Annotated in this window: 38 protein-coding genes; 21 read left to right on the plus strand and 17 right to left on the minus strand. The window is 70.2% G+C overall.

Features of this window, described 5'->3' with window-relative positions:
• The first annotated feature begins 336 nt into the window (after window positions 1–336).
• A complete protein-coding gene (locus tag ACFWV8_RS31680; RefSeq protein ID WP_384211918.1) occupies window positions 337–1,077 on the plus strand; it encodes a class I SAM-dependent methyltransferase in 741 nt (246 codons plus the stop codon).
• A gap of 129 nt (window positions 1,078–1,206) precedes the next feature.
• Here the strand turns inward: ACFWV8_RS31680 and ACFWV8_RS31685 are convergent, their stop codons facing one another.
• Entirely contained in the window at window positions 1,207–3,036 is a 1,830-nt protein-coding gene (locus ACFWV8_RS31685; RefSeq protein WP_384211921.1) for a bifunctional metallophosphatase/5'-nucleotidase, read from the minus strand.
• 202 nt (window positions 3,037–3,238) lie between these two features.
• On the opposite strand from ACFWV8_RS31685, the gene mshD reads away from it, so the two are divergent.
• The 4 genes from mshD to ACFWV8_RS31705 all read left to right on the plus strand — a co-directional run bounded on the left by mshD (window position 3,239) and on the right by ACFWV8_RS31705 (window position 6,599).
• Window positions 3,239–4,159 carry a mycothiol synthase gene (mshD, locus tag ACFWV8_RS31690; protein ID WP_384211924.1) on the plus strand — a complete coding sequence of 307 codons (921 nt, stop codon included), beginning with the start codon at window positions 3,239–3,241 and terminating at the stop codon, window positions 4,157–4,159.
• A 96-nt stretch (window positions 4,160–4,255) separates the two neighbouring features.
• The gene (locus tag ACFWV8_RS31695; protein ID WP_384211927.1) at window positions 4,256–4,690 is read left to right on the plus strand and encodes a GntR family transcriptional regulator; all 435 of its coding nucleotides are present in this window, start codon (window positions 4,256–4,258) and stop codon (window positions 4,688–4,690) included.
• Window positions 4,687–5,598: an ABC transporter ATP-binding protein gene (locus ACFWV8_RS31700; protein WP_384211929.1), complete on the plus strand. Its 912-nt coding sequence runs from the start codon at window positions 4,687–4,689 to the stop codon at window positions 5,596–5,598. The genes ACFWV8_RS31695 and ACFWV8_RS31700 overlap by 4 nt, the downstream gene beginning before the upstream one ends.
• The gene (locus ACFWV8_RS31705) at window positions 5,595–6,599 is read left to right on the plus strand and encodes a hypothetical protein (RefSeq protein ID WP_384211931.1); all 1,005 of its coding nucleotides are present in this window, start codon (window positions 5,595–5,597) and stop codon (window positions 6,597–6,599) included. Before ACFWV8_RS31700 ends, ACFWV8_RS31705 begins: the two co-directional genes overlap by 4 nt.
• Window positions 6,600–6,696: 97 nt before the next feature.
• Here the strand turns inward: ACFWV8_RS31705 and ACFWV8_RS31710 are convergent, their stop codons facing one another.
• The gene (locus tag ACFWV8_RS31710; protein WP_384211934.1) at window positions 6,697–7,734 is read right to left on the minus strand and encodes a hypothetical protein; all 1,038 of its coding nucleotides are present in this window, start codon (window positions 7,732–7,734) and stop codon (window positions 6,697–6,699) included.
• A 241-nt stretch (window positions 7,735–7,975) separates the two neighbouring features.
• Entirely contained in the window at window positions 7,976–9,007 is a 1,032-nt protein-coding gene (locus ACFWV8_RS31715) for an LLM class flavin-dependent oxidoreductase (RefSeq protein ID WP_384211937.1), read from the minus strand.
• 119 nt (window positions 9,008–9,126) lie between these two features.
• Between ACFWV8_RS31715 and ACFWV8_RS31720 the strand changes: the two genes are divergently transcribed.
• The 4 genes from ACFWV8_RS31720 (at window position 9,127) to ACFWV8_RS31735 (ending at window position 13,913) form a co-directional block, all read left to right on the plus strand.
• Window positions 9,127–9,741 carry a TetR/AcrR family transcriptional regulator gene (locus tag ACFWV8_RS31720; protein ID WP_384211940.1) on the plus strand — a complete coding sequence of 205 codons (615 nt, stop codon included), beginning with the start codon at window positions 9,127–9,129 and terminating at the stop codon, window positions 9,739–9,741.
• Window positions 9,742–10,103: 362 nt separating this feature from the next.
• On the plus strand, window positions 10,104–12,329 hold the full coding sequence (locus ACFWV8_RS31725) for an RNA degradosome polyphosphate kinase (RefSeq protein WP_384211943.1): 2,226 nt from the start codon (window positions 10,104–10,106) through the stop codon (window positions 12,327–12,329).
• Entirely contained in the window at window positions 12,295–13,458 is a 1,164-nt protein-coding gene (locus ACFWV8_RS31730; RefSeq protein ID WP_384211946.1) for a CHAD domain-containing protein, read from the plus strand. The genes ACFWV8_RS31725 and ACFWV8_RS31730 overlap by 35 nt, the downstream gene beginning before the upstream one ends.
• Window positions 13,455–13,913, plus strand: coding sequence for an NUDIX hydrolase (locus ACFWV8_RS31735; protein WP_384211949.1), 459 nt, complete (start codon window positions 13,455–13,457; stop codon window positions 13,911–13,913). The genes ACFWV8_RS31730 and ACFWV8_RS31735 overlap by 4 nt, the downstream gene beginning before the upstream one ends.
• On the opposite strand, the gene ACFWV8_RS31740 is transcribed toward ACFWV8_RS31735, so the two are convergent.
• The 3 genes from ACFWV8_RS31740 to ACFWV8_RS31750 all read right to left on the minus strand — a co-directional run bounded on the left by ACFWV8_RS31740 (window position 13,885) and on the right by ACFWV8_RS31750 (window position 16,009).
• Window positions 13,885–14,454, minus strand: a complete 570-nt coding sequence (locus ACFWV8_RS31740) for a hypothetical protein (RefSeq protein ID WP_384211952.1) — start codon at window positions 14,452–14,454, stop codon at window positions 13,885–13,887. The genes ACFWV8_RS31735 and ACFWV8_RS31740 overlap by 29 nt on opposite strands.
• 34 nt (window positions 14,455–14,488) lie before the next feature.
• Window positions 14,489–14,935, minus strand: coding sequence for a hypothetical protein (locus tag ACFWV8_RS31745; protein WP_384211955.1), 447 nt, complete (start codon window positions 14,933–14,935; stop codon window positions 14,489–14,491).
• 171 nt (window positions 14,936–15,106) lie between these two features.
• The gene (locus ACFWV8_RS31750; RefSeq protein WP_384211957.1) at window positions 15,107–16,009 is read right to left on the minus strand and encodes a phosphotransferase family protein; all 903 of its coding nucleotides are present in this window, start codon (window positions 16,007–16,009) and stop codon (window positions 15,107–15,109) included.
• 237 nt (window positions 16,010–16,246) lie between these two features.
• Between ACFWV8_RS31750 and pstS the strand changes: the two genes are divergently transcribed.
• The 4 genes from pstS to pstB all read left to right on the plus strand — a co-directional run bounded on the left by pstS (window position 16,247) and on the right by pstB (window position 20,386).
• The gene (gene pstS, locus ACFWV8_RS31755; protein ID WP_384211960.1) at window positions 16,247–17,380 is read left to right on the plus strand and encodes a phosphate ABC transporter substrate-binding protein PstS; all 1,134 of its coding nucleotides are present in this window, start codon (window positions 16,247–16,249) and stop codon (window positions 17,378–17,380) included.
• A 107-nt stretch (window positions 17,381–17,487) separates the two neighbouring features.
• Window positions 17,488–18,483 carry a phosphate ABC transporter permease subunit PstC gene (gene pstC / locus ACFWV8_RS31760; protein WP_329385765.1) on the plus strand — a complete coding sequence of 332 codons (996 nt, stop codon included), beginning with the start codon at window positions 17,488–17,490 and terminating at the stop codon, window positions 18,481–18,483.
• Complete coding sequence (gene pstA, locus ACFWV8_RS31765; RefSeq protein WP_384211963.1) at window positions 18,480–19,556, plus strand: phosphate ABC transporter permease PstA; 1,077 nt, start codon at window positions 18,480–18,482, stop codon at window positions 19,554–19,556. Before pstC ends, pstA begins: the two co-directional genes overlap by 4 nt.
• A gap of 53 nt (window positions 19,557–19,609) precedes the next feature.
• Window positions 19,610–20,386, plus strand: coding sequence for a phosphate ABC transporter ATP-binding protein PstB (pstB, locus tag ACFWV8_RS31770; RefSeq protein WP_384211966.1), 777 nt, complete (start codon window positions 19,610–19,612; stop codon window positions 20,384–20,386).
• Between the two features lie 197 nt (window positions 20,387–20,583).
• On the opposite strand, the gene ACFWV8_RS31775 is transcribed toward pstB, so the two are convergent.
• On the minus strand, window positions 20,584–21,582 hold the full coding sequence (locus ACFWV8_RS31775; RefSeq protein ID WP_384211969.1) for an anion permease: 999 nt from the start codon (window positions 21,580–21,582) through the stop codon (window positions 20,584–20,586).
• 5 nt (window positions 21,583–21,587) lie between these two features.
• Window positions 21,588–22,208 carry a DUF47 domain-containing protein gene (locus ACFWV8_RS31780; RefSeq protein WP_052582416.1) on the minus strand — a complete coding sequence of 207 codons (621 nt, stop codon included), beginning with the start codon at window positions 22,206–22,208 and terminating at the stop codon, window positions 21,588–21,590.
• A 209-nt stretch (window positions 22,209–22,417) separates the two neighbouring features.
• Here ACFWV8_RS31780 and ACFWV8_RS31785 point away from each other — a divergent pair, with 209 nt between their 5' ends.
• Complete coding sequence (locus ACFWV8_RS31785) at window positions 22,418–22,816, plus strand: metal-sensitive transcriptional regulator (RefSeq protein WP_384211972.1); 399 nt, start codon at window positions 22,418–22,420, stop codon at window positions 22,814–22,816.
• 119 nt (window positions 22,817–22,935) lie between these two features.
• Here ACFWV8_RS31785 and ACFWV8_RS31790 read toward each other — a convergent pair whose 3' ends face one another.
• Window positions 22,936–23,112: a hypothetical protein gene (locus tag ACFWV8_RS31790; RefSeq protein WP_384211975.1), complete on the minus strand. Its 177-nt coding sequence runs from the start codon at window positions 23,110–23,112 to the stop codon at window positions 22,936–22,938.
• 105 nt (window positions 23,113–23,217) lie between these two features.
• Complete coding sequence (locus tag ACFWV8_RS31795; RefSeq protein ID WP_384211978.1) at window positions 23,218–24,051, minus strand: hypothetical protein; 834 nt, start codon at window positions 24,049–24,051, stop codon at window positions 23,218–23,220.
• A gap of 368 nt (window positions 24,052–24,419) precedes the next feature.
• Here ACFWV8_RS31795 and ACFWV8_RS31800 point away from each other — a divergent pair, with 368 nt between their 5' ends.
• Window positions 24,420–26,033: an FAD-binding oxidoreductase gene (locus ACFWV8_RS31800; protein WP_384211982.1), complete on the plus strand. Its 1,614-nt coding sequence runs from the start codon at window positions 24,420–24,422 to the stop codon at window positions 26,031–26,033.
• Between the two features lie 18 nt (window positions 26,034–26,051).
• Here ACFWV8_RS31800 and ACFWV8_RS31805 read toward each other — a convergent pair whose 3' ends face one another.
• From ACFWV8_RS31805 to ACFWV8_RS31830, 6 genes are all read right to left on the minus strand, one after another.
• Window positions 26,052–26,777, minus strand: a complete 726-nt coding sequence (locus tag ACFWV8_RS31805) for a phosphatase PAP2 family protein (RefSeq protein WP_384211985.1) — start codon at window positions 26,775–26,777, stop codon at window positions 26,052–26,054.
• A gap of 326 nt (window positions 26,778–27,103) precedes the next feature.
• Window positions 27,104–28,114, minus strand: a complete 1,011-nt coding sequence (locus tag ACFWV8_RS31810; protein ID WP_384212029.1) for an NlpC/P60 family protein — start codon at window positions 28,112–28,114, stop codon at window positions 27,104–27,106.
• A 76-nt stretch (window positions 28,115–28,190) separates the two neighbouring features.
• Complete coding sequence (locus ACFWV8_RS31815) at window positions 28,191–29,840, minus strand: serine/threonine-protein kinase (RefSeq protein ID WP_384211987.1); 1,650 nt, start codon at window positions 29,838–29,840, stop codon at window positions 28,191–28,193.
• A 54-nt stretch (window positions 29,841–29,894) separates the two neighbouring features.
• Window positions 29,895–30,224, minus strand: coding sequence for a hypothetical protein (locus ACFWV8_RS31820; RefSeq protein WP_384211991.1), 330 nt, complete (start codon window positions 30,222–30,224; stop codon window positions 29,895–29,897).
• Window positions 30,225–30,451: 227 nt separating this feature from the next.
• Window positions 30,452–32,263 carry an alpha/beta hydrolase gene (locus ACFWV8_RS31825; protein ID WP_384211995.1) on the minus strand — a complete coding sequence of 604 codons (1,812 nt, stop codon included), beginning with the start codon at window positions 32,261–32,263 and terminating at the stop codon, window positions 30,452–30,454.
• A 35-nt stretch (window positions 32,264–32,298) separates the two neighbouring features.
• On the minus strand, window positions 32,299–32,703 hold the full coding sequence (locus ACFWV8_RS31830) for a hypothetical protein (RefSeq protein ID WP_384212003.1): 405 nt from the start codon (window positions 32,701–32,703) through the stop codon (window positions 32,299–32,301).
• A gap of 500 nt (window positions 32,704–33,203) precedes the next feature.
• On the opposite strand from ACFWV8_RS31830, the gene ACFWV8_RS31835 reads away from it, so the two are divergent.
• The 6 genes from ACFWV8_RS31835 (at window position 33,204) to ACFWV8_RS31860 (ending at window position 40,575) form a co-directional block, all read left to right on the plus strand.
• Window positions 33,204–33,512, plus strand: coding sequence for a hypothetical protein (locus tag ACFWV8_RS31835; RefSeq protein WP_329385727.1), 309 nt, complete (start codon window positions 33,204–33,206; stop codon window positions 33,510–33,512).
• A 253-nt stretch (window positions 33,513–33,765) separates the two neighbouring features.
• On the plus strand, window positions 33,766–34,638 hold the full coding sequence (locus ACFWV8_RS31840) for a hypothetical protein (RefSeq protein ID WP_384212009.1): 873 nt from the start codon (window positions 33,766–33,768) through the stop codon (window positions 34,636–34,638).
• Entirely contained in the window at window positions 34,628–35,989 is a 1,362-nt protein-coding gene (locus tag ACFWV8_RS31845) for a hypothetical protein (RefSeq protein ID WP_384212014.1), read from the plus strand. The genes ACFWV8_RS31840 and ACFWV8_RS31845 overlap by 11 nt, the downstream gene beginning before the upstream one ends.
• Window positions 35,986–37,557, plus strand: coding sequence for an SCO6880 family protein (locus ACFWV8_RS31850; protein WP_384212020.1), 1,572 nt, complete (start codon window positions 35,986–35,988; stop codon window positions 37,555–37,557). The genes ACFWV8_RS31845 and ACFWV8_RS31850 overlap by 4 nt, the downstream gene beginning before the upstream one ends.
• 61 nt (window positions 37,558–37,618) lie before the next feature.
• Window positions 37,619–39,067: an ATP-binding protein gene (locus tag ACFWV8_RS31855; RefSeq protein ID WP_189110611.1), complete on the plus strand. Its 1,449-nt coding sequence runs from the start codon at window positions 37,619–37,621 to the stop codon at window positions 39,065–39,067.
• A gap of 5 nt (window positions 39,068–39,072) precedes the next feature.
• Window positions 39,073–40,575: a type VI secretion protein gene (locus ACFWV8_RS31860; RefSeq protein ID WP_384212024.1), complete on the plus strand. Its 1,503-nt coding sequence runs from the start codon at window positions 39,073–39,075 to the stop codon at window positions 40,573–40,575.
• Window positions 40,576–40,594: 19 nt separating this feature from the next.
• Here the strand turns inward: ACFWV8_RS31860 and ACFWV8_RS31865 are convergent, their stop codons facing one another.
• Entirely contained in the window at window positions 40,595–41,158 is a 564-nt protein-coding gene (locus ACFWV8_RS31865) for a GNAT family N-acetyltransferase (protein ID WP_384212027.1), read from the minus strand.
• Between the last annotated feature and the right edge of the window lie 170 nt (window positions 41,159–41,328).

Here is a 41,328-nt window from a genome sequence, read left to right on the forward strand (position 1 = left end):
GCACACCTACAACTACCATCGCGGCCACACCGCACTCGGAGGCAAGCCACCCATCACCCGCGTCAACAACCCTGCGAGTCAATACACCTAGGGCGTGTTTTAGAAGTCCCGTCGCCTGGCACGCGCGCTCGCCGCGTTGTCGGAGTCATCCAAGTACGTCCAGTACGAGGCTGATCCTCCGCCTTGCGATCGCACGCACCAGACGCCGTGGGCCCGCCCTACCGGGCGGACGACGCTACTTCTAAAACACGCCCTAGGGCTCGTCCGGCGGATCATGGGACGGCCAGTGCCCCAATCGTGTTGACCGCCCCTGGCAGGCAGTGCTGGAGTCGGAGCGTGGACAGCATCCCCGCCAACCGGCGGCTCTGGAACCGGATCAGCAGCGCCTACCAGCACGGGCACGACCCGCAGATCGGCGCCGCGCCCCGGCTGTGGGGCATGTATTCCATCCCCGACGCGCACCTGCACGCCCTGGGCGACGTCACCGGCAAGCGCGTCCTCGAACTCGGCTGCGGCGCCGGCCAGTGGTCCAGGGCGCTCGCAGCCGAGGGCGCCACCGTGGTCGGGCTCGACCTGTCCGAGGCCCAACTCGCCGCAGCGGCCCGCGAGATGGGAGCGGCCCGCTACCCGCTGGTGCAAGGCGCCGCCGAACAACTCCCCTTCGCCGCCGACAGCTTCGACCTGGTGTTCTGCGACTTCGGTGGGCTCAGCTGGGCGCCCCCGCACCTGGCCGTCCCGCAGGCCGCACGCGTCTTGGGCCGAGGCGGGCGCCTGGTGTTCAACGTCGCCGGCCCATGGTTCGAAGCTTGCTACGACGAAGCCGCCGGCCGCGTGACCACGACGCTGCGACAGGACTACTTCGGGCTGGACACCATCGCCGAAGACGACGGCGCGACCAGCTATCAGCTCACCTACGGCGACTGGGTCAGGGTCCTGCGCGGCGCGGGTCTCGTCATCGACGACCTCATCGAGCCGCGGCCCGAACTCGGAACACCCAACGGCTACAACGAAACCGACCCACCCGACTGGGCACACCGCTGGCCGGCGGAACTGCTCTGGGTAACCCACAAACCGTAAGCACCGCCACGCCGAGACGTGAAGGCATCCCCTCGCCGGACAGGCCCTAGGCCTACGCGACAGGCCCTACGCGTACGCGAAAGGGCGGCGGGACGTGTGTACGTCCCGCCGCCCCTCCCCGCTCAGTGACTACTTGATGATCGTGATCCGGTCCGTCGCCGGCGGCGCCAGCGGCGCCTCGGCCGTGGAGTGCGCCGCCAGGTAGGCGTTGAACAGGTCCAGGTCGGACGGGCCGACCAGCTTGTTCGTGCCCTGGCCCAGGGCCGCGAAGCCGTCGCCGCCGCCCGCGAGGAACTCGTTCATCGCGACGCGGTACGTCTTCGCCGGGTCGAGCGCCTCGCCGTTCAGCTTCACGGAGTCGGTGACGATCCGGGCGGCGCCCGTCTTGGTCATGTCCAGGGTGTAGGTGAAGCCCTTGGAGACCTGGAGGATCTTGTTGGACGCCTCGTTGGAGCCGCTGACCTGCTGCTGGAGCGCGGTGACGAGCTGCGCGCCGGTGAGGTCGACCACGTTCATCATGTTGGTGAACGGCTGGACGGTGAACGCCTCGCCGTACGTCACCACACCGTCGCCCTCGCCGCCGGACGCGGCGTACACGAGGTCGGCGCGGATACCGCCCGGGTTCATGAACGCCAGCTGCGCGCCGCCCTTGTCGGCCGCTGCCAGTCCTTCGAGCTGCGCGTCGGCGATGACGTTGCCGAGCGGCTGCTCCGGCGTACCGGCGCCGCGGCCGTTGATGTCGGCGGAGATGAAGCCCTGCGGGGCGCCCGCGATCGGGGCCGCGGTCTTGTTCCAGCGGGCGATCAGGTCGGTCATGTCCTTGGCCTTGGCCTGGTCACGGGTGACCACGTGGTTGGCCGACTTCACCTTCGTACGGACGATGTCCTTGGTCCGCAGGTCGTAGGTGAGCGTGGTGTCCGTGTAGACCTTGCCGAACGACGACGCCGACGTGACCATGCGGTCGTTGCCCGCCGGGTCGGGGACGGTGCACGCGTACGCCTGGTGCGTGTGGCCCGTGACCAGCGCGTCGACCTTCGGCGTGATGCCCTTCGCGATGTCCACGATCGGACCCGAGATGCCGTCGCCGGGGCCGGGGCTGTCGCAGTCGTAGTTGTACGAGGTGGAGGCCGGGGCCCCGCCCTCGTGGATGAGCGCGACGATGGACTTGACGCCCTGGCGGTCGAGCTCCTTGGCGTACTTGTTGACGGTCTCGATCTCGTCGTGGAACTTCAGGCCCTTGACGCCCTCGGCGGTGACGATGTTCGGGGTGCCCTCCAGGGTCACTCCGATGAAGCCGATCTTGACGCCGTTCTTCTTCCAGACGGTGTAGGGCTTGAGGACCGGCTTGCCGGACTTCTCGTACGTGGCGTTGGCCGCCAGGTAGGGGAAGTCGGCGCCCTTGAACTTCTTGCCCTTCTCGTAGCAGCCCTCCGTCGGGTGGCAGCCGCCCTTCTGAAGGCGGGTCAGCTCGGCGGCGCCCTCGTCGAACTCGTGGTTGCCCACGGCCGTGACGTCGAGGTCCATCTTGTTGAGCGCCTCGATGGTGGGCTCGTCGTGGAACAGCCCGGACAGCAGCGGGCTCGCGCCGACCATGTCGCCGGCCGCGGCGGTGACAGAGTACGGGTTGCCCTTGCGGGCGGTACGCAGCGAGCTCGCCAGGTACTCGGCGCCACCGGCGGGAACGGCCTTGACCGTGCCGTCGGCCTGGATCTCGTTGACATTCCCGGAGGACCCGGCGGGCGGCTCCAGGTTCCCGTGCAGATCGTTGAAGGAGAGCAACTGCACGTCCACGGTCCGGGGCTTGGGGTGCCCGTGCCCATGGCCCGGCCCGTGCCCGTTGCCCCACCCCTGCGCCCCGGCGGCGGGCGCTGCGGCGGCGAGTGCGCCGACCGTGACAAGTCCGGCCACGGCGGCCAGCACCCGCCGGGCCGCGCGGTTTTTCTGCGGTGTAGCTGACATCGGTCCCCTTGTTGCTTCCGCTTGTAAGTTCCGTGAGAGGGAGAAGAGCTGCGACGGGCAGCCTAAAGTCCACGCGCGTAGAGCAACAGGGGTGTTCTGGTTACGACCTGGTTGCCAATGGCCGTCAAGGGGCGGTCGTCGGGGCCGCCCGGGGCCGGGCGTGAATCCGGGGGAACGCGTGGGCGCGCCGTACCCTCGACGCATGGATGAAACGGCAGCCCTCGACCCGGGCCGGCAGATCGACACCCTTGACGAGATCACCCCTCAGCAGGCACGGGACGTGCTTGAGCTGCTCGACGCGGCGGCCCGTGCCGACGGGGTGCAGGCCGTGTCCGAGCAGGGGCGGTTGCAGTTGCGCGGAGGGCCGAGGGTCGGGGTGCGGCATTTTCTGCTGACCGTCGGCGGAGAGCTCCTGGGGTACGCCCAGTTGGAGGAGACCGACCCCGTCGAGGCGCCGGCCGCCGAGTTGGTCGTGCATCCGGCTCACCGGGGGCGCGGGCACGGGCGGGCGCTCGGGGCCGCGTTGCTGGCCGCGTCCGGGAAGCGGCTGCGCGTGTGGGCGCACGGGGGCAAGTCGGCAGCCCGGCATCTGGCGCAGGTGCTCGGGCTGTCCATGTTCCGTGAACTGCGCCAGTTGCGGCGGCCGTTGGAGCCCCTGAACATCCCGGAGCCGGTGCTGCCGGACGGTGTCACCGTCCGTACGTTCGTCCCCGGCCGGGACGACGCCGCCTGGCTCGCCGTCAACGCCGCCGCCTTCGCCCACCACCCCGAGCAGGGCGGACTCACCCAGCGCGACCTCGACGACCGCATGGCCGAGCCGTGGTTCGACCCGGAGGGCTTCTTCCTGGCGGAGCGGGACGGGCGGCTCGTCGGCTTCCACTGGACCAAGGTGCACGCCGCCGAACAGCTCGGCGAGGTGTACGTCGTCGGCATCAGCCCCGACGCGCAGGGCGGCGGTCTCGGCAAGGCGCTCACCGCGATCGGACTGCGGCACCTGGCCGCGCGGGGCCTGCCGACCGCGATGCTCTACGTCGACGCCGACAACACCGCCGCCGTGACGGTCTACGAGCGGCTCGGCTTCGCGACGCACGAGGTCGACCTCATGTACCGGACGGAGTCGTAGGCGCGGCTACCAAGCACCCGAAGGGGCGGTGGAGTTGACACCGCCCCTTCTCCGTTCCATGCTTTCACTACTTCCCTAGCGAAAGGGTGCTTGCGGGTGATCGAATTCCGCATCGACCGGCGCAGCGGTGTCGCCACGTACCTCCAGATCGTCCAGCAGACCAAACAGGCCCTCCGGCTCGGCCTGCTGGAGCCCGGCGACAAACTGCCCACGGCACGCGAGGTCGTGGAGGCCACCGCCATCAATCCCAACACCGTCCTCAAGGCCTACCGCGAGCTCGAACGCGAGGGACTGGCCGAGGGCCGCCGCGGCCTCGGCACCTTCGTACGCGGCACCCTCGGCGGCGACTCGGCCGACCACCGCGCCCTGCGCGCCGAGTTGCGCGCCGAACTCGCCGCGTGGACCGAACGGGCCCGCGCGGGCGGGCTGGAGAAGGACGACGTCACCGCCCTCTGCACCGCCGTCATCGACGAGCACTTCGACGGAAGTGCCACTACCACCGACCACCAGAAGCAAGGGGACCACTCATGACCGCCGCGGCGATCGAGGCGACCGGCCTCGGCAAGCGCTACCACAGGAGGGGCCGTTGGGCACTGCGGGACTGTTCCTTCCGGTTGCCCGCCGGCCGCATCTGCGCCCTCGTCGGTCCCAACGGCGCCGGCAAGTCCACTCTCCTCGCCCAGGCCGCGGGGCTGCTCCCCACCACCGAGGGCAGCGTGCGCGTCCTCGGCGAGCGGTCGGCCGACGCCCGCGACCGCGTCGCGTACGTCGCCCAGGACAAGCCCCTGTACGGGCAGTTGACGATCCACGACACCCTGCGCATGGGCCGCGAGCTGAACCCCGGCCGCTGGGACCAGGAGACCGCCGAGCGGATCGTCGCCGAGGGCCGGCTGGACCCCGCCGTACGCGTCCGTACCCTCTCCGGCGGCCAGCGCACCCGCGTCGCGCTCGCCCTCGCCCTCGGCAAACGCCCCGAACTGATGCTGCTGGACGAGCCGATGGCCGACCTCGACCCGCTCGCCCGCCACCGGCTCATGGGCACGCTCATGGCCGAGGCGGCGGAACACGACACCACCGTCGTGATCTCCTCGCACATCCTCACCGAGCTGGAGGGCACCTGCGACTACCTGCTGCTCCTCGACGGCGGGCACATCCGCCTCGGCGGCGAGACCGAGGACCTCCTGACCGCGCACCGGCTGGTCACCGGTCCCGTACGGGACCTCGCCCCGCACACGGTCGTGGAGTCCCGCACCACCGGCCGCCAGCTCACCGCGCTGATCCGCCCCGAAGGACCGGTCGACACCGACTGGGGGACGCCCCTGCACCCCTCCCTGGAGGACCTGTTGCTCGCCCATCTGCGCTCGCCCGACGCGCCTGTCCTGCTCACCCCGAGCGCCGAGGCGCGGAGCACCGAGCGGTCCGTGGCGGTGACCGCATGAGCGCGCTCCTCGAAGAACGGCCCCCGGCGACCGCGTCCGCCCGCCCCGGACTGCGCGGCCCCCTGTTGGTCTCCGTACGGCAGCACCGCACCGCCCTGCTGATCGGCGCCGGCGCGCTCGTCGCCGCCGTGCTGGTCCTCGTCGCGTACCGGATCTGGATCGGGAGCGTCGCGGACGACTTCGCGGCCACGGGCTGCGCGCTCTCCGGCCCCGACCGCCCGGAGTGCTTCCCGAAGTTCCGCGACTTCGACGACGACATGTTCGCTTTCGACCGGGCGTTGACGTACGGCAGCTACGTCCTTCAGTTCCTGCCCGGCGTGCTCGGCGCGTTCGTCGCGGGTCCCGTGATCGCGCGGGAGCTGGAGTCGGGGACGTACAAGCTGGCCTGGACGCAGTCGATGAGCCCGGCCCGGTGGCTCGCCTCGAAGCTGCTGCCGCTCGCGGTGCCGGGGCTGCTCCTCGTCGCACTGCTGACGGTCGTGCGCGCGTGGGCCGCCTCGTCGGTCCCCGGCAGCACTCCGTACCCCGAGAAGCCGTGGTACGAGCTGACCACCTACCTCTCGCTGGGCACCGCCCCGGTCGCGTACTCCCTGCTCGGGATCGCGGCCGGCGCGCTCGTGGGGCTGCTGGTGGGGCGCACCGTCCCCGCGATGTCCGTCGCCCTGCTGGTGCTCGGCGGGGTGTTCCTGGCCATGAACCGGGTACGGGACCGGCTCTGGCCGACCAAGGCCGCCACCAGCCCTCTGGACGGGTATCCGAAGACCGGCCGGACCGCGTGGACGCGGGACAACGGGCTGCTCGACGCCGACGGCGACCGGCTCCCCGACATGAACTGCGAGGTGGCGTGCCAAGCCAAGCGAGGCGCGACCGCCCGGTACCTCGACTACCACCCCGAGTCGCACTTCTGGCCGATCCAGCTCGTCGAGACGGGCATCGTGCTCGCGCTCGCGACGGCGTGCGTCTTCGCCGCGTTCGCGGTGCTGCGCCGACGCCACGGCTGACCGCCGGGACCGGCCAAGAAGAGGGTCCCGCCCGCCACCGGGGGGCGGGCGGGACCGGGGACGGCAGAGCGCCATTCCTTCATCTGTCTCCTGTCGCCTATGGCCGGCGGCGGTGCAGCTCCGCGAGCATCAGGGTCGGATCGTTTCCGGCCAGATTGGCGCCGTTGGTCACATAAACCCGTTTTCCTCGAACGGCGACGGCCGTGGTGCCCTGCATGCCGTCCTCGGCGTCCAGCAGGGTCTCTTGGGCGCCGTCCGCGCCGACCCGCACGAGTTTGCTGCTCTGGTTGATCGCGGCGAGGATCTCGGTACCCCGACCGGTGAAGTCGAAGTCGTCGATTCCCTCCAGCCCCGTGGCCCGGATCTCGGCGCGGCCGGAACTGCCGTCCTCGGTCACCGGGATTCGGACGATGGTGCCGCGGTCGGAGTTGCTCGCCCATACGGCGCCGTCGTGGATCTTCATGCCGTTGGCGCCGAAGAAGCCATTGGGCGCCAGGGCCGGGTCCGCCGACCACACGGAGGCTTCGCCGCCGCGCAGTGGGGCCTGCCAGATGCGTCCGCCGGTGGAGTCGGTGACCAGGAAGCGGTCCCGCTTGCCGTCGATGACCACCCCGTTCGGGAAGGTGTCGGCAGGCAGCGGCACGACGAGCCGGGGCTCACCGGAAGGACGGAGCTGCCAGATTCCGGTCAGTCCGCCCTGCCCGGAGGAGTAGAGGAAGTACCCGGCGCCGCTGTCCGACCGGGCAACCCCGGTGACCACGGGGCTCCCGACGACGGGGGTGGTGGTGCCGCCGCCCGGCGGTAGCGGCATGGTGGCGAGTACCTGGACGGCCCCGTCCGACGCCACCCGCACCACCTGGCGGGCGGGGATCATGCCGATGATCACGCTGCCGCCGGGCTCCAGGGCGATGCTCTCGGCGACCTGGCCGGCAGCCCGGTCGAAGTGGGCGAGGACGCGCACGTCGCCCAGGCGGGTGCCGGCAGCGTGGTCGCGGTACGTCGGGGTGGTGGCCGGGACCACGGTCGGTGCCGGGGTCGCGAGGGCCGCCGGGGGCGCGGCAGCTGCGGCGAGCAGGGTGGCGAGGCCGAGCGTGGCGGCGCGCCGGCGCAGCCTGGTGGGTCGGTGAGGGGACATGGTCTTCCTTTCGGGTGTGCGATGGAGAGGGTCCCGGGCAGGACGGGTCGCCCAACGGCCCGCGGGGGGGCGTCGGGGGGGGTGCCGATTGGCGCCGGGCCAGCCCCGGGGGTGCCGGTCCGTCCGCGCTTCGCCGCGCGGGCCGGTCCCGGACGAGGTGGAACGTTCCTGGCCGAGCACAGCCGGCAGCTCGAACTGCGAGACCGTGGCGCTGCCCGACGTGGGTGTCCGCGGTGTGCTCCTACTGCGCCGCGACGGGCGTGGGGATCTGTTCGGCGGCCACGGCGGCCAGTTCGAGGGACCGCATGCGGTCCGCCAACCGGTACATCTGGCTGGTGAGCATCAGCTCGTCCGCGCCGGTGCGCGCCAGCAACTCGGTGATGACGTCCCGCACGGTCCGCGGACTGCCGATCGCCTGCCCGCGCCTGCGCTGCCGGGAGAAGGCCAGGTCCTCCGCGGTCCAGTCGTGCGCGTCCGCCTCCTCCGGGGACGGCAGCAGGATCGGCCGGCCCGCCAGCATGCTGCGGAACATCAGGTCGGCGGAGCCGGCGAGCCGGGAGGCCTCCGCGTCCGTCACCGCGACGACGGTCAGCAGGGTGACCATCGCGTACGGCTTCGGGAAGGCCGCGGACGGCTCGAAGTGGCGCTTGTAGTGCTCGATCGCCGCCGCCGCGTCCCCGCGCCCGAAGTGGTGGGCGAAGGCGAACGGCACACCGAGGGCGGCTGCGAGCGAGGCGCCTGCGGGTGACGATCCGAGGATCCACACCGAGGGCGGCCGGATGGCCCGCGGGGACACGTACACCTGCTCGTAAGGGTGTGGCTGGGGGAACGAGCCGGTGACGAAACCCGCCAGTTGCACCACACGGTCGGCGAAGTCGTCCGCCTGGTAGTCCGCGAGCCCCCGCGCGAGCACGGCCCGGGTCCGCAGGTCCGGCACGGCGCGGCCGACACCGAGGTCGATCCGGCCCGGGTACAGGGCGGCGAGGGTGCCGAACTGCTCGGCGACGACGAGCGGGACGTGGTTGGGCAGCATGACCCCACCGGAGCCGACCCGGATACGCGAGGTAGCCGCGGCGACGGCGCCGACCGTGATCGCGGGCGCGGAGCTGCCGATGCCGGGCACGCCGTGGTGCTCGGCCATCCAGTAACGGGCGTAGCCGAGGCGCTCGGCGTGCCGCGCGAGCGCGATCGTGTCGGCGAACGCCGACTCAGCGGTGTGGCCGATGACCGTGGTGTCCAGCACGGAGAGCTGGACGGGTGGGATGGCGGACACGATTCTCCTTCCACCTTGCCGGCGCGGACTGTATCGCCTAGTACAGAAGATCTGCGGCAGACTGTATCAGCAAGTACAGAATCTCTGTACTGCGAGATACAGAAAATGGAGGAGGCGTCATGGGGCACATGCCGACCACCGCGCGGGGCCGCGCGACTAGAGCGCGCATCCTTGATTCGGCGGCAGACCTCATCCAGCGGCGCGGCGTCGCGGCGGTGACGCTGGACGATGTCGAACGCGCCGCGGGGGTCGGCCGCAGCCAGCTCTACCACTACTTCGACGACCGGGACGACCTCATCCGCTCCGTGGTCCACTCCACCGTGGACACGGTGTTGGCCGCCCAGGAACCACTGCTCCTGAAGGTCGACTCACTGGCCGGCATCGACCGCTGGTTCGACGCGATCGTGGCCAACGGGACACGGCAGGACGCGGTGGGCGGCTGCGCGATCGGCTCGTTGGCCAGCCAGATCGGCGGCCGGGACGACCTCACCCGACAGGCGTTCGTGGACGCCTTCGCACGCTGGGAGGCGCCTCTCATCGCGGGCCTGCGTCGGATGCAGGAGTCCGGCGAACTGCGCCCGGACACGGACGTGACGGAGCTGGCCGACCTCACCATGGCCGCGATCCAGGGCGGCCTCCTGCTGGCCCAGATCCGCCGCACACCGGACCAGCTCCGTCTCGCCCTGCGCGGCGCGCGGGCAGCGCTGGAGGACGAGCTCACCCCCCTGCCCTGAACGCGGTCCTTCTGCCCCTCGGCACGGGCGGCCCACTACGCCGTCCCGGGTCCGAATGGCCGGCGCCCACCCCGCCCGGGACCTTCTCGACGACGTGGCACATTCCGCTCGTATTCCGGCCCCGGCCCCCTGCGTTCACTTTCGTACGTACACCCGGCCCCACCTCGTACGACCGGACAACGACCCCGTGGAGCCCTGCCCCGCTTCCCTGCACGTCATGTCGCCGTTACCGGCCATTCAGACGCGCTTGCGACCCTCTCGGAATGCAGCCCGCTGTGCCCCCCGCTCCGAACGGCAGGTTCCGCCTCGCCCCCGCCGGTTCCGGCGCGCCCGTCGCGCCGTCCGCGCGGAACAATGGAGGTATGAGCCAGCAGCCTGCCGAGATCCCGGTCCACCCGCAACCGTCCGTCGGGTCCATCGCCGCACACCGGACCCACGCGGTCGGTGCGCCCACGTCCGATCTGGAGCCCGACCTCGACGGCGATCTCGACTCGTACGGTCAGGACGGCGACACCGAGGGAGGAGAGCTGCCCCAGGGCCGCTTCCTCGACCGCGAGCGAAGCTGGCTCGCCTTCAACGAACGCGTGCTGGAGCTGGCCGAGGACCCGGCCACACCGCTACTCGAACGGGCGAACTTCCTCGCCATCTTCGCGTCCAACCTGGACGAGTTCTTCATGGTCCGCGTCGCCGGCCTGAAACGGCGCATAGCGACCGGCGTCGCCACCCGTTCGGCCTCAGGGCTCCAGCCCCGCGAGGTGCTCGACCTGATCTGGACCCGGTCCCGGGAGCTCATGGCCCGGCACGCCGCCTGCTTCCAGCAGGACGTCTCCCCGGCGCTGGCCGACGAGGGCATCCATCTGATCCGCTGGGGCGACCTCACGGAGAAGGAGCAGGCGCGCCTGTTCACCCTCTTCCGGCAGCAGATCTTCCCCGTCCTGACGCCGCTGGCCGTGGACCCCGCGCACCCCTTCCCGTACATCTCGGGCCTCTCCCTCAACCTCGCCGTCGTCGTCCGCAACCCCGTCAGCGGCCACCGGCACTTCGCGCGCGTCAAGGTGCCGCCTCTGCTGACGCGCTTCCTGGAGGCTTCCCCGCAGCGGTACGTGCCGCTGGAGGACGTCATCGCGGCGCACCTGGAGGAGCTGTTCCCCGGGATGGAGGTGCTGGCGCACCACATGTTCCGGGTCACCCGCAACGAGGACCTGGAGGTGGAGGAGGACGACACGGAGAACCTCCTCAAGGCGCTGGAGAAGGAGCTCATGCGGCGCCGCTTCGGCCCGCCGGTGCGCCTGGAGGTCGAGGAGTCGATCGACCCGTACGTGCTCGACCTGCTGGTCCGCGAGCTGAAGGTCCGCGACGCCGAGGTGTATCCGCTGCCGGGGCCGCTGGATCTGACCGGGCTCTTCGGGATAGCCGGGCTCGACCGGCCGGAGCTGAAGTTCCCCAAGTTCATCGCGGGCACGCACCGCGACCTCGCGGAGGTGGAGTCGGCGTCGGCGCCGGACATCTTCGCGGCGCTGCGGGAGCGCGACGTACTGCTGCACCATCCGTACGACTCGTTCTCCACCTCCGTCCAGGCGTTCCTGGAGCAGGCGGCGGGCGACCCGGACGTGCTGGCGATCAAGCAGACGCTCTACCGGACGTCCGGCGACTCCCCGATAGTGGACGCGCTGATCGACGCCGCCGAGTCGGGCAAGCAGGTCCTGGTCCTCGTCGAGATCAAGGCCCGCTTCGACGAGCAGGCGAACATCAAGTGGGCGCGCAAGCTCGAAGAGGCCGGCTGCCATGTGGTGTACGGGCTGGTCGGGCTGAAGACGCACTGCAAGCTCTCGCTCGTGGTGCGGCAGGAGGGCGAGACCCTGCGCCGCTACAGCCATGTCGGCACCGGCAACTACCACCCGAAGACGGCACGGCTCTACGAGGACCTCGGCCTGCTCACGGCCGACCCGCACGTCGGGGCCGACCTCTCGGACCTCTTCAACCGGCTGTCCGGATACTCGCGGCGCGAGACATACCGCCGGCTGCTCGTCGCGCCCAAGTCGCTGCGCGACGGGCTGATCACACGGATCAACAAGGAAGCGGCGCACCACCGTTCGGGCCGGCCCGCCTATGTACGTTTCAAGGTCAACTCGATGGTCGACGAAGCGATCATCGACGCGTGCTACCGCGCGGCGCAGGCGGGCGTGCCGGTCGACATCTGGGTGCGGGGCATCTGTGCCGTGCGCCCCGGCGTGCACGGCCTGTCGGAGAACGTACGGGTGCGCTCCGTCCTCGGGCGCTTCCTCGAACACTCGCGGATATTCTCCTTCGGCAACGGCGGCGAGCCCGAAGTGTGGTTCGGCAGCGCCGACATGATGCACCGCAACCTCGACCGCCGTATCGAGGCTCTGGTACGGGTCACCGACCCCGCGCACCGTGCGTCCCTCACCCGGCTCCTGGAGACCGGCATGGCGGACGACACCGCCTCCTGGCATCTGGGGGCGGACGGGAACTGGACCCGGCACTCCGTCGACGCGGACGGCCAGCCGCTCAGGCACGTACAGGAAATGCTCATTGACGCCCGGAGGCGCCGGCGTGCAGCACCATGAAGCAGACACCGCCGGCTCGGTCGGTACCGCCCGGCCTGCCGGGCCCTCCCCCGCGAACGACGCCTTCGAGGCGACCGCGGGTCAGGTGCTCGCCGGGTATCTGAACACCCGGTGCGGGGACTTCCTGCGCAGCCTGCGGCTGTACGGGGAAAGCGGGTCGGACACGGCCGCTGCCGAGGAGGCGGCGTCGGCGCTGCGCTGCTCGGCGCGGCGGATCGGGGGCAGCCTGCACACGTTCCGAGTGCTGCTGGACCCGGCGTGGGCGGACCAGCTCCGGACGGAACTGGGCTGGCTGTCCGGCACCCTCGCGCAGGAGTACGCGTGCACGGCACGGCTGCACCGGCTGGTGTCGGCGCTGGCACGGCTCTCCGGGGCGGGTGCCGCAGGTGCGGCTGCGGTGCCGAGGGCCCGTACCAACGGCGAGGGCGCAGAAGGCGGCAAGGCCGGTCCGGGTCCGGAGAGCGGCGCCGAGCCGGGCTCGGGCGCGTCGGCGGCTCCGGGTGCGCTGACCGTGGGGGCCTCGCGCGCCGGGGCGTTGCTGGAGCGGCAGTTGACCCTCGCGCGTACGCGGGCGCACTCCGCGGCCCTTCAGGCGCTGGGCTCGTCGCGCTTCCACGCGGTGGCCGACGCCGTCGCCGTACTGGCCTCCGAGGTGCCGCTGGCGCCGGTCGCCGGGGCACCCGCCGCGGAGATCCTCGCGGCGCCGCAGAGCGCGGCCGAACGAAGACTCCTCGACGCGGTGTCCGTGCTGCCGCTGGCTCGCGCCGCGCACCCGTACAACGCGGAGGCCCTGATCCACGGCCTCTCCACGCCCTCGGACGGCGATACCCAGGACGCGCCGTGGCACCAGGTGCGGCTGCTGCTCAGACTGCACCGGTACGCCCAGGAGATCCGCCACGTGGGCGGCGCCCCGGACCCGGTGCTCGCCGACGCGGGCCGCGCCCTGGACCGGCACCGCGACGCGGCCGAGGCCGCAGCCGCGGCGGCGAACGCGGCCCGTACGCCGCGGATCGCCCCCGCGACGGCGTACGCGCTCGGCGTACTGCACGCGGACCAGCGCCACGAGGTGGAGGCGGCGCGCTACGAATTCCTCCAGATCTGGCAGCGGAGGGCGGCGACAGCCCCATGAGCGGGAGCGGTCCCAGGACCGGCACGGTCCTGGCGGCGGGCTGCGTGCTGTGGCGGAGGTCGCCGTACGGCGCGGACGGCACGGAGATCTGCCTGGTCCACCGGCCGAAGTACGACGACTGGTCGCACCCGAAGGGCAAACTGAAGCACGCGGAGGACGCGCTCGCGGGGGCGCTGCGCGAGGTCCTGGAGGAGACGGGCCACCACTGCGCCCCGGGCGCCCGGCTCGGCACCGTCAGCTATCTGGCCAACGGCCGCCCCAAGCAGGTCATCTACTGGGCGGCCGAGGCGACGGACGGTGCCTTCGCGGCGAACGACGAGGTGGACCGCATCCTCTGGCTCCCACCACCCACGGCCCGCGACCGCCTGACCCAGCCGCGCGACCGTCTGCTGGTGGACGCGCTGCTGGAGTCGCTGCCGGCGGAGGTCAGTCCTTCGCGCCGACGACATCCTTGACCGAGGTCGGACCCAGTTGCTTGGCACTGGCGTACTCCGGCATCGTCATCGGCCGGTCGAAGAGGAAGAACGACTGGTTCGTCCCGACCGTGAACTCCATGAACACACCCGTCGTGGCATCGAAGCCGTAGTACGTGTCGCACATCGAGCCCGCCGAGTACGTGCCGTCCATACCCGGCAGCGGCACGACCGCCTTGCCGTTGGTGTCGGAGTCCACCTTCTCCGTCGGCGTGAGCATCTGGCAGCGTGCGACCGGCATGCCCTTCATGACGAAGTAGCCGTACTCGCCCTTGGCGTTCTGGATGTAGACGTAGCTGAGCTTGCCCTTCTTGCCCCAGGTCTTCACCCACTGGTTGATGGCCTCCCGCGTCGGCGAGTACTCCATCCTCCCGGCGGGCTGGTTCGCCACGAGCTGGTCGTAGCTCTTCTGCTTGGCCTTGGTCTCCTTGCTCTGGCTGGAGTCGTCCTCGCAGGCGGCCAGACCCAGCATCAGGGTGAGCGCCGCCGCGGAGGCCATGGCGATTCGAGTGATCGTCTTCATGCTGTGCTGCCCCATTTCCCCGGAAGGCCGGTGCTCAGTTGGCGCACGTCGTCTTGTCGGCCCCGGCGTTCAGGCGGTACGGCAGGTCCTTGTCGCGGAAGGGGGCGCGGTGCTCCTGGGCGGCCTTCGAGTTGTACTCGTTGATCGACTCGGTCCGCGTCGCCTTCAGGGCCGTGATGGACTGGTCGATCTGGCCTCTGCGGGCGACCGAAGCGGCGTCCCGCTCCTCCTGGAGCGCCTCGATCGAACCCTCGGCGTTCTGCGCGGCCTCGCACAGGTCGAAGAACTCCTGGTAGCTCGACTGCCGGAAGGCGCCCGACCCGACGGTGTCCTCCCGCTCCTCGGCCGCGCCCCGGAACGGTGCGGTGATCCACCCCGCGCCCCCGAAGACGAACGTGCCGAAAACGGTCAGGATCGCCACCCCGAGTACGCAGCTGACGATCCACACCCGGAGCCGTGCTTCCTCGTGCCTGACTCCCATCCCACTCCCTCTCTCCCTGCCCGCACACCCCTCGCGAATACGAGCCGGCCACCGGCACTTCCGAGTGTGGGCGCCGCCCAACCGGCGTTCCATAGCAGGGAGTTGGAAAATGGATGTAATCACCCCCACCACGAGCCGCACGGGGCGGGTGATACGGGCGAGGCCGGCCGGCTAGCCGAGAGCCGCCCAGGGCGCGGGCGGCGAGGAGGCGAAGAAGCGCAGGATGCCGAGCAGCCGTGCGGCAGGGGGCGCCGTCCAATGGCGCTCACCCTGGACCGGCGCGGGGTTCCTCAGGCGGGCGAGCGCCCAGGTGAGGTGGTAGCGCAGGACGCGGGCCTCGAAGGCGTACTCACCCTCGCCCGCCGCACCGCCCTCGCCCGCCACACCCTCGCGGTAGCCGTCGAGCATCGCCGGGACGCCCGAGAGCGGTGTCTTGGCGAACTCGACCGCCGGGTCCGCCCACATCGCGTCGCCCCAGTCGACGATCCCCGTGAGCGTGAGCGGCCCGGGAGGTCCCGGGGCCACCAGCAGGTTCTGCGGGGCGATGTCGCCGTGTACGAGGACATGTGACACCCCGTCGGGGATCCGCTCGGCAAGACGGCCGAACCAGCCACTCAGCCAGCGCGCGGCCTCCGCGTCGAGCATGCCGTCCGCCAGCAGGCCCTCGACCAGCCGGTGCGGGGCCCCGGCATCGGGGTCGTACTCCACCGGAACACGGGCCGGCTCCCCCGCGCCCGCGGGCGTCACCCGGTGCAGCCGGGCCAGGTCCCGCCCCACGTCCCGGAAGACGCCCCTCACCTCACGCGACGCGTCACTCTCCACCCCGCCGGCGCCACCGCCGAGGCTCGCCAGGTCGACACCCGGAGCCCGCTCCAGCACCATGTACGGCACGTCCACGACCGTACGACTGTCGTCGAAGGCGACGAGCGCCGGCGTACGCACACCGGCCGCCCGCGCGACGGGAATCACCGCCGCCTCCTTAAGCAGGTCCGCGGCGAATTCCTCCGTACGCGGGACCCGCAGCACGAGATCCGGCCCCAGGCGATATGTCCGGTTCGCGACCCCCGACAGCATCGGGCGCACATTCTCCGCCGCCACGCCGTGTCGGGCCGCGATCAGGGCCGGAGCCGCACCAGGCTGTCCGTCACGGTTCACCTCCCGTTCACTCCCATCCGTCAGCCACTTCACCTGATCTGCCTAATTTCGGCCTTACACGGTGACCGGCACACCGCCGGACCCACCAACTCGACGCACGCCGCCGTAGAAGTGCGAACAACCGCACACAGGCGGCTTCTGGAAGGAACACCCGAAGTGAAGCTTCAGCGCAAGAACCGGCTGCGCGCCACCGCGCTCGGTGCCCTCGCCGTCTCCGGCGCCCTGGTTCTCTCGGCGTGCGGCTCGGACGACAACACGAAGGAATCCGACGGCGGCGACACGACCGCGGCGGCGTCCAGCATCAAGTGTGACGACGCCAAGGGCCAGATCCTTGCCGCCGGATCGAGTGCCCAGAAGAACGCGATGGACCTCTGGGTCAAGAACTTCCAGCAGGCCTGCGCCGGCGTCGAGATCAACTACCAGCCGATCGGTTCCGGCGGCGGTATCACCAAGTTCACTCAGGGCCAGGTCGCCTTCGCGGGCTCCGACTCCGCCCTGAAGCCCGAGGAAGTCACCGCCTCCGAGGAAGTCTGCAAGGGCGGCAAGGGCATCAACCTCCCGATGGTCGGCGGCCCCGTCGCCATCGGCTTCAACGTGCCCGGTGTCGACAGCCTCGTCCTGGACGCCCCGACCCTCGCCCAGATCTTCGACTCGAAGATCAAGAAGTGGGACGACAAGGCGATCGCCGACCTCAACCCGGACGCCAAGCTCCCGAGCACCGCGATCCAGGCCTTCCACCGCTCGGACGAGTCGGGCACCACGCAGAACCTGAACAAGTACCTCAAGGCCGCGGCCCCGGCCGACTGGAAGTACGACGACAGCTCGAAGTCGTGGGAGGCCAAGGGCGGCCAGGCCGCCAGCGGCTCCTCCGGCGTCGCGTCCAGCGTCAAGGACACCGAAGGTGCCATCGGCTACTTCGAGCTCTCCTACGCGACCGCCAGCAACCTGACCACCGTCAAGGTGGACACGGGCGCCGGCGCGCCGGTCGAGGCCACCACGGAGAACGCCTCCAAGGCCATCGCCGCCGCCAAGGTCAAGGGCACGGGCAGCGACCTGGCCCTGGAGCTGGACTACGCCACCAAGGCCGAGGGTGCCTACCCGATCATCCTGGTGACGTACGAGATCGCCTGTGACAAGGGCAACAAGGCCGAGACCCTGCCCAGCGTCAAGGCGTTCCTCAACTACACCGTCAGCGAAGAGGGCCAGAAGGTCCTGAGCGAGGCCGGCTACGCCCCGCTCCCGACCGAGATCACGGCCAAGGTCCGCGAGATCGTCCCCACCCTGTCCTGACCCCCGGACGTGGCCGGTCCCTCTGAACAAGAGGGGCCGGCCACGTCTTCCGGTGCACCGCCGCCAGGAGCCGCGACCCGGCTCCGCAGACCGGAGAAAAAACCCAGATGGAAACAGAAGCCGCACCCAACGACGCACCACCACCCCCCACTCTCGACAAGGGCGCGCCCAAGGCGCCGAAACAGCTCGGCGACCGGATCTTCCTGGGTCTGTCCCGGGGTTCCGGTATCACCCTGCTGGTCATCATGGCCGCCATCGCCGCGTTCCTCAGCTATCGCGCCGCGCTCGCGATCGCGGAGGACGAGGGGAACTTCCTCACCACCTTCGAGTGGAACCCGCAGGGCGAGCAGCCGGTCTTCGGTATCGCCGTCCTCACGTTCGGCACCATCGTCAGCTCGATCATCGCCATGGTGATCGCCGTCCCGATCGCCATCGGCATCGCGCTCTTCATCTCGCACTTCGCGCCCCGCCGGCTCGCCTCCCCGATCGCCTACCTGGTCGACCTGCTGGCGGCCGTGCCGAGCATCATCTACGGCCTCTGGGGCGCCGTCTTCCTCGTCCCGTACCTCGACGGCCTCAACAAGTGGCTCAACGAGTACTTCGGCTGGACGTACATCTTCGAGAAGACGAGCGAGGGAATCGCCCGCAACCTGTTCACCGTGGGCATCCTGCTGGCGATCATGATCCTCCCGATCATCACCAACGTCATACGCGAGGTCTTCCTCCAGTCGCCGAAGATGCACGAGGAAGCCGCTCTGGCCCTCGGTGCCACGCGCTGGGAAGTCATCAGGATGTCGGTCATCCCGTTCGGCCGCTCCGGCATCATCAGCGCCTCGATGCTGGGCCTCGGGCGCGCGCTCGGCGAGACGATGGCCGTCGCCGTCGTCCTCTCGCCGAACTTCCTGCTCTCCCTGCACATCCTCGACGCGGGCGGCGGCACCTTCGCGCAGAACATCGCCGCCAAGTTCAACGAGGCGAACGAGTTCGGCCGCGACGCCCTCATCGCCTCCGGCCTGGTCCTCTTCATCATCACACTGCTGGTCAACGGCGCGGCCCGCATGATCATCGCCCGCCGCAAGGAGTACTCGGGGGCCAACGCATGAGCCACACGCTTCAGGACAAGCGGCCCGCGGTCGCCGACGACCCCCAAGGCTCGCTCTCCGGCGCGCGCATGCCCCGCTGGGCCCCGCCGGCCATCGCCGCCGGCTCCGCGGTGCTCGGCTGCCTGATCGGTGTGGTGGGCGGTCTCGACAGCAAGATCCAGTGGGGCCTGCTGGCCGTGCTGATCTTCATCGCCGGCACGTACTTCATCACCGCCAAGGTGGAAGGCCCCCGCCAGGGCAAGAACCAGGTCGCGACCAGCCTCGTCTGGGTCTGTTTCCTCCTGGCCGTCGTGCCGCTGCTGTCGCTGGCCTGGACAACCGTCAGCAAGGGCTCATCGGTCGTCGACGGGTACTTCCTGTCCCACTCGATGAGCGGACTCCTCGACACGGACGAGGGCGGCGGCATCTACCACGCGCTGCTCGGCACCATCGAGCAGGTCGCGATCGCCTCGGTGATCGCCACGCCGATCGGTCTGCTGACCGCCGTCTACCTCGTGGAGTACGGGCAGGGCAGGCTCTCCCGCGCGGTCACCTTCTTCGTGGACGTGATGACCGGTATCCCCTCGATCGTCGCCGGTCTGTTCGTCCTCAGCCTGTGGATCGTGATCCTCGACTTCGGCTTCTCCGGCTTCGCCGGCGCCCTGGCGCTCTCGATCCTGATGATGCCGGTGATCGTGCGCTCGACCGAGGAGATGCTTAAGCTCGTTCCGAACGAGCTCCGTGAGGCGTCGTTGGCACTGGGTGTGCCGCAGTGGCGCACCATCCTCAAGGTGGTCCTGCCGACGGCGATCGGTGGCATCACCACCGGCGTGATGCTCGCGGTGGCCCGTATCACCGGCGAGACCGCGCCCGTGCTGCTGCTCGTGTTCGGTACGAAGCTGATCAACTCGAACCCGTTCGACGGCGCCCAGTCGTCACTGCCGCTGTATGTGTACGAGCAGTACGCGGTCGGCACCGACGCCTCGCACGCGCGCGCCTGGGGAGCGGCGCTCGTACTGATCGCCTTCGTCATGCTCCTCAACCTGGTGGCCCGCGGCATCGCCCGCTGGAAGGCCCCCAAGACCGGCCGCTGAGGCCCCGAAATCCGGCTCCGCCGAGCGGGGTCACGCAGAAAGCAGTGATTCAGATGGCCAAGCGAATCGACGTCAGCGGCCTGACCGCGTACTACGGCACCCACCGGGCGATCGACGACATCTCCATGACCGTCGAGCCCCGCTCCGTGACGGCCTTCATCGGCCCGTCCGGCTGCGGCAAGTCCACGTTCCTCCGCACCCTCAACCGTATGCACGAGGTCACGCCCGGTGGCCGCGTCGAGGGCAAGGTGCTCCTGGACGACGAGAACCTGTACGGCGCCAATGTCGACCCGGTCGCCGTGCGCCGCACGGTCGGCATGGTCTTCCAGCGGCCCAACCCGTTCCCGACCATGTCGATCTTCGACAACGTCGCGGCGGGCCTCAAACTCAACGGCAAGTACCGCAAGAGCGAGCTCGGGAACATCGTCGAGAAGTCCCTCAAGGGCGCCAACCTCTGGAACGAGGTCAAGGACCGCCTCAACAAGCCCGGCTCCGGCCTCTCCGGCGGTCAGCAGCAGCGCCTGTGCATCGCCCGCGCCATCGCGGTCGAGCCGGACGTACTGCTGATGGACGAGCCGTGCTCGGCGCTCGACCCGATCTCGACGCTCGCGATCGAGGACCTGATCGGTGAGCTCAAGGAGCGCTTCACGATCGTCATCGTGACGCACAACATGCAGCAGGCGGCGCGGGTCTCGGACCGTACGGCGTTCTTCAACCTGTCCGCCGTCGGCCAGCCCGGCAAGCTCATCGAGATCGACGAGACGGAGCGCATCTTCGCCAACCCGTCCGTGCAGGCCACGGAGGACTACATCTCCGGCCGCTTCGGATAGGCCCCGGCAGGAAAGCCGTCCTGCGGTGCTGCATGGCGGTGCCACCGCAAGGCGAAGGGCCCGCCCTCTCTCCCAGGGGGCGGGCCCACTCATGTTCCACGGGGTACGGGGTATGGCTCCGGGGGTTACGGGGTTACGGGGTTACGGGGTCACGGGGTCACGGCCCTGGGGCCCACCCAGCCATCGGCCATCGGCGCTCAGCCGAAGGCCAGGTTCACTATCCAGAAGCTCAGCGCGGCGACGAGCGCCGCCGCCGGCATCGTGATGAACCAGCCCATGACGATGTTCTTCGCGACACCCCACCGCACCGCGTTCACCCGCTTCGTCGCACCGACGCCCATGATCGCCGAGGTGATCACGTGCGTCGTCGAGATCGGTGCGTGGAAGATGAAGGCGGAGCCGAACATGATCGACGCCCCCGTCGTCTCCGCGGCGAACCCCTGCGGCGGATCCAGCTCGATGATCTTGCGGCCCAGCGTCCGCATGATGCGCCAGCCGCCCGCGTACGTACCGAGCGAGAGCATCACCGCACAGGCGATCTTCACCCAGACCGGGATCTCGTCGCCCTGCCCCTCGACATCGGCGATGACCAGCGCCATCACCACGATGCCCATCGTCTTCTGCGCGTCCTGGAGACCGTGGCCCAGCGCCATCCCGGCCGCCGAGACGGTCTGCGCTATCCGGAACCCGCGCTTGGCCTTGTGCGGATTGGCGTGCCGGAACATCCACATGATGCCGACCATCACCAGATAGCCGATGAGCAGACCGACGATCGGCGACAGGAACATCGGGATGACGATCTTCTCCAGCACCCCGGTCCAGATCACGTCGGTCCCGCCCGCGAGCGCCGCGCCCACCAGGCCGCCGAAGAGCGCGTGGGACGAGGAGGACGGCAGACCGTAGTACCAGGTGATCAGGTTCCAGACGATCGCCCCGACCAGCGCGGCGAAGAGGATCCCCATCCCTCGCTGCCCGTGCGGGGTCTCGATCAGCCCTTCGCTGACGGTCTTGGCGACGCCCTGGCCGAGAAACGCCCCTGCGAGATTCATCACCGCGGCCATCGCGAGCGCCGCGCGCGGGGTCAGAGCACGCGTTGACACCGATGTCGCGATGGCGTTCGCGGAGTCGTGGAAGCCGTTGGTGTAGGTGAAGCCGAGCGCGACAGCGATGGTCACGACCAGGGCGAAGGTGTCCACGTGGTTCAGGACTCCTTGACCGCGATCGTCTCCACCGTGTTCGCGACGTGCTCGAACGCGTCGGCGGCCTCCTCCAGCACATCCACGATCTGCTTGAGCTTCAGCACCTCCATGGCGTCGTACTTGCCGTTGAAGAGCTGGGCGAGCAGCTTGCGGTGGATCTGGTCGGCCTGGTTCTCCAGGCGGTTGACCTCGATCCAGTACTCGGTGAGGTTGTCCATCGTCCGCAGATGCGGCATGGCCTCGGCGGTCAGCTCCGCCGCCCGCGCCAGCACCTCGATCTGCTGCTCGACGCCCTTGGGCAGCTCCTCGACCTGATAGAGGACGACCAGGTCGACGGCCTCCTCCATGAAGTCCATGATGTCATCGAGGGACGAGGCGAGGTTGTAGATGTCCTCGCGGTCGAACGGCGTGATGAACGAGGAGTTCAGCTGGTGGAAGATCGCGTGCGTGGCATCGTCCCCGGCGTGCTCGGCCGCCCGCATCCGCTCCGCGATCTCGGCTCTGGCGGACGAATCCGCTCCGAGCAGTTCCATGAGGAGCTTGGAGCCCGTGACGATGTTGTCCGCGGACGCGGCGAACATGTCGTAGAAGCTCGTCTCCCTGGGGGTCAGACGAAAGCGCACGGGGGATCCTCGGGTTACATGGAATTCGGTCAGGGTGATGCTAAGCGCATCATCCGGCCACGGCTAACCGGTGTTCTTCAGTGTGCTGCATAGGACACGACGATCATGACGTGCCCCTGCCCCTTCGTGCGCGACTGGGTACCATATACCTACCTGGGGTATTTTCTCCCTTTCGGACATTTACCTCGAACACCAACCAGGAGGACGCGATGACGACCACCGAGGCGGCCGGCGCGGCGACCAACGACGCGACCTCCGGCACGACCGCGACGGGAACCACGGCCACGGCGGTCGGCGACGAGATCGTCACCGACCACGACCGCGGTGTGCACGGCTACCACAAACAGAAGGACGAGCACCTCAAGCGGCTCCGCCGGATCGAGGGCCAGATCCGCGGTCTCCAGCGGCTCGTGGACGAGGACGTCTACTGCATCGACATACTCACCCAGGTCTCGGCCTCCACGAAAGCCCTCCAGTCCTTCGCGCTCCAGCTGCTGGAGGAGCACCTGCGGCACTGCGTCGCGGACGCGGCGGTCAAGGGCGGCGACGAGATCGACGAAAAGGTGCAGGAGGCCACGAAGGCGATCGCGCGGCTGCTGCGTACCTGACGGGCTGACGGACCGGGGCAGGGACGGGGGCAGGGACCGGGCGGACTCCGAACGTACTCAGCAGCTCAGCGGGCTCAGCGCGTCGGGTGCGTTCGGTACGGTCGGTGCGTTCAGTGGGCTCAGCAGCACGCTGATCTCTCGGCGCGCTCCACGCCCACCTTCAGCACTTCGTCGATACGGTCCGGACTGAGCCGCTCGCCGTCCGCGGCCGACGCCGCGATCATCAGCTCTCCGCAGAGTTCGATCTCGGCGAGGGCCACGTGGTCCTGGACGGTCGGAGTGCGCGACAGAGCCACGTGCGTTCACCACTTCCTGCCGGTGTCGTCTTCCTGGCGGTGTCGACTGCCGACTTCCTAGGGTAAGGAGGGTGAGACGTGACGCGCATGGCACGTCCGGACCATTTACAGCTTGATCTTCCCGGTGAAGATCTGGTCCTTCGGGGGGAGTCGCACCCCGAAGGACACCCCGAACTCGTACAGGAGTGTGGTGGACGCGACAGCGACCGTACGCCCTTGATTCTGGTAGCTGAACTGGTGCCTGACCTTGCGTAGCCGCCCCGCGTCGTCCAGATAGGCATCGAAAGGCACGACGTCCTCGGCGAAGCCCCGTGCCGCCGCGGCCAGCGCGTCGCGCGCGTACGGCGCCGCCCGCTTCGCGGCCCGCCCGATGTCGGTGACGCCCCGGTAGTGCGACACCCGGACCCCGGCCAGCTCCTGCTGACCGACGTAGGCCACGCCCTTGGCGGCACGCAGCAGTTCGGCGGCGGTCAGCGGATCGGTGGCGCCGCCGGTGACCAGATTGCCGTCGTCGAGGGTCGTGGAGTCGAGCATGACCCACTTGTCGTCGGGCACTCCGGCGCCCCGGTTCTTCATGTAGAGGGCGGCCGGGGCGAGCAGTTCGGAGATGGGCCGGTGTTCCTCGGCGCCCGCGGGGTCCGTGGGCAGCACGACCGAGAGCTGCCCCATCCGTTTACGGAAGTCGTACCGCCCCTCGCCCCTGATGGTCACGCGCGTCCCGCCCGTCGCCATCACCAGTGAGGTCCGGGCCTTGGAACTGCCCGCGTCGACCAGCACGTCGGCGGATCTGAGGACGGCGGCCGGGTCACCGACGGGCCGGTCGTCGGCGGCCATGACGCCCTCACTCCCGGAACAGCCGGCGCTCCCCGCCACGACTCCCACCACCGTCACGGCAGCGGCGACGACCGCCACGCCCTTGCGTCTGTGCTGCTGCACCATCGCCTGCCAACCCCCAACGCCCTACCGTTGCTTGCAGTTGTCCGCCGTCGCTCGCCGTTGCTCGTGCTGTCCGTCCGAGAGCCGCCCTGTCCCCATAACGACGCCCCGCGCGCGTCGTCACGCACCACCGCGTGGCCAGGGACGCGCGCGCGAGTACGGTGTGAAGGTGCGCGACCATGAGAGGTCGGATCCGCCCGCCTCCCCCCACGAACGCCACTTCACATCGACCTTCGAACGAGGCTCGTTCTTAACCGCCCGCTGCACATGCGGCTGGTCGGGACCGGCCCGGCGCTCCCGCGACCGGGCGAGAACGGACGCCGCGTCCCATCAGGCGGGACACTGACCGGACCGACACGGGGAGGCGCCCGATGGAACGGCGCACACTGCTGGCCACCGCGCTGGCCATGACCACGGCAGGCGCGGTGAGCGCCTGCACGGGCGGCGGCGGGGAGGACGGCGCGGGCGGGGCAGGCGGGGCCGACGGAAAGGGCTCGCCGGGCGCCTCGGCGAACCGGCCCCCGTCGGCGCGTACCTCCTCCTCCCCGGCCTGGGCCGCACTCGCCTCGGGGCTGGCGGGACGGCTCGTACGGCCGGGAGACGGCGAGTACGCGACGGCCCGTCAGCTCTACAACACCCGCTTCGACGGCCTGAAGCCCGCAGCCGTCGCGTACGTCGCCGGCGAGGACGACATCAGGGAGTGCCTGGGCTTCGCCCGGAGGTACGGCACACCCGTCTCGATCCGCAACGGCGGCCATTCCTATGCCGGTTGGTCCAGCGGCAACGGCCGGCTCGTCATCGACGTCTCCTCCCTCGACGGTCTCGGCGACGCCGCGTCGGACGGGGTGATCGGCGCGGGCGCGAAGCTCGCCGGGGTCTACGGGGCGCTCGCCCGGAAGGGCCTCACGATCCCGGGCGGTTCCTGCGCCACCGTCGGCATCTCCGGTCTCACGCTGGGCGGCGGCCATGGCGTGGTCTCCCGCGCGTACGGTCTGACGTGCGACAGCCTCACCTCCGCGACGGTCGTGACGGCCGACGGCAGGCGCCTGATCGCGGACGCCGAGCAGAACCAGGACCTCTTCTGGGCCCTGCGGGGTGCGGGCAACGGCAACTTCGGTGTTGTCACCGAGCTCCGCTTCCGTACCCACCCCGCCACCACCGGGGTCGCGGCGAACTTCAACTGGCCGTGGTCAAAGGCCCGTTCGGTGCTGGCGGCATGGCAGGAGTGGGGCCCCGACCAGCCGGACGAGATCTGGTCGTCGTTCCATGTCGCGGTGGGCGCGGGCGGCGGCGCGGGCGGTGGCGCGGACCCGACGGTCGCGGTGTCCGCCTTCACCCTCGGCAGCGAGGCCGACCTCAAGAACGCCGCCGACCGGCTCGCCGACCGCGCGGGCTCATCGGCGAGCTTCGTCTCGCTGCGTCCGGGCACCTACGAGGAGGCGATGCGCGCGTACGCCGGATGCGCCGGACTCGGCGAGGACCAGTGCCGGCTGCCCGGCACAACGCCCGGCCGCAGGACGAACGGCGCGCTGCGACGGGAGACGTACGCCGCGACCTCGGACTTCTTCGACCGGTCGCTCCCGCCGGCGGGCATCGACGCCCTGCTGTCGGCGGTACGGGACTTCAGCCGGATCACGGCCGCCGACGGCGCGGGGTCGGGCACCATCACGCTGACGGCGCTCGGCGGCGCGATCAACCGGGTGGCCCCCCTGGCGACGGCCTTCGTACACCGCCGCTCCCGGATGCTCGCGCAGTACGTGGCGTCCTGGCGCCCCGGCACATCCGGCACCGCGCAGCGCGCGTGGCTGAGAACCGGCCAGGGCGCGCTGCGCGGACACGCCTCGGGCGCGGCGTACCAGAACTACACCGACCCCTCGCTGACCGACTGGCGCACCGCGTACTACGGCCCGGCGGCGGGACGGCTGAAGAAGCTGAAGGAACGGTACGACCCCGGCCGCCTGTTCGACTTTCCCCAGGCCCTCTGAGACCCGCCCGGACAGGACCTACGCGGCGAGGTTGTTGTCGTCGGGCCGCTGCTCGGGGATGCCGAGCGGCCGGGTCCCCGGCGCCTCGGCGGCCTCGGCCCGGTCGGCGTCCCGCGCGGCCCGCGACCGTACGAGCAGCCCCGCCCGCCCCGACCGGCAGACCGCCGACACCAGGGGGGTGAGGAGCGCCATGGCGAGCGGCGCAAGGAGCAGCACCACGGCCGTACCGAGGGCGAGTCCGCCGATGACGTCGGTCGGGTAGTGCGCGCCCATGTAGACCCAGCTGAAGCCCTCGACCAGCGCGAGCCCGATCGCGGCGAGCCCGAACCCGCGGTGCGCGACGAAGATGCCGGTGGCCAGGGCCATGGCCATCGTGGCGTGGTCGCTGACGAAGGAGAAGTCGGTCCGGAGGGGCACGAGGACATCGAGCCCCGGGTGGTCGACGTAGGGACGTTCGCGCCCGACGAACTCCCGGATCGGGATGTTGACCAGCAGCGCGACACCGGCGGCGAGCGGCGCCCACAGCAGCCCGGCGACGGCGGCCACCGAATCCTCGGCCGCCCGCTGCCGCCGCACACTCCACCAGCACCAGAGCCCGACGAGGACGAGCGCGGTCACGATCCCGTACTTGCCGGCGAACTCCGCACCGCGGTCGAACCAGTCGGGGGCCGACCCGGCCAGACCGTTGATGTCGTAGAGCAGGCTGACGTCGGGGTTCGACCCATCGATAGCGAGTCCAGCCATGTGCTGCGGCCCCTTGCCTTGTTGCCCACCACGACACACCTGCGGGCGTGTCGCTTCCACCAACCCCCGTGGTGCATGCGGTCAGCGCTGCGCGATCAACGCCACAGCCCCAGTCCAGGGAACGGCCTGATACCCCACCAGGTTCCAGACTTCACCGGACGATCTCCAGGACGTTATCGAAGAGTGACACATCGTCGCAGCTCAGAGCGGTGAACGAACGAAGAATTCCGGCCATGCGCGCCCCGTGACGGGCCTGAGTCCACCCTTCCGGATGTCAACTCGCGGCCCATCTTACGACCCGTCGGACCGACGCCCCGTCAGCCGTTTCACGTATCGGACTTCCGCCCGGTGGGCAGATCGGTCGGCAGCGATTTCGCGCCGTCTTCGGTGACCCTGGTCGCCCCGAAGTAGTCAGGAGTGTCGATTTTGTCGAACCGGATCACGGCGCCGGTGTACGGAGCGTTGATCATGTACCCGCCACCGACATAGATGCCCACGTGCCGGATGGCCCGCGAATTGGTGAGGTCGTCGGAGAAGAACACGAGATCGCCGGGCATGAGCTGATCGCGCGAGGGATGCTCGCCGGCGTTGTACTGATCGTTGGCGACCCGGGGCAGCTCGATCCCGACGGACCGATAGGCAGCCTGAGTAAGCCCGGAACAGTCAAACCGCCCCTGCTGCTCGGGCGTCCCGTTCCCGCCCCACAGATACTTGGTCCCGAGCTTCTTCTGCGCGTAGTAGATGGCACCGGCGGCCTGGCGGGAGGGTTCTACGCGGCCGACGGGGCGGGCGAAGCTCTGTTCGAGGGTGGTGATGACCTTCACGTAGTTCTGCGTCTCGGGATACGGCGGGACGCCCCCGTACTTGATGACCGCGTACGCACCCGCGTTGTAGGCCGCGAGCATGTTCTTGGTCTGGTCGCCCGGCACGTCGACGACGTACCCGGCGAGCTTGCAGTCGTACGTCGCCGCCGACGGAATCGCGTCCTCGGGGTCCCAGACGTCGCGGTCGCCGTCCTTGTCCCCGTCGACCCCGTGCGCCGCCCAGGTCCCCGGGATGAACTGCGCTATGCCCTGGGCCTTCGCCGGGCTCACGATGTCGGGGTCCCAGCCGCTTTCCTGGTAGAGCTGCGCGGCGAGCAGCGCGGGATTGATCGCCGGGCAGAGGTTGCCCCAGTCCTGTACCAGCCGCTGGTACTTCGCGGGCACGGCCCCCTTGGCCAGGGCGACCGCCCCACCACCTCCGGCGCCGCCGAGCCCCGCGGCCGCGGAGAACGTCCCGACGACGAGCAGCACGACAAAGCTCAGGCTCAGCCCGAGCCCGATCGCACCGCCGATCCAGAATTTCCGCACCCCTCAACCCTCCCCCATCCAGGACACGTTCACCGCCATTTTTCCGTCTGTCGTGTCGGTTCTATTCGGACACGGACTCGGTGGACATGAATCCGGTGCACAGGACGCTCTTGTGGGCCTTGTCCGAGGTGGCGTGGTGGTAGACGACGGTCCACTCGCCGGGGTCGTCGGAGAGCGGCAGCGCGGGCCGGACCTTGCCGTCGGCGCGGAAGGAGAAGTCGTCGGGGTAGGTGAGGAACGTCCACTCGGTCTCGTCGCCCTCGTACAGATCGGCGGCCTTGCTCACGAAGCCGAACCGGTCGCTGTTCTGGTCCGAGGTGCCGGGGCGGCCGTCGGCGTCGAGCCGGTGGGGAGGCTTGATCTCGACGGCGAGGTAGTACGGGGGAAGGTTCGGCTCCTCGTACTTGAGCCGGTAGCCGATCTCCACCTTGCCGGGAGGGAGTTCACCGGTGAAGTCGGTCTCGGGGGTGGTGACGGAGTACTGGAACTGGAGCGGCGGCTCCTCCTCGCCGGGAAGGTTGCAGCTGTCCCTGAGACCGTTCCAGGCGTGCCGGGAGGTGCCGATGTCCTGGATGTACTGGGGAGGGCCGTCGGGAGTGGCGTCGCCGGCGGGCTTCTTGGAGGCACCGCCGCTCGGGGCGGCACCGCCGCTCTTTCCGCCGTCGCCCCCGGCTCCCGGGAGGAGCCACACGGCCGTGGCGACGGAGACCCCGACGACGGCGCCGACAGCGGTGGCGACGAGCCAGGGGGTACCGCGCCGGGAGGAGCGTGTCGGGACTGACGGCGGGGGTCCCTGGGTCGGGAGGTGGTGTATCGCCGGCGGCGTCGCGTGCTGGGGGCGCTGGGGCGTGTCCGGCACCACGTCGGCCATGGCGACCAGCGGCTGGTAGGCGGGATCGTCCACGAGGGCCGTGTCCACGGCGCACCGCCGGATGAGCTCCGCCGGATCGGGCCGGCGGGCGGGATCCTTGGCGACGCACTCACGGATGAGCGCGGCGAGAGCGGGCTCGACCCCGGCGACGTCGATCTCCCCGTGAACGGCGCGGTAACTCACGGCGGCGCCGTCCCCGACCCCGAACGGCGCGCGCCCCGTGGCCGCGTAGGCGACGGTCGCGCCGAGAGCGAAGATGTCGGCGGCATCGCCCACCTCGTTGCGCGCGAGCACCTCGGGCGCGGTGTAGCCGGGCGTACCGGGCGCCTGGCCGTCCTGTGTGAGGGCGGTCTGCCCGGCCCCGCGGGCGATGCCGAAGTCGATCAACTGGGGCCCCTGGGCGGCCAGGAGAACGTTCTGCGGCTTCAGATCGCGGTGCGTGACGCCGTACGCGTGGACGCTGGCCAGCCCCTCGGCCATGGCGGCGATCAGCCGCCGACAGGTCTCGGCGGGAAACGGCCCCCGCTCGTGCACGGCGCGGGCGAGGGTGGGGCCGGTGACGTACTCGGTGGCGATCCAGTACGGGGCGGCGTCCAGCCCGGCGTCGATCAGGTTCGCGGTGTACGCGCTGCGCACGGCGCGAACGGTCTCCGCCTCCCGCCGGAACCGGGCGAGAGCCTCGGGATGCTCGGTGATCTCCTCCCGCACGACCTTGACGGCCACGAGCCGCCCCCCGGGCGACCGCCCGAGATACACCTGCCCCATCCCACCCGCCCCGAGCCGCGCGAGCAGCACGTAGTCACCGATGCGCGCGGGGTCCTGGGCTCTGAGGGCATCCACGGGAACGACTGTGCCACAGGGGCGGGGCGGGGGGCATGGGGAGCTGACTGCGGCTCAGGTGCGGGGGGTGGGTGTGGCCGCAGACCAGAAGTCGTCGTGGGCGTCGGGACGAGGAATAGGGCCGCCGGCGTAGTTGGGGCCGTTGGTCTCAGCCGTGGGGTCCGCGACGGCTGATTTCTCCACGCATGGAGTAGCGACCTCGAAGAAGGCCTGGCCCTCTCCTCCGATGCTGAGTCTGATCCCGAATCCGTCGGGGGATCTGCCGTAGATGGCGGGGAACTTGGGGCTGCTGTTGACGGAGGTGATCTCGTAGCCGCTCTTCCGCCAGGATCGCTCGACAACTCCGAGGAATCCGCCACGTCGCTGCTCGGAAATAATCGTCATCACAGCCCGACGCCGCGACAAGTCGCAGCTCCCTGCGGTTGTCTCACCGTGCGTCCACCTGACCTCGGGCCGAATCGCGCGAAAGGTGCCCTCAAGAATGGAATCCGCACGGTCCGCTGCCTCCTGCATGTTCAAAACCCGCTCCCCATCCGCTCCGGATCCGTCGGGTGCCGCGCATCCGACCATTGTGACGCAAGCCAATGCAAGTCCCAGGGCGCGTCGCAATCTCATCCCCTCCTGTGCCTGTCCATCTGAACGTATCGGTAGTCCCCGACAACGATCCTGGCGATATTGTCCGCGGACGTGACGTCCTTTCCGGGATTGAAATAGTTGGAATGCGCCTGCACCCCACCCACAACCAAACTCGGCCCGTCATCCACCCTGAATCTCCTCGCCCCGAAATCCTCGTGCGCCGGATCCGTGCCGAACCAGATCTCGCTCTCCCTCGTCTGCGCGTCCTGCGCGAAATACGCCGCCGCCGCACCCCCCGCCCCGCCGACCGCCGCCCCCACCGGCCCTCCCAGCACCGCCCCCGCCGACGCTCCCCCCAGCGCGCCCATCCCCATGCCCTGCGCCTCCGCCTTCGCCGGTGCTCGCGTCACCGGGTCGTTCTCCGCCGCGCCGACGTAGACATGGCCTCTGCCCACCCCCAGCTCGTCCGCGGAATCCGCGCCCGTTCCCGGGCTGCCCACCAGCACAATGTCGTCCACGCCCGGAATACCCCCTTCCCTCTGCGCGGCCTGGCCCACCGTCAGGGAACCGTACGAGTGGCCCACCGCCGTCACATGCGGGTTCTCATTCTCGTTCGTCGCCGCGATTCCCGCCATGAAGCCGCCGTACGCCGACGCTCCCGCCTCCGCCCGGTCCGTGAACATCACGTCCGAATTCCCCGGGATGTCGTCCAGCGAAAGCTGCGGCGCGTTATATCCGAGCCACACGATCGACGCCGTGGACGCGTCGTACTCCTGCGCACCCATCCACGTATCCCTCGCCCGCTTCAAATCGTCCTCCGCGAAACTCTCGTCCAACCCCGTCCCCAGCCCCGGCACATACGCCGACACATTCCTCGCCGTATCCGGATTCCCGTACGACACGATCGCCCGCCCATTCCCCTCGTCCCCGATACCCAGCAGAAACATCGGCGGATGACCTCCCGCCCGCAACTGCCCGTCGATGGATCTCAGGCCCGCCAGCATCGTCCGCGACCTGTCGTCCTCCGCCCCCTCCAGCTTCCCCATCAGAAGCGCCAAGTTGTCGCGGTTCGCCGCGTCGCGGACCGTGGCCGGGATGCCGTCCAGGTTGCCGATCAGGTCCGGGTGGACCGCCAGGTACTCCTCCCGCTGTTCCGCCGTCAGGCCCCGCCACCAGGCCAGGCGTTCCGCCGCCGTCGCCTCGTGGGGGATCGCCGCCCTGAGGTAGTCCGCCGTCAGCGCGCGCACCGCCGCCGCGTCCCCGCTCGCGTCCGCCCACATCGCGGCCGTGACCTTCAGGCCGTCCCGCGCGGTCAGCTTCCGCAGCGTCTCCGTGTACCGCGCGTCGATCTCCGCCGCCCCGCTCAGCGCACGGGCGATCCGGTCAGCGATACCCTGCGCCTTCGCCGCGAGCGGGTTCGGGCTCGTGAGCCCGGCCGGCGGACCCGACCGCAGATACGCGTGGCCCGACGCCGTACCGCCCCGCAGCTTCTCCTTCGTGAACGGATCCTCCCCCGCCGCCGGATAACTCACCGACCCGTCCACCTGCACCGTGAGCCCCAGGCCGCCCGCCTCCTCCAGCGCGTCCCGAAGCTGCCGCTGCGGGCCGCGGAGGTCCTGGGCGAGGCTGTTCAGCGTCGTACGGACCAGCCCGCACTCCGTGTAGATGTACGACAAGTTCCGCCCCAGCGCCCGCAACCGCCCCACCGCCGCCCGCGCCGCCTCGCCCTCCTGAGCCGCGGTCAGCCCCGCGAGCAGCTGCTTGTCGATCCGGTCACGTGCCGCGTCCGCGCGGTTGCTCGCCCTGCCCCAGCCGTCCGCCGCACCCTCCAGCTCGGCGCATCTCACATCCCGTAACCGCTCCCACGTGAGCCCGCCACCGCTCACCGCGCGACCCCCGCGTCGACTGCCGCGTCAACCGCGGCGATTCCCGACCCGATCGCGGTGTCGTGCTCACCCTGCGTCCTGGCCACCGCCCGCAACGGCCCCGCCAGGCTTCCGCACTCGTCGCGCGCTGCCTCGATGCGCCGTTCCCATGACGTACGTACGGTCGCCAGCACCCCGACGACGCTCAGCCCTTCCCCGCCGCCCGCCACGCCCTCGTGCGCCGTTTCGAACTCCGCCTTCAGACAGGCCAGCTGTGTACGCATCACCTCCGCCCCGCCCGCCGCCCGCGTCCACGGCCCGTCGCTGTGCGACAGCCGCTCCCCCGGCCCCGCGCCCGAGACCTCCGGCCCCGCGCCCGCCTCGTCGGCCAGCGCCCGCAATCCGCCCGTATGGCCAGTCATGCCACCCGCCCCTGTCCTCTGTTGTCCGGGATGTCGGGTGGCACTGTCCCAACCCGGGACCGGACGGACGCCGCACGGAAAGGAGGCGGAAGAACGGACGGAGCCGCCGCGGAAGGACCGAAGCCCCGTTCCCCGTTGGCATCGGCCGCGCCCGGCAACGTCGCGGCGTCCCGGGCAGGTTCACCCGTACGGTGGGCCTGTCTCCGCCCGCGACTGGCGCACGGATGGCGCACGGACGCAAAACCGCGGCGGGCGCAAGAGTGCACAACGCCAATCATTGCCCGGAGTCACTCTCCGTGATACACAGAGTGACCGTACGCGTACTCGCATACTCCGGTTCACGACGCAGGTCAGGGCGGTCGGATCGGTCAAACGTGCGGGGATCGGGTAAAGAGACCCGCCAAGTCGGCATACGAGGCCGGTTCCATCAGCGAAGATAGAAGGCGATCCGTGCCGCCGGGGCGCGGTCACTTAACAACCCAACAGGGGCGGTGAGTTGCATGGACGTGGACGCCGAGAAGGGCGACATCAACACCATCATCGGTGGTATCGCTCCGAGCTGGGGGCCCTTCGGGAACCTGGGCACGGAAGCGCGCATCATTGTCGAGGTGGTGATGGCCATCGCCATCCTGCTCTGTCTCGCCATCGCGATCTGGGGTGCGGCCAAGCAGCGTATCGGCGCGACCGCGCTGCGGGACACCTTCAGCGCGGAGCAGGGCAAGGGCCTGATCGTCGCCGGACTGACCGGCGTCTTCATCATCGGGTCCCTCGGGACGGTCTTCACGATTGTGTACGGGATGGCTGTTTAGCGTCACTTCGGTCCGATCCACGCCGGGTCCGCCCGGCCCACCCTCAACATCATCCGAATCGACACCATCCGTCCCCTCACCATCCGTCCGTCGCGCCCATCCGCCGAGGTTGCGTCTCCCTGATGTCGAGTCACCACACCGCGTCCGCGCGGAAACCAGTGCGGCTACCGTCGTGCCCGTCGTGCCACGCGGTACCGCAAGCGGCACTGCACACGGTCGAACCGGTCGAACCGGTCGAGGGGGCGGACGCGGCATGAGCTTCGGCGACGAGCACGGCCAGCACGGCCACGGGAACGACCCCGGCCGGCCGGCGGACGACGGCTTCGGCGGCATGGGCCAGACGCGCACGCGCCTGCCGGACGGCGGGGCCGGCGACGGATACGGGGGCGCCCGCCGCCCCCAACGGAGTTCACGCTCACTGATCGCGATGGTGGGCGTGGTGGTGCTGCTGATCGCGGCTATCGCGTTCGCGAACCGCGGTGGCGGCGACGACACGGACGCGTCGGGCAAGGGCGGCGCCGACAACGCGCCGGGCACGGACCCGACGGCGGCGTCGGGGGTGAAGCCGGTGACGGGGAAGAACGGGGGGATTCCTTCGGGGTTCGCGAAGGACGAGCAGGGGGCGGAGAGCGCGGCCTCCAACTACGCGGTAGCCCTCGGCTCTGACGGCATGTTCAACAGCGACAGCAGGCACAGGATCGTCGACACCATCTACACGCCCGCCGCTGCCGCGAAACTGAAGGGGCCGCAGGACGAGGCCTACTCTCCGGAGTTCCTGGCCAAACTCGGTCTCGACGCCAAGGGGAATGCTCCCGCCGACAGCACCTTCGTCTCCCGAACGGTCCCGGTGGGCACCAAGGTGGAGAGTTTCGCCGGCGACACCGCGAAGGTGTCCGTCTGGTACACGGGTCTCATCGGTATGTCCGGCCCGGACTCCACCGACCCGGTCAACACGACGTGGAAGACCTGGACCTTCGACCTGCAGTGGACGGCCGATGACTGGAGGGTGACCGCCGACTCCCAGAAGGACGGTCCCGCCCCGGTTCCGGGTGACATCGCCGCTTCCACCGCCGACGAGATCAGCAAGGCTGTTGATGAGTACGGAGGCTTCACCTATGCCAGGTAGCTACCGCGTCCGTATTCGCTCGGTCGTCACCGCGTTGGCAACCGTGCAGACCGGGCTGTTTCTGTTCGCCGCGCGAGCGACAGCGGCGCCCACTCCCTCGCCGTCCCCGAGCGACAACCCCTGCGACCTCTTGATCGGCCCAGCCAAGGAGTACTGCGAGGACGGCGAAGCGAGCAGCTCCTCCCGCAACTCCCCACCCCTCAACGACCCCACCGACATCGTCGACCCCCTCACCGCCCTCGCCCGCGGCTGCGCCGAGGCCGCCTCGTGGACCGTCGACACCCTCTCCAAAGCCGTGAAGGAGACCGCCACGGTCGACTTCACCAACACCGCCTTCCTCTCCCAGTACGCCGTCGTCTTCGCCGCCGCCACCATCCTCACCCTCATCCTCTGGCTCCTCGCCGTCGCCAAGCGCGCCATCCGCGGCGTCCCGCTGACCACCGCCATCTCCGAGGCCATCGGGTTCCTCTGGCTCACCGTCCTCGCCTCCGCCTTCACGCCGCTCATCCTCTACACCCTCGTCTCCGCCACCGACGGCGTCACCGACGTCGTCGCCAGCGGGACCAGCGGGCAGACCGACGTGTTCTTCGGGACGTTCTCCGAAGCGCTGAAGAAGGACACCGACATCGGCGGCGGGCCGATCATGCTGATCGTCGTCTCCCTCGTCACGATCCTCGCCGCCGGCATCCTCTATCTGGAGCTGTTCATCCGGGCGATCCTGCTCTACGTCGGCGCCCTCCTCGGCGTCGTCGTCTACTCGGGCCTCGTCGACAAGAACATGTGGGGCCATGTACGGCGCTGGGCCGGGCTCATGATCGCCATCATCATGGTGAAACCCGTCATCGTCATCGTCCTCGGCCTCGCCGGCGCGCTCACCTCCGACGACGGGCCCGACTCCTTCTCGGCCGTCGTCTCCGGGCTCGCCATCATCATCCTCGCGATCTTCGCCTCGGCCATGATCTACCGCTTCGTCCCCGGCTTCGGCGACGAGATCGCGAGCGCCCGCAGCAACGCCAAGCTGTCCACCTCCGGCGGCCGCGCCGCCGCCGTGATCAGTTCGCCCGCCGGTGTCGTCTCCCAGGGCATCAAGACCCACAGCGGGCGCAGCGGCGGAGGCGGCAACAACGACGGCAACAGCGGTGCCCGCCCCTCCAACCCCGTCTCCGGCGGCGTCGCCGCCCACAGCAGCCGCCCTTCCTCAGGAGCCTCGGGAGGCGGAGGCGGCAGCGTCCCCTCGCCCGCCCCCGCCCCACGCGCCAGCAGCCCCACCAGCGGCACCCCCCACAGCAGCCGCAGCAACCACGGAACCCGCGGTACCGGTAACAACAGCACAGGAGGTGGAGGGCGTTGACGACTCAGTCCCATGCGGTCGCGCCCCGCCGTACGTATCTCATCGGCCGCGCGCGGCCGAACGCGATCGTCGGCAAGAACCGTGAGACGGGCGAGATCGCGCTGATCATCGCCGGCGCGTTCCTCGGCATGATGAGCGGCCTCGTCGTGCCCATCCTGTCCCTGCGCATCGTGACACTGCTCGGGTTCCCGCTCCTCGCGCTGGCCGCGGTGTACGTCCCGTACAAGCACCGCACGGTCTACAAGTGGTTCGAGATCAACCGCAGTTTCAAACGGACCCTGCGCAACGGCACCACCTACCGCTCCGCCGCCATGGAGTCCGGCACCATGGCCGACGGCCGCGAGGTCGAGGTCGGCCCCCCGCCCGGCATCGGGCGGATCAACTGGCTGGCCGCACCCTTCGGGCCCGACGAGATCGCCGTCCTGCTGCACGCCGACCGCCGCACCGTCACCGCCGCCATCGAGATCGAGGGCCCCGGCGTCGGCCTGCGCGACAGCGAGGACCAGGAAGCGCTCGTCGACCGGTTCGGCACGCTCCTCAAGCACGTCGCCAACGGGGACGGCTTCGTCACCCGCCTCCAGATGCTCGCCCGTACGCTCCCCGCCGACCCCGACGCGCACGCCAAGGACGTCGCCCAGCGCGGTGACTCCGCGTCCCCGGGCTGGCTCCAGGAGTCGTACGAGCAGCTCCAGTCCATGGTCTCGACCTCCAGCGAGCAGCACCGCGCCTATCTCGTCGCCTGCATGCACTACACCCGCGAACTGGCCTCCGAGGGCCAGGCCATGGCCCGCGCCACCCGCCAGGCCGCGGGCGGCGGGAGGGGCGGCCGGGGCCGCAAGCTCGACAAGGACGCCGGCCTCGCCGTCGTCATGGCCCGCGAGCTCACCGACATCTGCGCCCGCCTCGCGGAGGCCGACATCCGCGTCCGCCAGCCGCTCGGGCAGGCCCGGCTGGCCTCGCTCGTGCACTCGATGTACGACCCGGACCACCCCATAGACCACATCCAGGCCATGACGAAGCGCAACGCCTGGCCCGCCGAGCTGGACGCCATGGAGCCCACGTACCTCCAGGCCAAGACCCGCGAGTCCTCCACCCGCGCGCCCTGGTGCCACTCCACGGCCTGGGTGAAGGAGTGGCCGATGACCCCGGTCGGCGTCAACTTCCTCGCCCCGCTACTCGTCCACACACCCGACGTGATCCGTACGGTCGCGGTCTGCATGGACCTGGAGCCGACCGAGGTCGCCATCGAGCGGATGCTCACGGAGAAGACGAACGACGAGGCCGACGCGAGCCGCGCGGCCAAGATGAACCGCACCGTCGACCCGCGCGACATCGCGGCGCACGGCCGGCTCGACCAGCGGGGTGAAGATCTCGCCAGTGGCGCGGCGGGGGTCAACATTGTCGGGTACATCACGGTGTCGTCCCGCTCGCCCGAGGCCCTGGCCAGGGACAAGCGGACGATCCGGGCGTCCGCCGGCAAGTCGTATCTGAAGCTGGAGTGGTGCGACCGCGAGCACCACCGGGCGTTCGTGAACACCCTGCCGTTCGCCACCGGCATCCGCCGATGAGCACCGCCCGCCACCCGACGACCACTGTTCAGAAGCCGACCGCCGCTGATAGGGGCCTGTGATGCGAGATCCCATGTCCGCCTTCACGGACGCCTTCACCAGCTTCCTCTTCGGGAAGGTGGAGACCACCCGGCTCCCGGTCCGTACGTCCACCGGCCAGGCACAGGCCGTCTATCTGCCGACCGCCGCACCCGGCCTCGGCGACTCGGGCGTCATCATCGGCCGGGAGGTCTACAGCGGCAAGGGCTACATCTACGACCCCTTCCAGCTGTACGGCCAGCAACTCCCCGCCCCGCACTGGCTCGTCCTCGGCGAGTCCGGCAACGGCAAGTCGGCCCTGGAGAAGACGTACGTCCTGCGGCAGCTGCGCTTCCGCGACCGCCAGGTCGTCGTCCTCGACGCCCAGGGCGAGGACGGCGCCGGCGAGTGGAACCTCATCGCGCAGGAGCTCGGCATAACCCCCATCCGGCTCGACCCGATGGCGGCCCTCGACGGCGGCATCAAGCTCAACCCCCTCGACCCGGCGATCACCACGACCGGCCAGCTCGCCCTGCTCCGCACCATCATCGAAGTCGCCATGGGCCACGGTCTGGACGAGCGCTCCGGCTTCGCGCTCAAGGTCGCCCACGCCTACGTCCACGCCACCATCGTCGAGCGCCAGCCCGTCCTGATGGACATCGTGGAGCAACTGCGCCACCCGGAGCCGGAGTCGGCCGAGGCGATGAACGTCGACATAGACGATGTACGGGCCTGGGGCCTGGACGTCGCCCTCGTCCTCGACCGGCTCGTCGACGGCGACCTGCGCGGCATGTTCGACGGGCCGACGACCGTCGGCATCGACCTGGACTCGCCGCTCATCGTCTTCGACCTCTCGCACATCGACCGCAACTCGATCGCGATGCCGATCCTGATGGCGATCGTCGGCGTCTGGCTGGAGCACACCTGGATCCGCCCCGACCGGAAGAAGCGCATCTTCCTGGTCGAGGAGGCCTGGCACATCATCAACTCCCCGTTCGTCGCACAGCTCTTCCAGCGGCTCCTCAAGTTCGGCCGTCGGCTGGGTCTTTCGTTCGTGGCGGTCGTCCACCATCTCTCCGACGTGGTGGACGGCGCCGCGGCCAAGGAAGCCGCCGCCATCCTCAAGATGGCGTCGACCCGGACGATCTACGCGCAGAAGGCGGACGAGGCGAGGTCCACCGGTCAGGTCCTCGGACTGCCGCGCTGGGCGGTCGAGATCATCCCAAGCCTCACGCCCGGTATCGCTGTGTGGGACGTCAACGGCAACGTCCAGGTCGTCAAACACCTGGTCACCGAGGCCGAACGACCACTGGTCTTCACCGACCGCGCGATGACGGAGAACAGCCAGGCGTCCAACGCCTCGGACGCCGCCGACGCCCTGAGCGGCGGACTGCCCGACGACGTACGGGCCGCCGAGTGGGAGGCGGAACAGCGCGCGATCCTCATGGAACAGCAGCGGTTGAACGCGTCCTCCGAGTCCACGGTGGCGTGACGGGCATGGCTGCGGGCAATGGTTCGAACGGCGCGGCCCCGGAGCGCGGGATCCCGGATGGGCTGATCCTGGGCGTGCTGGGATTCCTGCTCGGGATCACGCTGTTCGTGTGGACGGCGACAGGCCTCGCCGCGCTCTTCGCGCACGGCTCGTGGCCGGACACGGTGACCTTCATGCGGACGCCGTCGGCGGTACGGCAGTTGGTCTCGGCCCCGCACGACCTCCCGGCCGCGTGGCCGGACACACCGCCGGGCGAACTCTCCGGATACGGGCTGTTCTGGGGCCTGTTCATCGGCGAGCTGATGGTGGCGACGGTGCTGGCGGTGTTCGTGCTGGGCGTGGTGGCCCGCTGGCGCGCGCTGCGTACGGTACGGCTCCGGGAACGCGAACGGGCGCGGGAGGAGCGGGAGTCGCGGGAGGAGCGGGCCGAGAAGGCGTACGCGCCGGAGCCCCCGGCGCAGCAGGCCCCGGAACCGGCACCGGCCCCCGCCCCCGTGCCTGTCGAGCAGGCCCAACCCGCCGCCCCGCCCGTACCCGCCCCTGTACCGGTCCCCGCCCCCCGTACCGCCCCGTACGCCCACGTCCGCTACGGCGCCCCCCACACCCGCCGCCCCGCCGCCGTGCAGGCCATCCAAGACGCCGAGGGCCCCGCGCTCGTCATCACCTCCGACCCCACCGTCTGGTCCGAGACCAAGGACGCCCGCGCCAAACTGGGCCCCGTCCTCATCTACGACCCCGGTCACCTCTGTGACACCCCGGCCCGCCTCCACTGGTCCCCCACCACCGGCTGCGAGGACGCCGACACCGCCACCGCGCGTGCCGCCGCGCTGCTCGGCCCCGTACGCCCGCCGGCCCGGCTCGACGCCGCCATGGCCGACACGGCGCAGACCCTGCTGCGCTGCTGGCTGCACGCCGCCGCGGTCGACGGACGGCCCTTCAAGCAGGTGCACCGCTGGGCGCAGGGAGGCAACGCCCACGACGCCGTACGGCTCCTGCGCATCCACCCCAAGGCCGCATCCGGGCTCGCGGGCCTGCTGGAGTCGGCACTCACCGCGCACCCCGAACGCCGGGAGATCGCCCAGCAGTTGACGACCCGCGCCCTGACGTCCCTGTCGTCCATCCACATCCGCGAGACGTGCACACCCAATCGCGCCGACTCGCTCGCACTGGATTCTTTCGCGGCCGAGGGGGGCACGCTCTATGTGGTGGGTGAGCCGATCGAAGATCCGCGCACTCGTCCGGGAGCGATGCCGCTGCTCACCGCTCTCGCCTCAAGCGTGGTCGAGCACGGCCGCCGCATGGCCGTACGGTCATCCGCCGGTCGGCTCGACCCACCAATGACCCTGGTGCTGGACGACGTGGCGGCGGTGGCACCACTGCCCGCGCTGCCCGAACTGCTGGCGGACGGGGACGAGCAGGGAATGCCGGCGCTGGCCCTCCTGCGCTCACGCGAACAGGGCAGGGACCGCTGGCCGGACCGCTGGCCCCACCAGGAACTGCCCGCCTGAGCCACCCCGTTCACCCGCTTCAGACACCCGGTCGTGGCACCGCGAGCTCGAACTCCCGCGCGGCGGGATCGTTCCGCACCGGCAGGGTCTCCCCGGTCGGCTCGAATCCGAGCTTGCGGTACGCGGCCCGCGCCCGCCCGTTCCGCTCGTCCACGAACAGCCGCACTCGCTCGGCACGCGGCTCCTCCAACGACCACGCCCACGCGACGGCCGCGTCGAAGAGCTCCTTGAGCAGCCCGGCGCCCCGGTGCTCCGGCCGCAGGTACACACCGACGATATGCGCCTGGTCGTGATCGCTCCGGCCGCCCAGCACATCGGTCGCACCCCGCCGCTCGACCAGCACCACCACCGAACCGGCCCAGCCCCCGTCCGCCAGTCCGGCCACGAACTGCCGCGCCGATGCGCCCCGCGCCGATCCCTCCGTCCGCTCCCGCCAGAAGGAGTCCGGACGCTGTACGGCGTCCTCGTACGTATCGAGAAAGGCGACCGGCGCGGCGGGATCCCGCAGAGCGTCCAGCCGGAACTCCTTGGCCCTGGCCCATTCGTCGGCGCGAACGGCACGTACGACAGGTGTCTGATTCATGCGGCCGATCCTCCGCGCCCGGGGCCCCGGTCCACAAACCAGTTTCCGCAAGACCGCCCGTCGCAAAAAGGGTCTTGAACGCAGAAATGCCTCGGCCCCCGGACGAATGGTCCAGGGGCCGAGGCCAATAATTGTTCGGCGGCGTCCTACTCTCCCACAGGGTCCCCCCT

It is taken from the genome of Streptomyces sp. NPDC058665 (genome assembly GCF_042714995.1).
Classification (GTDB): domain Bacteria; phylum Actinomycetota; class Actinomycetes; order Streptomycetales; family Streptomycetaceae; genus Streptomyces.

Coding starts and splice junctions, on each gene's coding strand:
- ACFWV8_RS31685 (WP_384211921.1), bottom strand. CDS start 3,036: ATGTCAGCTACACCGCAGAAAAACCGCGCGGCCCGGCGGGTGCTGGCC.
- mshD (WP_384211924.1), top strand. CDS start 3,239: ATGGATGAAACGGCAGCCCTCGACCCGGGCCGGCAGATCGACACCCTT.
- ACFWV8_RS31700 (WP_384211929.1), top strand. CDS start 4,687: ATGACCGCCGCGGCGATCGAGGCGACCGGCCTCGGCAAGCGCTACCAC.
- ACFWV8_RS31705 (WP_384211931.1), top strand. CDS start 5,595: ATGAGCGCGCTCCTCGAAGAACGGCCCCCGGCGACCGCGTCCGCCCGC.
- ACFWV8_RS31710 (WP_384211934.1), bottom strand. CDS start 7,734: ATGTCCCCTCACCGACCCACCAGGCTGCGCCGGCGCGCCGCCACGCTC.
- ACFWV8_RS31720 (WP_384211940.1), top strand. CDS start 9,127: ATGGGGCACATGCCGACCACCGCGCGGGGCCGCGCGACTAGAGCGCGC.
- ACFWV8_RS31725 (WP_384211943.1), top strand. CDS start 10,104: ATGAGCCAGCAGCCTGCCGAGATCCCGGTCCACCCGCAACCGTCCGTC.
- ACFWV8_RS31735 (WP_384211949.1), top strand. CDS start 13,455: ATGAGCGGGAGCGGTCCCAGGACCGGCACGGTCCTGGCGGCGGGCTGC.
- ACFWV8_RS31740 (WP_384211952.1), bottom strand. CDS start 14,454: ATGAAGACGATCACTCGAATCGCCATGGCCTCCGCGGCGGCGCTCACC.
- ACFWV8_RS31745 (WP_384211955.1), bottom strand. CDS start 14,935: ATGGGAGTCAGGCACGAGGAAGCACGGCTCCGGGTGTGGATCGTCAGC.
- ACFWV8_RS31750 (WP_384211957.1), bottom strand. CDS start 16,009: ATGCTGTCGGGGGTCGCGAACCGGACATATCGCCTGGGGCCGGATCTC.
- pstC (WP_329385765.1), top strand. CDS start 17,488: ATGGAAACAGAAGCCGCACCCAACGACGCACCACCACCCCCCACTCTC.
- pstA (WP_384211963.1), top strand. CDS start 18,480: ATGAGCCACACGCTTCAGGACAAGCGGCCCGCGGTCGCCGACGACCCC.
- pstB (WP_384211966.1), top strand. CDS start 19,610: ATGGCCAAGCGAATCGACGTCAGCGGCCTGACCGCGTACTACGGCACC.
- ACFWV8_RS31785 (WP_384211972.1), top strand. CDS start 22,418: ATGACGACCACCGAGGCGGCCGGCGCGGCGACCAACGACGCGACCTCC.
- ACFWV8_RS31795 (WP_384211978.1), bottom strand. CDS start 24,051: ATGGTGCAGCAGCACAGACGCAAGGGCGTGGCGGTCGTCGCCGCTGCC.
- ACFWV8_RS31800 (WP_384211982.1), top strand. CDS start 24,420: ATGGAACGGCGCACACTGCTGGCCACCGCGCTGGCCATGACCACGGCA.
- ACFWV8_RS31805 (WP_384211985.1), bottom strand. CDS start 26,777: ATGGCTGGACTCGCTATCGATGGGTCGAACCCCGACGTCAGCCTGCTC.
- ACFWV8_RS31820 (WP_384211991.1), bottom strand. CDS start 30,224: ATGACGATTATTTCCGAGCAGCGACGTGGCGGATTCCTCGGAGTTGTC.
- ACFWV8_RS31830 (WP_384212003.1), bottom strand. CDS start 32,703: ATGACTGGCCATACGGGCGGATTGCGGGCGCTGGCCGACGAGGCGGGC.
- ACFWV8_RS31835 (WP_329385727.1), top strand. CDS start 33,204: ATGGACGTGGACGCCGAGAAGGGCGACATCAACACCATCATCGGTGGT.
- ACFWV8_RS31840 (WP_384212009.1), top strand. CDS start 33,766: ATGAGCTTCGGCGACGAGCACGGCCAGCACGGCCACGGGAACGACCCC.
- ACFWV8_RS31845 (WP_384212014.1), top strand. CDS start 34,628: ATGCCAGGTAGCTACCGCGTCCGTATTCGCTCGGTCGTCACCGCGTTG.
- ACFWV8_RS31855 (WP_189110611.1), top strand. CDS start 37,619: ATGCGAGATCCCATGTCCGCCTTCACGGACGCCTTCACCAGCTTCCTC.
- ACFWV8_RS31860 (WP_384212024.1), top strand. CDS start 39,073: ATGGCTGCGGGCAATGGTTCGAACGGCGCGGCCCCGGAGCGCGGGATC.
- ACFWV8_RS31865 (WP_384212027.1), bottom strand. CDS start 41,158: ATGAATCAGACACCTGTCGTACGTGCCGTTCGCGCCGACGAATGGGCC.